The following is a 55,751-nucleotide window of genomic DNA, read 5'->3' as shown; positions in this document are numbered from 1 at the left end:
ACGGACTTTCCGAACGAGGACCTCTCGGACCGCCACATCGACTCCGTTCTCATCTCCCTTCACCACGCTCACCTCCCGAAGCTCGAATCGGAGGGTCTCGTGGCGTTCTCCGACGGCGAGACCCGCGTCGCCTTGGCGGACGATCTCGGCGACGCGGAGAACATCCTCGATGCGGTGTTCGAAGGCAAAGAGACGTGACGCCCGCGGACCGCCGCGCGGTCACTCGGCGGCGTCGAGGTTCGCGTACGCTTCGTCGGCGAGTTCGCCCGTTTTCTCGATTATCTCGGCCATCGCCTCGTCGTCGGGTGCCACCCCGGTGAGCCTGCCGATTCGCATGATGCTCACGTGGTAGACCGTCTGGACGCCCGGTTCCTCCTGCCAGACGACCACGTTACAGGGGAACAGCGCCCCCATCCGGTTGTCGGTGGCGTCGAGGACTTCGTCGGCCATCTGGGGGTTGCACGCCCCGAGGACGTAGTAGGGGTCGCGGTCCGCGTCCACCTTCTCGTTCAGTAGTTCCGAGGGGGAAAACTCCGTCGCCACGCCGAACCCGGCGTCTGTGAACGCCTCGCGGACGTGTTCGACCGCCTCCTCGTGGTCCATGTGGAGCGTCGCGCGCTTCTCGCCGATGTCGTCCGAGTCGAGACTGTCGGGGTCGAACGGTAGTGCCATACGCTTCGGTTCGCGCGGTACCGGCGAAAATCTATGGGAGTGCGTCTAACGTGCACGACTATCCGTCGCAGTAGCGGTGCCGTCGCAGTAGCGGTGCCGTTGCGGTAAGCGATGCGGTACCGTATCGTACCGCGGCGAGCGAGCGATAGCGAGCGAGTCGCGGCTTTTTGGGTCCAACGTTTCTGGCGGGGTTCGAGGCGGCGTCGCCGAACTTCGTTCGGCGGCCCCCCGGACGTAGTCCGGTGACGGCGGAGCCGCCGCCGAGGGCCCCCTGTAAAAAGGTGGTTTACAGCGGCACCTGCAACCACCGGAACCACGCGGCGACCTGTTCGGGCGGCAGCAGGGGGTCGTGCAGGACCAACCAATCGAGGAGTCCGAGGCCCAACCCGTGGGCGACGACCGAGGGGAGAATCGAGTCGCTCTTGTAGTCCACCGCGCCGAACAGCACGTCCGTCGGCCCCGAGAGGAGGAGCTCTATCGGCGGTTTTCCGAGGTGGTGGAACGCGTAGACGACGGGGCTTATGAACACGCTCTTGAAGCCGAGTTCGTCGCCGACGCCGACGCAGAGCAGTCCGCGGTAGTACGTCTCCGCCGCGATAACGACGATCAACTGTTTGAGGGCGTGCGGCAGGAACTCCCCGAGGGCGGCGCTGGTCTCCCACATCGGGTAGTACGCCCGTATCGAGGGGAGCGACGACCCGACGAGGTAGAAGGGGAGGACGAACAGGGCCAACAGGACGGTGTTTCGGAGCACCGTCCGGTCCACGCGCCATCCGAGGTTGCGCCCGTGCGTGATGGCGAGTGCGCCCGGAAAGACGACGAACACGATAACGTCGCGGACCACGCGGTACGTGAGGTCGTCCGGCGGGACGGTCCAGACCCCCCACAGAACCGTCAGGAGAAATCCGAGGAGGAGGGAGCGCTGAACCCACGTGAGGCGGGCGAGCGAGTTCCGAAGCGTCCGATATCCGAACACCGGTGGGTTTCCTACTCCGTCTCGACGGGTCCGGTCCCGACGACCGACCGGACCTCCTCGATGAACGTCTGGCGCTTGTCGAAGTACGTCTCGTCCACCCGGTCGAGCACGTCAGAGAGCGTCTGCGGGCCCGACGGCGTCCGAATCACGGCGTCGCCCTCCTGCCGTTCGACCCAACTGGCCTGTTTGGGCCACGTCAGTCGGGACGCGACGCGCGCGATTGGCTGCCCTTCGACGGGCGTCTCTTCGCCGAGTTCCACGACGGGTCCCTCGTCTTCTTCCTCGTCAGCCATACTCCGAGGTTCACCATCCCCGGCAATAATCCCTTCGACACGACTGCAGGTGGCCGCAGGGCCGCTCTCCCGGGGCTCTCGCGGCGCTTCGGGAGTCGGAGGCGAACGCTCTCCGGCCGGCGATAGTCCGCTCGCGTCGTACGTCCGTCTGACGCACCGTTTTGTGGGATGAGGTTCAACCTCGGCCCATGACCAGTCTCTCGGAGGTGTACCACGGGGAGGGACGTTCGGGGCCGAGCCTCCGGCGACTGACGTTCGGACTGGGGCTGTTCCTCGTCGGCGCACTCCTCGTCATCGCCGGAATCGTCGTCGCATCGACGGACCTTCTCATCGGGGCCGGAACGACGCTCGGCGACGTCCGGGAACTCGGCGGTATCCTCGGCGGCGTCGGCGTCCCCGCGGTGTTCTTGGGCGTCTTCGCCGTCCTTCCGTCGGGTCGGCTGACGAAGGCCGCCGCCGTCGTCGGCGCGGCCATCGCGCTCATGGGCGTCGTCCTGTTCTCGCACGCGTACCCCTGCCAGTGGTCCGGTGCGACCTGCGGGCAGGGACTCACCGAACTGACGCTCCCCACCGTCGCCGTCTACTTCCTCGGAACCATCACCACGTTCTGGTGTCTGTTCGTCGGCGTCGCCAACTTCAAGACGCGAAACGACCCCGGCGGAACCGCCACCGTCGAGGTGACCAAGAAGGGCGAAACCCGCTACGTCGAAGTCGAACGCTCCCGCGGCGGACTCGGCGGCATCGGCTTCTTCGGCGGCCAACCCGACGGCGAGGTGGACACCCAAACCGCCCCGAACTCGGCCGAATCCTCCGGTTCGAGCGCCACCCCCTCCCGAACTAATCCCTCGCCGGCGTCTACGGCGTCGATGTCGGACGGCGGCACCGACGCGCAGTCGCTCTCCTCGCCGATGGACTCCCCCGGGCAGTCCCAATCGACGCCGACAGACACCTACTGCGGCAACTGTGACCACTTCGAGTACGTCCGAACCGACGAGGGCATCCAACCCTACTGCGGGCGACACGACGAACTGATGGACGACATGGACGCCTGCGACGAGTGGACGCCGCGCTGAGTTCCCGAAAATCCGATTCTCCGTCTTCGCTTTCCGTCTCCCCCGTTACTCCGCTAGCCCGTCCAGTCGCTCCGCCACGTCGGTCCAGTGACTCCCCCGCCAGAACACCTGCCCGCAGTCGCGGCAGCGATACCGCTTCGCCTCCTCCGCGTCAGGCGCGTACGCCGGCACGTCCGCCTCGTCGCCGACGGGGACGACGCGCCCGTTACACGACCCACAGCGGACCGGTTCGTCGCTCAGGCTCACGTCGTACCCGGCGTCGCGGAACTCGCGTAACTGCGCTTCGATGTCCTTGGTCCGCAAGAAGACGCTCTCGGGGGCGCGCCGCGCGAGTTGTTCGTCGCGCGTGACGAGCGTTCGGTGCTCCTTCTGCGCGCGTTCGAGGAGTTGCTCGTCGCCCGGGTCCTCGCCCGAATCGAGGACGTAGGCTGCGTCGTACCCGCACATCCGCAGGTACGTCGCCAGTTTACCGAGCATCGAATCGAGGAGGAGGCGGTTCTCGTCGGCGGGGTCCGAGTCGGCCCCCGCAGTCTCCGGGTCTTCGGCCATCAGTGGAGGAACGACCGCAGGTCGGAGAGGTCCCGGGCGTTCAGCACGTCCGCGGGTTCGCACCACCCGCGGCGGGCGGTGTGGACGCCGTACCGCGCGTAGTCGAGCGTCTCCGGTCGGTGGGCGTCGGTATCGACGGCGACGGTCGCGCCCGCCTCGACGGCAGTCTTCACGCGTTCGCCGTGCAGGTCCAGTCGCGCCGGGTCGGCGTTGATTTCGAGCGCTACGTCGTGTTCGGCCGCGGCCTCGGCGACCCGTCGAACGTCGATGTCGAGGCCCGCCCGGTCGTTGATGAGGCGGCCCGTCGGGTGGCCGACGATGTCGACGGACGGGTGTTCGACCGCCCGAATCAACCGTTCGGTCGCCGCCTCGGGGTCTTGGTCGAGGGCGGCGTGCGGGGAGGCGACCACCACGTCCAACTCGGCCAACACCTCGTCGTCGGTGGGGATGCCGCCCTCCGCGTCGATGTTCGCCTCCACGCCGCAGAGGAGTTCGAGGTCGGCGTCCGCCGCCGCCTCGCGCAGGGCGTCCATCTGCTCGCGCAGTTCGTCGTCGTCGAGTCCGACGCCGCCGACCATCCCCGGTCCGGTCGCGTGGTCGGTCACCGCGTAGTAGTCGTACCCGCGTTCCTCCGCGGCGGCGACCATCTCCTCGGGGGAGTTGCGCCCGTCGGACCAGTTCGTGTGGGTGTGCAGGTCGCCGCGCAGGTCGGACCGCTCTATCAGGTCCGGCAGGTCGCCGTCCAACGCGGCCTCCACCTCGCCGGTGTCCTCGCGGAGTTCCGGCGGAATGAGGGGCATGTCGAGGGCGGCGTACATCGACTCCTCCGTCTCGCCGGCGATTCGCTCGCCGACCCGTTGGTCCGCGTCGGGGTCCTCGACGTCCGAAACGTCGAAGACGCCGTACTCGTTCATCTTCAGGTCGCGCCGGATGGCGACGTTCCGCACCTTGAGGTTGTGGTTCTTGCTCCCGGTGAAGTACTGCAGTGCCGCGCCGTACTCCTCGGGGACGACGACGCGGAGGTCGATTCGGACGCCGTCGGCCCGGACGCTCGCCTTCTCCGGGCCGGACTCGATGACCGTCGAGGCGCCGGCCCACCCGGTGAACGTCTCCACGACGGACGCCGCGTCCTCGCTTGCGACCAACACGTCCACGTCGCCGATGGTGTCGCGCCACCGGCGGATGGACCCGGCGACTTCCGCCTGCGACACCGCGTCGTCGCCGCGGAGCAGTTCGAGCACGTCGTCCGCGAGGGGGCGGGCGTCCCCGATGCGCTCCCGTTCTTGGGCTTGCCGTGCGAACGCGACGTTCGAGAGGATGTTCTCCTCCGTCTTCGCGCCGAACCCCGACACCTCCCGTATCTCGCCCGCCTCGGCGGCGGCCTCCAGTTCGTCGAGCGTGGTGATTCCGAGCGCCTCGTACAGCGTCCCGGCCGTCTTCGGGCCGACGCCCTCGACGCTCGTCAGCGCCTGTATGTCGACCGGCATCTCGTCGCGCAACTCCGCCAACTCCTCGATTTCGCCGGTCTCGAAGTACTCGACGACTTTCGAGGAGATGGCGTCGCCGACGCCCTCTATCTCCGCTACGGCCTCCTCGCCCTCGGCGGCGAGTCCCTCGATGGGTCGGTCGTGCGCGCGGATGTTGTCCGCGGCGCGGCGGTAGGCGTTCGGCTTGTACTCGACGCCTTTCGCCGCCAGCCTGTCGGCGAACTCCTCGAACAGGGCGGCCACGTCGGCGTTTCGGCTCACGGGCGGCCTCCGCGCCGCTTACTGCTGGCGTCGTCGCGACCTAACGCCTGCTTCAGGAAGTTCATCCAGCGCTTCTTGTCGGCGGCCTCCTGCATCTTCTCCTCCTGTTCGAGGTCCTTCGGCCGGAGCTGTTCGAGGGCGTTCAACGCCCGGTCGATGCCGATGATGCTCTCGACGAGTTTTTCGCCCTCCTCGAAGCTCACCTCGTTGTCCTCTATCTTCTGGAGGCGTTGGAGGCGCTCCCGCCGGAGGTTTCGCTTCGCCGTCTCGACTCGCTCTTTCTCCCCCTCGGGGACGGTGTCGCGGCGCTTTATCTCGAAGACGAAGTCGCGGAGTTCGACCTCTTCGCCCTGCACGTCGATAACGTCGGGGATGTCCGCGCCTATCGTGGCCGCCTCGCGATTGGCGCGTTCGAGTAACTGCTTTCGCTCGAACTCTTTCACGGTTACTGCCTCGGAGTAGGTCGGCGCGGCACTTCGCTCCTTCGCCCCTCCGTTTCGTCCCTTCGGAGCCGTCTTCGGCCCGCGTTGCCGCCGACGAGTCGGTGTAAACGACTGTCATCCGGATTCAGATTGTCGTAGCCGGCGGCAGGCGTTCGGAAGTAGAAGAACCTTCTTATGCGTAACCACGGTACGGGACTCTATGGGTCTGTTCGACCGACTGCGCGGGAAGGACGAACCGCGCGTCGCCTTCATCGGAATCGACGGTGTCCCGTTTAGTCTCCTCTCCGAGAACCCCGACGAGTTCCCCAACATGGCTCGCCTCGCCGACGAGGGGAGCGCGGGGGAGATTGAGAGTATCGTCCCTCCCGAGTCGTCGGCCTGTTGGCCGGCGCTGACGACCGGCGTCAACCCCGGCGAGACCGGCGTCTACGGGTTCCAAGACCGGGAGAACGGCTCCTACGACACGTACGTTCCGATGGGGCGAGACGTGCAGGCGACGCGCCTCTGGGACCGCGTCACGGAGTCCGGCCGGAAGGCCACCGTGATGAACGTCCCCGTGACGTTCCCGCCGCAGCGGAACGTCCAGCGCATGGTCTCGGGGTTCCTCTCGCCGAGCGTCGAGAAGGCCGCCTACCCCGACGACTTCCGCGACAAGCTCGAAGAACTGAACTACATCATCGACGTGAACGCGAAGCTCGGCCACCAAGACGACAAGAGCGAGTTCGTCGAGAACGCCCACGAGACGCTCGATAGGCGGTTCGACGCGTTCTCCCACTACATCCAACAGGACGACTGGGACCTCTTCTTCGGCGTCTTCATGACCACCGACCGGCTGAACCACTTCCTGTTCAAGGACTACGAACGCGACGGCGAGAACAAGGAGGCGTTCATGGAGTTCTACCGGAAGGTCGACGACTACCTCGGCCAGATTCGGGAGATGCTCCCCGACGACGTGACGATGGTCGTCGCCTCCGACCACGGCTTCACCTCGCTCGACTACGAGGTGCACTGCAACGCCCTGCTCGAAGAGGAGGGGTGGCTCTCCTACGAGGACGACGACCACGAGCAGCTTGCCGATATCTCCGACGACACGCTGGCGTACTCGCTCATCCCCGGCCGATTCTACATCAACCTCGAAGGCCGCGAACCCCGCGGTGCGGTTCCCGAAGAGGAGTACGAGGAACGCCGCGACGAACTGAAGGAGATGCTCGAGAACCTCGAAGGCCCCGACGGCAACAAGGTGGCCGCCCGCGTCGTCGAGAAGGAGGAGGCGTTCCGCGGCGACCACGACGAAATCGCGCCGGACCTCGTCGTCGTCCCGAACAACGGGTTCGACCTCAAATCCGGCTTCAAGGGCCACGACGAGGTGTTCGGACAGGGGCCGCGGAACGGCATGCACAGCTTCGACAACGCGTCGCTCTACATCGATGACCCGGACGCGAGCATCGAGGACGCCAACCTCTACGACATCACGCCGACGATTCTGGACCTGATGGGCGTCGACTACGGCCGCCCCGACTTCGACGGCGCGAGCCTCCTCAACCAGTAACCGACCGCGACTCGGCGGTCGCTCTCCGTTTCGGTCGCTCTCCGTTCTCCGCGGTAGAATCCGAAAAGTAGCCTCACGTGAAGCAGTACCGACGCTCAGAGCAGGTCTTCGAGCTCGTCGTTCCGCCACGCGTCCGCCGGGTCTTCCTGCTTTTCGGCTTCCTCCTCGGCTTCCTTCTGGGCCTCCTTCGCGCGCGCCATGAACTTCTCCAGTCGGTCGGAGCGTTCGACGCCGCCGAGCAGAATCAGCGACGCGATTCGGTCGCTGTCGAGGGGGAAGTCGCCGCCGCGGACCTGCAGGCTGCCCGTCTCCTCTTCGAGCCATCGCCGGGCGCGCTCGACGCCCTTGCGCGGAATCTTGTCGGGGACGCCCGCGACGACGAGAAGCGCCGCGTCGGCTTCGTTCGCCTCCGGCAGGCTCGTCCCCGTCATGAGCGCGCGACGGGTCGTGCTCATCACGGTGTTTATGTTCCCCTCCGCGTTTTCGGCGGACTCGCCAGAGGCGTACCCGAGCGCCGCGATGCCGCCGGAGCGGAGCGTGTTGATGACCTCCGAGGAGTCGACGACGCTCTCGCCGACGCCCTCGACGGCCTCGCCCGAAGCGAACAGCAGGCCGACCCGCTGGGCGATTTCGCGGTTGATTGCGTCGAACCCCTCGCCGAGGCTCTCGCCGGTGGCGCGGAACGCGTCGTTGTCGACGAGGAGCAGCGAGTCGGCTTCGCGCGCGACGGTCTTCAGCGACCGGCCGGCGTTCACCTGATACATCGCGCCCTCGTTTCGGCCGGGGAGGACGCCGAGGGCGTACACGGGCACGTCGTAGATGCGCTTGAGTTCCTTCACGAGGACCGGCGCGCCGCCGCTCCCGGTGCCGCCGCCGAGTCCGGCGACGACGAAGATGGCCTCCGCCTCGGCGGTGATTCGACCTTCGAGGGCGGCGAGCACCTCTTGTTTGTCCGACTGCATCACTTCCGCGCCGAGTTCGTTGTCGCCGCCGACGCCGTGACCCTTCACGCGGTCCTGTCCGATGAGGACCGTCTCGAACGGGAGTTCTTGGAGGTCTGCTTCTGCGGTGTTGACTCCGACGGCACCGAGGACGGCCCCGAAGCCCATTCGAGAGTCGAAGTCGGCCAGTTCCCGGGTGAGCTTGCCACCCGCCTGTCCGACGCCAATCAGGACGGTTTTCATACCCTTCGCTTGGGGCTGGACACCTTCAACCTTCCCCACCCGTAGTTTAAGTTGGATGACGTGACCAGTCGGCCCATGGCTCCGAACTCGACGCGCGGTACCGCCGAGCGACGCTCGACCGACCGACGGACGAACTCCGCCGATTTCGACGCGCTCGCCGCCCGTCTCGACGCCGTCGAACGAGCGGTGACCGGCGACGGCGACGGCGTCGACTCGCCGGCGACTGACACGTCCGCTCCGGCGGACGACGACGGGGAGACGACCGGCGCGCGCGTCGAAGACGCGGACGCCGACACGGCGGGGAGAGACGCCGAAATGGAGGCGCTTCGGGACCGAGTCGAGACGCTCGAAGCCGAACTCGACGCCGTACGCGGCCTCCTCGACGGCGTCCGCGCGGTGGACGAGTCGGTCGAACGCAAGGCCGACGCCGCCCTCGCGGCGATAGAACGGCTCGAATCGCCGGAGGCCGACGGCGACGAACTCGTCGTCGAACGCGTCCCCGTCGACGACCTGTCGGAGGCGGCGGACGAGGGGACGAGGGCTGACCGGACGGGAACGGACGCCTCCGACGCGGAGGAGGAGACTGACTCCCTCGCGGCGCGCCTCCGCGGGGCGCTCTGAGGTGATTCGGCTCCTCCTCGCGGCGACGCTCGCCGCCGCACTCCTCGCGGCGGCGCTTCCGGCCGTCGAGGACGCCCGCGCCGACCGCGCGGCGACGAATCTCGACGCCGACGCAGAGCGCATGGTCCGGGCCGTCGAATCGCTCGCGTACGGCGACGACCCGACGCTCTCGCTCTCGACGGCCCCGCGGCGGACGGTCCGTGTCAGCGTCCCCGCACGTTCGTGGACTGCCGCCGGCGTCTCGTACGTCGCCGTCGGCGGCAAACCGGGGGAGAGGGGGTCCCGGCCGGTTCTGACGTACGCCCTCTCCGGCGGCCGGGAGACGGTGCGGCGACTGTCGCTGCCGGTTCCACTGCGGACGCCCGACGGCCCTGTCGTCCTCCGCGGGTCGGGGTCGCACGCGCTCTCGTTCTCGCTTCTCTCCCGACCCGAGGGACCCGTCGTCGTCGTTCGACGGGCGTGAGAGGCGAGTCGAGTCCCCTCCCGAGGTTTATATACCGGGACGGGGCCAGCGACGCCATGCCGATCGATTTCGACGCCGATCTGAACCTCGTATCCGCCGTCACGGCGGGAGTCGGGGCGGTTCGCTCCGGAACGGACTCGGAAGACGACGCCTGTCGCTGCGACCCGCGATTCGAGACGCCCGCCGGACGGTCCGACCGACGGCGCGCGGAACTCGTCGTGGACGCCGACGACTGTCCCGGCGGCGGTGACCTCGCTTCGAGTCCCGACTGCCGCGCGACGGTCGTCGGCGCGTTGGCGACCCGCGACGCCGACGTCGTCCGAACCGTCGCGGACGGCGTCGGTCGGACGTACGAGGGCGACGCCGCGGGACTGCTCCTCGCGGCGGGCCGGTTCGTCGAACGCGTCGAGTTTCACGACGAATCGCTCGCCGCCCGCGCCCGGCGCGACCCACTCGGCGCGGCGCGTGAGGCGGCGGGACGCGCCGGGGCCGTCGGCCGAATCGTCGCCGAAACCGGTCTCGAAGAGGGGGCCGCGCGAGTGGACGGGTACGACGACGCGATTCGGCCCGCCGTCGGGCCGTCGGTCGCCCGTTCGCGCGTCACGCTTCGCCCGCCCGCCGGGGCGTCGCTCCTCGACCGCCGCGAACTCCCGTCCGGCGCGACCGTTCGCGCGTACGAGACGCCCGACGGAACGCTCTATCACCTCACGCCCGTCGCGCACGCTCTCGACCCCGCCGCGACGGCGACGCTCGAATCGGCGTACGACTGCCTCGCCAGAGGCGGAGTCGAGGGCGGTGACCGCGCACCGGGCCGCGCCGTCCGCCGCGTCGCGGACGACTCGACGCCCGTCGAGACGCTGACGGACGTGCTTCGGCGGTACACCCGCGGAAACGGCGTCCTCGACGACCTGTTCGCCGACCCGCGCGTCACGGACGTGGTGGCGTCGGCGCCGGTCGAGGAGAACCCGGTCCGGGTCACTCTCGACGGCGAACGGGTGCGGACGAACGTCCGACTCACCGCCGACGGCGCGGCCGCCCTCGCCTCGCGGTTCCGCCGCGCCAGCGGACGGGCGTTCTCGCGCGCGACGCCCGCACTCGACGCCTCGGTGACGCGCCCCGACGGGACGAAGGTTCGCGTCGCGGGCGTCACCGCGCCCGCCAGCGACGGTATCGGCTTCGCGTTCCGCGCACACGGCGACGACGCGTGGACGCTCCCGGGACTCGTCGCGGCGGGCACCCTCCCGGCCGACGCGGCGGCCCTCCTCTCTCTCGCCGCCGAACGCGGGGCGGCGGCGCTGGTGGCGGGGACGCGCGGAGCGGGGAAGACGACGCTTTTGGGGTCGCTACTCTGGGAACTCCCGGACGCGACGCGCCTCGTCACCGTCGAGGACACGCCGGAACTACCGGTCGAAGCGCTCCGGGAGGGCGGCCGCGACGTGCAACCGCTCACCGTCGAACTCGACGGCGGCGAGGGGTCGTTCTCGCCCGACGACGCTCTCAAGACGGCGCTCCGACTCGGCGACGGCGCTCTCGTCGTCGGCGAGGTGCGGGGCGAGGAGGCGGGGACGCTGTACGAGGCGATGCGCGTCGGCGCACACGGCAACGCCGTCCTCGGGACGATACACGGCGACTCCGCGGCGGCCGTCCGGGAGCGCGTCGTCTCCGACCTCGGCGTCGCCGAGTCGGCGTTCGGCGCGACGGACCTCGTGGTGACGTGCGCCCGCGACGGCCCCAGGAGGCGCGTCGCCGCCATCGAGGAGGTGCGAACCGGCGAGGAGGGCGTACGGTTCGAGACGCTCTACGAGTCGGACGCGGACGGACTCGACGCGACGGGCCGAATCGAACGCGGCGACAGCGCACTCGCGGCGTCGCTCGCGGAACCGGCCGAGACGTACGCCGACGTTCTCGACGCCCTCGACGAACGCGCGACGCACCTCGGCCGCCTCGCCGAGACGGACAGGACCCGCCCCGAAGACGTCCGGACCGCCTACCGCGAACGGGAGGTGAACTGACGTGGACGCAAGCGGCGACTCGACGGCGACGACGCTCGCACGAGAGCTAGCCCGGGCGTACCCGTGGCCGGTGTCGGTCGGCGACGACCTTCGGCGGTCGGCGGCGTTTCTCGGCGTCGACGTGGACGCCGAAACCGTCGTGCGGGCGGGGTACGTCGCCGCGGTTCCGGCGTCGCTGGTCGTCCTCGTCGCTTCGACGCTCCTCGCGCCGGCGTCTCCGGTCGTCACGCGACTCCTCCTCGCGGTGACGGCGGGTCTCGCGGCGACGCACGCGGTCCATCGACTCCCGGTCGGGATGGCGGCGCTCCGACGGACGCGCGCGCTGGGCGAGACGGCCGACCTCGTGGGGCGTGCCGCCCTCCGGATGCGACTCGAACCGACGCCCGAACGCGCCGCGCTCTTCGCCACGAGAACGGGCGACGGCCCCCTCTCCGAGAGCCTCGAATCCCACGTCCGGCGGGCGCGCGGCGCACCGGAGTCGGCGCTGGAGTCGTTCGCCGAGGAGTGGTCGCCGTGGTTCCCCGCCGTCGACCGTTCGGTCTCGCTTCTCCTCACCAGCGCCGACGCCGCGGAGGGCGAGCGGAGTCGGTCGCTGGACCGAGCGCTGGAGGCGGTTCTCGACGGGACGCACGACGAGATGGCCGACTTCGCGTCGACGGTTCGCGGGCCGACGACGGCGCTGTACGCCTTCGGCGTCCTGTTACCCCTCGCGTTGGTCGGCGTCCTCCCCGCCGCCCGCGCCGCGGGACTGACGCTCCCGACGAGCGCGTTCGTCTTCGCCTACAACGTCTTCCTGCCCCTCGTCGTCGTCGCGGCGAGCGCGTGGTTGCTCGTGCGCCGTCCCGTCGCCCTCCCGCCGCCGCGCGTCGGGAGCGACCACCCGGACGTGACCGCCGGTCCGCACCGCGGAGTACTCGCCGGGCTCGTCGGCGTCGCCGTCGGATGGGTCGGCGGCGGGGTGGTCGCCTCGTGGGCGTCGCCCGTCGCGGCGGCCGGATTCGGTCTCGGCGCGTCGCTGGCGGCCCACTACTATCCGATGGCCCGCGTCCGTCGCCGCGTCCGCGACGTGGAGTCCCGACTGGACGACGCCCTGTACCTCGTCGGCCGGCGCGTGGACGACGGAACGGCGGTCGAGACGGCCGTCGAAGACGCCGCCGATGACATCGACGGCGCGACGGGCGAGATGCTGTCTGACGCCGCCGGGGTTCGACGGCGACTCCGCGTCGGCGTTCGGGAGGCGTTCCTCGGCGAGTACGGCGCGCTCGCGGACGTTCCGAGCCCGCGAACGCGGGGTGCCGCCGCGCTTCTCGCCGTCGCCGCCACCGAAGGCCGACCGGCGGGCGGTGCTATCGTCGCCACCGCCGACCACCTCCGCGAACTCCGGCGCGTCGAACGCGAGGCGCGGCGACAGTTGTCCTCCGTGACCGGGACGCTCGCGAACACGGCGGCGTTCTTCGCGCCCCTCGTCGCGGGCGCGACGGTGGCGATGGCGGCGCGGATGGCCGAGACGGACCTCTCGCTTTCGGGCGAGGCGACGGCGCTCTCGACGGGGACGCTCGGCGTCTCGGTTGGCGCGTACGCGCTCTGTCTCGCCGGTCTGCTGACGATGCTCTCGACCGGACTCGACCGGGGGCTCGACCGAACGCTCGTCGGCTACCGCGTCGGTCTCGCTCTCTTGGCGGCGACGGGGGCGTACCTCGCCGCGTTCGCCGGCGCGTCGCTTCTGTTCTGATCCCTGCGAGACTTTATATACGGGCGGGCGGCCAGCACCCCCATGCTCGACGTTCCCCTCGACTCGTGGTACGCGTGGTTCGGACTGTCGCTTGCGAGTCTCGCACTCGTCGGCGCCGTCGCGGGTCTCCCGACGACGCCGCCGCCGAACGCGACGGACGCCGCGGAGACCGTAGACCGAGTGGCCGCCGCGGAGTACGACGCCACCGCCGAACATCCGCTCGACGCCGCTTCGGTCCGACTCGGCACTCGGCGCATCTCGCTGCGAAACGACGCCGGAACCGCGCACGCGACGTTCGGATTCGGCCCCGTAACGCCCGTCCCGACCGGCGATTCGCCGCTCCGAGCGGTCCTGCACGGCGCTCCGCCGGAGCGCGTCTTCGAGTCGAAGGCGGCGTTTCAGCAGGCTATCGTGGACGCACGCGTGGAGTCGGATACCGCGACGTGGCGCGACGTGGACCGCACGCTCATCGTTCGCCGCACCTCTTGGGAGGGAGTCGATGTCGTTCTCGTGGACGCGTGAGGGTCGCGAACGGGGGCAGGCGTCTCCGCTCGCCGCCCTCGTCGCCCTCTTCGCCGTCTGTACCGGCGTGAGCATCTACGTCGTCGCCCTCGGCGGGACCGCCGCCCTCGGCGACGACCGAACGTACGCGGACCCGACGCTCCACCGCGTCTCCGAGGAACTCGCGGACGGCGGCGTCGCCGACCCGTCTGCGCTCGGAACGGCGCAATCGGCGGCACCGGACGGACGCCGACTGAACGTCACGCTCACCGCGGGCGACCGGCGGTGGACGGCCGGTCCGACGCCGCCGAACGGGACGCCGACCGACGCGGCGAGTCGGACGACGAGCGTCCGCTTCGGTCCCGGGTCCGTCGTCCCCGGACGCCTCCGCGTGGCGGTGTGGCGATGAACGCCGCCGTCGACGCCGCGGTCTGTCTCCTCCTCGTCGGCGCGGCCGTCTTCGGCGTCACCGCCGTCTCCGACCCCGTCGAAACGGGAGATTCGACGCGCACGGACGCCGCCGCGGAGACGCTCGCGACGAGTACCGCGACGGTGGAGTATTCGCTTCGGCCGGGAACCGGCCCGGTGCGGGGCACCCCCGCCGCGTTCCCCCGCGAGAACGGGTCGGAGTTCCGCCGAACGACGCACGGGACGCTCGCGGGCCTCCTCGCGCGCGCCGCCGTCGCCACCGCCGGGTTCGGAAACGACTCGCTGACGGGCGCGCGGGACGACTTCCCGCGGGCCGTTCGCGGGGCGGTCACCGGCGCGTTCGAGGCGTCCTCGCTCCGCGTCGACGCGGTGTGGCGTCCCTACCCAGGTTCGACCGTCGGCGGACGGGTCGGCGTCGGGGCGAAACCGCCGTCGGCGGCGACGGTCCACGCCGCGACGCTGTCGGTACCGAGCGGCGTCGAACCGGTACCCTCGTCGGCGGCGGACGACTTCGGGACGCTCGCGTCGGCCGTCGCCGAGCGAACCGTCGAAGCGCTCGTCCCGCCCGAAGCCGCGTCGCTCGCGCTTCGGGGCGACTACCCCGTCTCGGCGCTGATGTGGCACCGATACGGCCGCCTCGGACACGAACTCGGCGTCCCCGTCGAACGGGACCTCCGCGCGGAGAACACGACGGCGCTGAACCGCCGCCTCGCCGACGCCCTCGCGCCCGCGGTGGAGGCGGACCTGCGCGACCGGTTCGAGTCGCCGGAGGCGGCGGCGGAGGCGGTCGAAGTCCACCGGGTCCGGGTCGTCGTTCGGACGTGGGAGTCCGACGGGAGGGCCGCCTGATGCGCCTCGCGGACGACAACCGCGGGCGCGTCCCGTTCGCCCTCGTCGGCGTCCTCCTCCTCGTGACGAGTTCGACGTACGGCGCGTCGCTCGCGACGGGGGGACCCAGCGCCGCCGACCGGACCGTCGACGAGTCGATGGACCGAATCGACGCCGAGACGACGACGGCGCTCCGAACCGCCGCCCACGACGCCGCACTCGCCGCCGCGCGCGACCCCGTGACCGACAACTCGACCACCGCCGTCGGCGAAGTGCTGGGGGAAAATCGGACGTTCCGTCGGTATCTCCGTCTCCGCATTTCGCTCGCCGCGGCGGAGTCGCTTCGCTCGGTCGAACACGAACGCGGCGACGTGGTTGCGAACGCCTCGTTGCCGACGCCGACGAGCAGCGCTTGTCGGGCCGCCGGACGCTGTCCGGCGACCCCGAAAAACGAGTCGTCGGTCCGCGAGGCGATACGTCGAGTCTCCGTCGCCAAGACGGCCAACGGAACCGCACTTCGCGTCACAGTCAGGAACGTCTCGCTGACGGCCCGACGCGACGGACGGATGGTCGCCGAGGAGTCGGTCACCCGGACGCTCACCGTAGCCGTCCCCGTCCTCGGACTCCACGACCGAACCGTCGATTACCAGCGTCGACTCGACGCAAATCCGCTCGAATCCCCGGGACTCGCCCGCCGGACGACGGCGGGACTCCTCGGCGTCGTGCAGGTGCGAGGGGCCGCCCAGTACGCCGGCGCGCCGATTCAGAACGTCCTCGCGAACCGGCACGTCGAACTCTCGACGAACGCCGGCCTCCTGACCGCCCAACGCGCCGCGTTCGGCCGGAGCGACCCCGACGCCCGCCGCGGCGTTCGGCGGGCGACCGCCCGAACCGGACTCACGGACGTTCTCACGCCCGTCGCGGGGAGCGACGGGGCGGCGTTCATCGCCGACGGCGTGACCGACGCCGCGGCGCCCCCAGAATCGGAGAACGCCACGATACCGACCGCCGCGCCGCCCTCGACGGACGAGACGCTCCGCGTCGACGTGGGCCGCACGGCCGACGAGGCGTTCGTCAAGTTCCTCCGCGGCGACGGGGAACGCGCGGGGTTCGAGACGATTCGCCGCGACGGCTACCGAGTGCGGGTGACGGTCCAGTCGGACGCGACGACGGTCCGAGACGGATCCCGTCCCGCGCCGGACGCCCCCGGAGAGGGGTGGGCGATGACCGGACAGGAGACGTCCCGCGAGACGCGCGTTGAATCGGCCGGTGGGACGGCGACTCGGCCGCGGACCGATTCGGGCGAACGCGTCTTCGACACCGCCGTCCGGCGCGTCGTGGTCGAGCACCGCGTCGAACGGACGTGGCGACACGCGAACCGCTCGTCCCGAAGTACGGATGCGACGTGGACCGACGCCTACCGAGTCGAGATGGCCGTCACCGGCTCGCTCGCATCGGTTCCGGGGCCGGAGCGACCGGTCGACCCGCTCTTCGAACGCGGCGGCGCAGTCGACGGGCCGAACCTTCGACAGGTACCCGACGCCGTCGGCGACGCCTTCGCCGAACGCGGCGGCGCGGACGCCGTCGCCCGCCGGGCGGTCGGCGGCGAGGAACCGGTCGTCACGACCGTCGACGGCCGACGCCCTGACGAACTCCGCGCGTGGGTGTACGACGACGTGGCGTCTCTCCGCGAGCGAGTTCGGAACGTCGCCGTCGAACCGCCCGCGCGGGCGGTCGCGACCGGCCGCGTCAACCCCGCGGCCCGGTTGGCGAGTGTCATCCGAGAGCGCCGCGCGTCGCTGGTGGCCGCCCCCGACTCCTACGATGGGGCGGCGGACCGCGTCCGCGTCGCGGCGCGGGCGGCCTACCTGAACCGACTCCTCGCGGCCCTCGACGAGCGAGCGAATCGGACCGCGGCCCGAAACGAGGGCATCGAGGAGGCCCTCGTCGACCGCGGTGTCGACGCCGAACGGGCGAACCGCATCGCGGCCAACCGCACGGTTCGGACGCCCGCCCGCCACGAGTACGGGAACGACTCGACGCTCGGCGGGTCGGCGGCGTTCGTTCCCGACGGCGACCCGGCGTACCTCTCCGTGAAGCCCGTCTCCGGCGACCGAGTGGACGGCGTCGGCGACGAAACGCGGTACTACCCCCTCGCGGCGCGCAACACCAACGTGTTCACGCTCCCGTACGGGGACGCCTCCGACGCGGTCGTCAACGCCCTCTTCGGGTCCGGCGAGTCGGTGTCGCTCCGGACGGCGGGGAAGGCGCTCACCGCCGCGAACCGGACGCTCGCGACCACCGACGACGAGACGCTGGCGGGTCGCCGCGACACGCTCCGACGGAAGACGGAGGACTCGCTCCGCGCCGTTCGCTCGCGGGCCGTCGAGACGTTGGGCGCGGAGACCGACCTCCCGAAGGACGACCGTCGCAGGGCGGTCAACGCCGCCTTTGATCGGTGGGAGGGGACCGGGCGACGCGCCGTCGCGGCGACGAACGGGTCGTTCGCGGCGGCCGTCGCCGCCGAAGTCGAACCGACTGACGCGACGGCCCGCGACCGGCTGGAGACGGCGCTTCGCGTCGATGTCGCCGCCGCGGCGACGGAGTCCGCCGTTCGCGTGCCGCAACGCGCCACCAACCGGACGGTGTCGCGGACGCGCAAAGTCGGGACGAAACTCCTGACGGATGCGGCGGGGCGCGGGACCGAACGCGCCGCCCAGAAGTACGCCTCCCTCGGCGGCACGCCCGCCGGCCTCCCCCTCTCGCCGACGCTGAACCCGTGGGTTGCGACGACGAACCTCTGGGTCGTGGAGGCCCGCGGCGAGTACGCTCGCTTCGCCGTATCCGCGGACCGCGGCGGCGAGACGCCGGTCACGTACGTCCGAGACGGGAGCGTCGTCGCCCTCGACGTGGACGGCGACGGCGTCAAGGAGACGCTCGGCCGGAGCGAACGCGTCGGGTTCGACGTGCGAACGGTCGTTCCCGTCGTCGTCCCGCCGGGGAGACTCGGCGTCGGCGACAAAGACGGCGACGCGGTCGAGAAATCGCCCGCGTGGGACGGTACGGAACCCGGCCCCGGATGCGAGACGCCGACCGGGCGGTGCCCGCGGGAGTGACGGTCGAAACGCGCGCGGACCCGGTGCAGGCGGACGCCGACAGGACAACGGTTTTGAGTGCGCGGCGGCGATTCGGTGGTATGCTCTACGACGCGGCGGACGACCCGGCGTCGCTCTCGACAGAGGAGTTGCGGGAAGCCTACGAGGCGCAGATACGGCGCGCCGTCGAACGCGTCGGCGTCGAGACGGCGGCAGAACGCACCGGCGTCGACGAGTCCGACGTCGCCGCCGTCGCTGACGGCCCCGCGCCGGAACTTCGCCTCGAAGACGCCGCCGAACTCGCCGCACTCGACGGCGACGCGCCGGACGCCGAGACCATCGTCCTCGAAGTCCGGGACCACCTCCTCTTGGGGATGACGACCGGCGTCCTCGACGTGGACACCATCGCCTCGAACGTTGACCTCGACCTCTCCGGACAGGAGATTCAGCAGGCCATCGAGGGCCGGTCGGCGATGACCCTCCACGAACTGGCGGCCATCCAACGCTACATCGAGGAGCGCAACGACCGATAGATGGCCCGCGTCGTCGTCCTCGGGTGCGGCTACGTCGGACTGGAACTCGGTCGGCAGTTGGCGGCCGACGGCCACGAGGTGACGGGCGTCCGACGCTCGGACTCGGGCCTCTCGGCCGTCGAAGACGCCGGCCTCGACGCCCGCCGCGCCGACGTGACCGACCCCGATAGCCTCCGCGACCTGCCGGACGCCGAGTGGGTGGTCTTCGCGGCGAGTTCGGGCGGGCGCGGCGCGGACGCCGCCCGGCGCGTCTTCGTCGAGGGGTTGGAGAACGCCATCGCCGAGTACGGCTCCCGGGAGTCGCCGCCGGACCGACTCGTCTACACCTCCTCGACCGGCGTCTACGGCGACCACGACGGCGACTGGGTCGACGAGGAGACGCCCGTCGACCCGACGACGGAGAAGACGGCGGTGCTCGCGGAGGCCGAACGCGTCGCCCGCGAGGCGGCGGCCGAGGCCGGCATCGACGGCACCGTCGCCCGGTTCGCCGGACTGTACGGCCCCGACCGCTACCGCCTCGAACGGTACCTGGACGGTCCGGTCACCGAGGGCTACCTCAACATGGTCCACCGCGACGACGCCGCCGGGGCGATAGCGTTCCTGCTCTCGGATGGTCTGGCCCGCGGCGAGGTGGTCCTCGTCGCCGACGACGAACCGGCCGAGAAGTGGGCGTTCGCGGACTGGTTGGCCGACGAGTGCGGCGTCTCCCGCCCGCCGAAGCGGACGAAGGAGGAACGCCTCGCGGAGGGTGACCTCTCGGAGGCGGCGAAACGGCGCATCCGGACGAGCAAGCGGTGTTCGAACGAGAAACTCCGGTCGCTCGGCTACGAGTTCCGGTACCCGACCTACCGGACGGGGTACCGCGAGGCCGTCGACCGCTACCGGACGGAGACCGGTGCGTAACGGTCGCGCGTCCGTCTCGGTGTCCGCCGGGCGAACGTCGTCGAAACGAGGGAATATTCTTCACCGTGGACTCTGAGATAGGACGTATGGGCGTGACGGCGGTGTCAGCACCCATTCAGGAGACGGGGCGGGTGCTCGATGGGATACAATCGGTGTTCGGGTCGCATCCGGGGTTAGTCGCGGCCCTCCTCGTGGGAGCGTTCGCTCTCGTCGGCGGCCTGTACGCCATCCTCTGGTTCAAGCGGCCGATGGGGACGAACTTCTTGGAGAAACTGTCGGGGTTAGACGAGGTGGTCGTCCTCATGCACCCCAACCCCGACCCGGACGCGATGGCGACGGCCATCGGGACCGCCTGCCTCGCAGAACAGGTCGACACCGAGGTGTGCATCCAGTACACCGGGCAGATACGCCACCAGGAGAACCGCGCGTTCGAGACGGTGTTGGACCTCGATTTAGAGCCGATAGACCACGTCACCGACCTCGCCGCCGAGGCGGTGATCCTCGTCGACCACAACCGCCCGCGCGGGTTCGCCGGGGCCGACGGCGTCCTCCCCTTCGCGGTCATCGACCACCACCCCGGCGAGGGGACGGGCGAACACTTCACCGACGTTCGGACCGACTACGGCGCCTGTTCCAGCATCGTCGCGGAGTACTTCCGCGACATCGGGGCGAAACCGGTCCCGCCGGACCGCCACGCGAGCGAAGTCGGCGCCGAGTACACCATCCCCTCGAACGTCGCCACCGGGATGCTGTACGGCATCCTCACCGACACGAAGCGCCTCACCTCGGGGTGTTCTGAGGGGGACTTCGAGGCGGCGGGCTACCTCTACCCCGGCGTCGACGAGGACGCACTCAACCGCATCGCAAACCCCGAAGTCTCCACGGAGGTGTTGGAACTGAAGGCCCGCGCCATCGCCGGACGCGACGTGCGCGGACCGTTCGCCGTCAGCGACATCGGGACGCTCTCGAACGTCGACGCCATCCCGCAGGCGGCGGACGAACTCATCCAACTGGAGGGCGTGACGGCCGTCGTCGTCTGCGGCGAACGCGACGGCACCGTCTACCTCTCCGGTCGGTCCCGCGACGACCGGGTGCACATGGGTCGGATGCTCGAACACGCACTCGACGACGTGCCGGGGTCCTCGGCGGGCGGGCACGCCCGCATGGGCGGCGGCCAGATTCCGCAACGCGGCGGCACCATCCAGACCGACGGCGGGTCCGACCTCGACCGGTCGATGCTGGTCGAGCGACTGTTCGACGCGCTGTCGGGCGACATCTGAGCGCTCCGACGGAGTCGAGTGCGGAGTCGCAGAGCGTTTACCCGCACGTCACGTAGCCGACACCATGGCGACGAAACAGGGGACGTGGGGGTACCGGGACCGGTTCGGCGACGCGTTCGGGCGGACGTACTTCCGTCGCTTCGGCCCGGGCGTCGCCTCCAGCATCGGCGTCGGTACCTACCTCGGCGACCCGACGGACGAGGCGGACGACCGGTACCGCGCGGCGGTGACGGCGGCCCTCGATGCGGGCGTCAACCTCGTCGATACGGCGATAAACTACCGCTGTCAGCGGAGCGAACGCGTCGTCGGCGAGGCCATCCGCGACGCCGACGCCGACAGGGAGGAAGTCGTCGTCGCCACCAAGGGCGGGTTCGTCCCGTTCGACGGCGAGAGGCCGGCCGACCCCGGCGCGTACGTCCGCGACGAGTTCGTCAGCGCCGGTCTGGTGGACGCTTCCGAACTCGCGCGCGGAAGCCACGCCATCGCGCCCGACTTCCTCTCGTCGTGTCTCGACCGGTCGCTCTCGAACCTCGAACTCGACGGCGTGGACCTCTACTACGTCCACAACCCCGAGACGCAGTTGACCGAACGGAGCCGAGCGGACGTGTACGACCAGTTGGAGGCGGCCTTCGAGATGCTCGAACGGCGGCGCGACGACGGCGACGTCGGCGCGTACGGCGTCGCCACGTGGAACGCCTTCCGCGTCCCGCGGGGCCACGACCAGTACCTCTCGCTGCCGGAAGTCGTCTCGCGGGCGGAGTCGGCCGCCGCCTCGGCGGGCGTCGAAGAGTGCGGGTTGGCGGCGATTCAGTTACCGTTCAACGTCACGATGGCCGACGCGTTCACCGTCGAGGCGCACCGCCACCCGACGGAGGACAGAGACGTGAGCGCGCTCTGGTACGCCCACGAGGCCGACCTCGACGTGGTGACGAGTGCGACGCTGGGTCAAGGAGAGTTAGCGGGAGGGATTCCGGCCGCCGTGGACGCGGAACTGGCCGGCGACACGGCGGCCCAACGGGCGGTCAACTTCGCTCGAAGCGCGCCGGGCGTCAAAACCGCCCTCGTCGGCACCGGGTCGGCCGACCACGTGGCCGAGAACGTCGCCGCCGGGACGTTCGACCCGATGGGCGCGCGGGCGTTCGACGCCGTCTTCGAGTGACTACCGCAGTTCTTTCCACTCGCTTCCGCACTCGGGACAGATGCGAACCGAGAACACCTCGTCCGGGTCGTTCTGCTTCTTCAGCGATTCCCCGCACTCACCGCACGTGAGCCGTCCGTACGTGTCTTTATCCAACTCCCCTGCCCGGAGCCCCTTCCGCGTCGATTTCATATCCGTCTCCGCGTTTGTAAGCGGTACATAAAAAGACCGCGGCGTTGCCACTCGTTCCCATACGTCCGGCGATGTACCGATAGCGGCCTCCTACGGGGGGTTTCCGAACACTTGAACTGTCCTGAAGCGAAGAGCGTCCGTGTCACGAGGACGGCTGTTCGGAACGCTCTGTTCTTTGGTGCTGTTGGTCAATCTGGCGCGGGTGGTGTTCGCACCGCTCTTAGAGGAACTCATCGACGTGTTCGCCATCGGCGAGGGCACCGCGGGCCTCATCGTCACCCTCGTGTGGGTGGGAAGCGCCCTCCTGCGCATCCCGACGGGGTGGCTCCTCACGCGGGTCCCCCGCCACAGGGTGGTCCTCGGAACCGGCGTCGTCCTCACCGCGGCGGCGACGTTCACCGCCTTCGCGGACTCCGTACTCACGGTGGCCGTCGGCGCACTGTCGATGGGACTCGCCTCCGGGGCGTACTTCGTCTCGGCGAATCCGCTGGTGAGCGAACTCTACCCCGCGCGCGTCGGGCGCGCGATGGGTATCCACGGCATGTCGAGCCAACTCGCCGCCGTCCTCGCCGCGCCGTTCGTCACGCTGGTCCTCGCCGTCTTCGTGAACTGGCGCGCCACGTTCGTCTGCATCGGCGTCGCCGCGTTCGTCGCCACCCTCGTGTTCTACCGGACCGCAGAGCGGGCGGACCTGCCGGAGGCGGGAGCGCGGGACAGGGACCTGTTCGGCGCGGCCCGGTCGGAGTGGCGCGTCGTCCTCGTCGGGGTGGCCATCATCGGCTGTACGGGGTTCGTCTGGCAGGGGCTGTTCAACTTCTACGAACTGTACATGGTGACGAAGGGGTTGGAGAGTTCGACGGCGAAGAACATGCTCACCGTCGTCTTCGCGGCGGGCGTCCCGGCGTTCTTCGTCTCCGGCCGCCTCGCCGACAGGCTTCCGCGCGTGCCGTACCTCCTCTCTATCCTCGTCGCGTTCGTCGCGGGCGTCCTCATACTCACGCGGACGACGGGGCTGATTCCGCTTGCCCTCGTCACGGCGTTCGTCGGCTACACCATCCACAGCCTGTTCCCGGCGCTCGATACGTACATGCTCGATACTCTCCCGGACGAGAACCGTTCGTCGGCGTACGCGGTGTACTCCGGCTGTATGATGGTCATTCAGGCCGGCGGGTCGTCCGTCGTCGGCGCGCTTCGAGAGGGGGAGGCGGCATACGAGTTCGTCGTCGCCGCGGCGTCGCACGTCCCCTTCCTCCCGGCGCTTCCGGCGGGAGGACTCGCCTACGACGCCATCTTCTCGACGTTCGCGCTCGGCCTCGCGGTGGTCGTCGGAACGCTCCTCGTCCTCCAGCGCGCCGGCAGACTCCCGCAGTAACGCGGGACGACCGGACGACTTGCGTCTCCTCGCCTTTTTTGGTCCGTCACTTCTCACCTCCGCCCGATGGAGTACGTTCAGGAGCGGGTGACGACGCTGCACGACCTCACGGGGCCGGTTCCGGACGCCCCGACGGACCGGACGGCCGTCGTCGTGCCGATGACCGAACGCGAGTACGCCGGACTCGCGGCCGAACGCGTGCTGGCGGAACTCGAACGCGTCGAACCGGCGCGGGTCGTCGTCCCCCTCCGCGCGCCCGCCGAGAAGGTGGGTCGGTTCCGGGACTGGCTGACGGAGTTCGACCTCCCGATAGAGGTGCTGTGGTGCGACGGCCCGCGGGTCGAGGAGGCCCTCGCGGAGCACGGACTCGACGGGTCGCGGGGGAAGGGCCGCGACGTCTGGTTGGCGCTGGGACGCGCCGCCGCCGAGAAGTTCGTCGTCGTCCACGACGCCGACACGAAGACGTACGACCGGTCGTACGTCGCCCGCCTGCTGTTCCCGCTCGCGCAGGGGTACGACTTCTCGAAGGGCTACTACGCCCGCGTCGAAGACGGGCGACTGTACGGTCGGCTCTTCCGACTGTTCTACGTCCCGCTGGTTCGGACGCTGGCGGACGCGCACGCCGCGCCGTTCCTCCGCTACCTCGACTCGTTCCGGTACGCGCTGGCGGGCGAGTTCGCCGCGACGAGCGACGTGGCCCGGCAGATTCGCGCGCCGCGTTCGTGGGGGTTGGAGGTCGGAACGCTCGGCGACGCGTTCGACGCCGCCGGCTTCGACGGCACGGCGCAGGTCGATTTAGGCGCGTACGAACACGACCACCGCGCCGTCGGCGGGCCGACCGGCCTCTCCGATATGAGCCGGTCCGTCGGCGAGACGCTCCTGCGGTGCGTCGCGGAGCGAGGGGTGACGCCCGACTTCGCCACGCTTCCGGCCCGCTACCGCGAGACGGCGCGCAACCTCATCGATCAGTACGCCGCCGACGCGGCGCTCAACGGCCTCCAGTTCGACCGCGACGGCGAACGGGAGCAGGTCGAGGTGTACGCCGACGCCGTCCGCGAACCGGGACCGGCGGACGACCGCCTGCCCGCCTGGGCGGAGACGGAGTTGGACCCCGACGCGGTCGCCGAACGCGCCCGCGCGGACCTCCGGGAGGTGGCGCAGTGACCGAACGCGAGGCGCTCTACGACGACCTCGCGGGCATCGTCGACCTGTTCGGCGCGCTCACCCGCGCGGAACTCGAACGGTCGCTCGACGAACTCGCGTTCAAACAGGGGCGCGACGCCGACGCCGACGCCCTCGCCGAGGCCGTAGACGGCGCGATTCGGGACTACTACCTCGTCGCGTTGGACGGCGAGTCCGCCAACGACGCCGCCGACGCCGCCGACGACGCCGAGTCGGAGGCGGAACTGCTCGCGGCCGGTCCGGTCGCGTTCCCTTCGCTCCCGCCGAACGCGGAGGACCTCCCGCACATCCTCGACGTGCCCGACCGGAACGTCGGCCGGGAGGCGGTCGCCGCCGCGGCGGCGGACCGACTGCGGGCGGAGGCGTCCGAGGCGGTGGCCGACGCCGACGGCGCGCCCGACGAGGCGACCCGCGAGCGACTCCGGACGCTCCTCGACGTGACGTACGACGTGGAGGCGTGGGCGGGCGAGGCGGCGGACGTCGGCGACGTGCGGGCGGACCTCGACGCCGCGTTGGACGGGTGAGCGGAGGAGCGCAGGGCGAATCGAGCGCGGCGGTCCCGGAGGGCTAAGGCTATAGGGTCTCGCCCGTTGGAACCGACATGGACCTCTCGCGGGTGTCGTCGCACGTTCCGGACGAGGTGACCGACGCGGGGCGGCAGGCGGCCGTCGTCGCGCCGGTCCTCGTTCGCGACGACGAGGACCACGTGCTGTTCACGAAGCGCGCAGACCACCTCGGCGAGCATCCCGGACAGATGAGTTTCCCCGGCGGCGGCCGCGAACCGAGCGACGACTGCCTCCGGGCGACTGCGCTCCGCGAGGCCGACGAGGAGATCGGCCTCCGCGACTCGGAGGTAGACTTCTTCGGCCGTCTCGACGACATCCGGACCGTCACCGACTACTCCGTGACGCCGTTCGTCGCGCGCGTCCCCGACAGGGAGTACGAACCGGACGAACGCGAAGTCGCCGAAATCGTCGCCTTGGCGGAGTCTGACCTCACCGACTACGCGAACTACGAGTCCGAGCACCGCGACCACCCCCACTACGGCCCCATCCGCCTGCACTTCTTCCGCGTGGACGGCTACACCGTCTGGGGCGCGACGGGCCGGATGCTCGTCCAACTGCTGGAACTCACCACGGACTGGAAGATGCCGCCGGAACCGGACCGCGTCGTCGACCCCGACGCCGACTACCCGGTGTGAGTCGGACGCCGCAATACGTGCCGCCGAGCGACAGGATTATCCCCGACCGAGAGGTACGAAGGCGTACATGGTCGCACAGACGATGGATCGCGTTCCGCGACGACGATAACCCCATTCTCGTGAGTAGTGATAGCAGATGTTAACCGGAGAGCGTAGCGTCTCGCAGACGGGCCTCGACGCGGTGGCCCTGAAGCCGAAAGAGTGCGACGTACTGGCGGGCCTCGACGTGCCCGTCGGAACCGTCGCGGTGGACTACGAGGGCAGAGACCACGTCCCCGACGCCGACGTTCTGCGGGAACTGGCCGACGAGAAGGAGGTCAGGCTGACGATACCCGTCCGCGCCGACGGGTTCGACCCCCTCGGCGACGACGCTCTCTGGGACGAGGTGCCCGACTCGGTGCGCCGCGTCCTCGTGGCGGGGCACTCGGCGTACCTCACCGAGGAGGAGTCCCGCCGCGCCGTCGCGCCGCGACTCGGCGCGGGCGTCGAACGCGCCCCCGAGGCGTGGGTCGGCACCGAGGGAATCGAGCGAATCGCCCTCGCCGTCGGCGGCACCCAGTACGAACTGCTCTCCCGAACGACCGGCCGTGACCTGCGCGCACTCCGCGCGGCGGGGTACGACGGCGAGGTGGCCGTCTACGCGCCGACCGTCCTCACCGACGACGAAGACGAGATACTCGACGCGGTGGGCGCGTACGCCGCCCGCAGACGCCCCGTCGCCGCCGCGTTGCCCGACGACGCGGCCACCGACGCCGCGGCGACGGGCCGGGCCCGCGACGTCCTCTCGAAGGCCGTCCGCGACTACGGCCTCGTCGGGTCCGTCGAGACGGTCCGCGAGCAGATATCGGAACTCAAAGACGCGGGCGCGGACGTCGTCGTCGGCTACCCCGCCCGCGGCGTCGAGGCGTTCACCGAGTAGCGACCGACTCGCCCCTCTGCGCTCCCTCTCTACCTCCCTTCTTTCTCTCCTTCCGCCCGCCGAGTCGCCGGACGCTAAGTGCCGCCGCGACGAGCGGTCGGTATGACCGATTCCGAGACCGGTTCCGACGCGCCGGACGGCGACCCGATGGCTCGACCGTTCGAGGTTCCCGACGGGACGGGGACGCGCGTCGCCGTCGTCGGCGCGGGTGCCGTCGGCCTCACCGCCGCCTCCGACCTCGCCCGCGCGGGCGCGTCGGTGACTGTGTTCGAACGCGGCGCGGAACCCGGTTCCGGGTCGTCCGGGCGCGCCGCGGGCATCCTCTACGACGCCTACGCCGAGGACGTGGACGTGCGGATGGCGGCGAGAGCGATGGCCCGGTTCCGCGCGTTCGCCTCCGCGGGCGGCGAGTTCGACGTCGAACCGTGCCCGTACGTCGCGTTGGCGCGCAAGGACGACGAATCGACCGGCGAGGCGATAGCGGAGGCGGCCGAACGGATGCGCGTCCACGGGCGCGACGTGACGACGACGGACGGGGCGGGCCTCCGAGACCGGTTCGGGGGTTCGCTCGCGACGGACGACGTGGGCACCGCCGTCGTCGCCGAGGACGCCGCGTGGGCGGACCCCTCGGCGTACGTCCGCGACGCGGCCGAACGGGCGCGCGACGCCGGCGTCGAGGTTCGAACGGGCGTCGAAGTCGGCGTCCGCGCCGACCCGCCGCGAGTCGTCGGAGGCGGGGCGTCCGAGGCGTTCGACGCCGTCCTCGTCGCCGCCGGGGCGCGGACGAACGCCGTCCTCGCCGAGGCGGGAATCGAGATAGCGATGAAGCCGTACCGCGTGCAGGCCCTCGTGAGTCGGCGTCCCTACGACGGCCCGATATGCTACGACGCCACCGCCCGGGCGTACTTCCGGCCGCACCCCTCGGGCTTGCTGGCGGGCGACGGCACGGAACTCGCGGAGGCAGACCCGGAGTCGTGGTCCCGCGAGGGCGACGAGACGTTCGTCTCGGAGGTGAGCGAGGTGCTCCGGTCCCGCGCGGACCACGACCCGCGGGTGGACCGCGCGTGGGCGGGCCTCTGCACCGCGACGCCGGACCGAAAACCGCTGCTCGGGGAGATTCGCGAGGGCGTCTTCGTCGCGACGGGGTGGCACGGCCACGGGTTCATGTGGGCGCCGGCCTCCGGCGAGGCGGTGGCGGCGGCGATGCTCGGCGCGCCCGCGGCGTCGATAGAACCGTACGACCCCCGCCGCTTCCGAGGCGACGAGGCGTTCGAGGTCGTAGAAGGGATGGCCGTCGAGTGACGGGCTACTCGTCTCGGTAGTCGGATTCGAGGGCGTCGCCGTCGCCGACCGTCTCGCCCTCGCTCTGGGAGACGGTCTCTTCGACGTCCGACATCTCGACGTCCGAGTCCCCGTCCGAGCCGAGTTCGTCCGTCTCCTCGCCCTCCTCGGTCACTTCCACGTCTCGGGCCTCGTCGTCCTTCGGGATGCGGACGCGGAGCGTCCCGTTGGACGCCAGCGTCGCCGTCGCGTCCGTCGCGTCTACGGACGCGCCGTCGGGCAGTTCCGCGGACCCGTCGAGCGACAGCCCGCGACCCGGGAAGCGCATGTCGAACCCCTCGTGGAAGTCGCGGAAGCGGTCGATTCGCACCTCGACTTCGCCGTCGAGGAACCGAACCTGCACGTCGCTCCGTTGTGCGCCGGGAGCGTCGAAGACGACGAGGTAGGCGTCGTCGGATTCGAGCACGTCGTACGGGAGGGGTTTGCGCTCCTGCACGCGCCCGACGCCGCGCCCGATGCGTTCGAGGACGCTCTTTGCGGCCGACTCGCCGAACTCCTTGAGTCCGCTCATAGTTGGATCTCTTCTAACGGTCGACTCTCCTGACAGTACGGACAGACGAAGTCCTCGACGCCCACGTCGTCAGGCATGTCGTACGTGTAGTGAAGTTCGAACATATCCATCTCGCAGTCCCCGTTCGTGCACTTCACTTCGAGGGTCGCAGGCATGGTCGAACGTTGTTCCGCCACGCTGATAAACACGCGGGCTTCGGCTCTCCGCGTCGGTTCCGGCGGTCGGTTCGGGCGGCCGGTTTCGGTCGCCCCGCCGGTCAGAACTCGTCGGACACCGACTCGACTTCCGAGAGGGGACGCGGCGGGTCGGGGTCCGCCGGCGGGTCGCGCAGTTCGAGTCGGTACCACCCCACGTCGCGCCACGCGCCCAGTTTGTAGCCCGCCGCGGGGAAGTCCGCGAGGTGTTCGAAGCCGTACGCCTCGTGGAACGCCTCGCTCTCGGGGTTCGGCAGGCCCAGAACCGCGAACGCAGAGACGTACCCCTGCCGCCGCAGGGCGTCGAACAGGCGGTCGTACAGTCGCCGCCCGACGCCGCCGCGGTGGTTCTCGGGGTCCACGTAGATGGACGTCTCGACGCTCCACTGGTAGGCCGGCCTGTCCCGCACCGCACTCGCGTACGCGTACCCGACGACCGACCCGTCGGACTCGAATACGTACCACGGGTACTCGTCGGCCTCGCGAGTCTTCCGGATCTTCTCGCGCAACTCCGCGGCGGACGGCGGTTCGAGGGTGAACGTCGCGGGCGTCTCCCGGACGAACGGCGCGTAGATGTCCCGAATCGCCTCGGCGTCGCCGGGTCGGACGGGTCGGATGCGCGTCGCGTCCGAATCCGACTCCTCGCTCATACGCGGGAAAGCGACGGCGCGGGCTAAACGTCTCCCGGTTCCGGCGCGTCGGAGGCGCGGGCGAAGGTAGTCACGGTTTTACGCGTTCGCCGCCTCTGCCCGGACATGACCGACCCGGCCGACATCTCCGTGACACTCGTCGACGGGTACGTGGACGAACCCGCGCACTTCGGCGTCCCCCCGTACATCTCGACGTACCCGCGCTTCACCGCGGGCGCTCTCGTGGACGCCGGCGTGCCCGAGGAGAGCGTCACCTACCACACCATCGACGAACTCCGCGAGGACCGCTCGAAGTGGGCCGACGTGGCCGACGCGGACCTGTTCGTCTACATCGGCGGCATGACCGTCCCCGGCAAGTACGTCGGCGGGACGCCCGCCGAACCCGACGAGGTCCGGAAACTCGCGTGGACGGCGGACGGAACGACGCTCATGGGCGGCCCCATCCGCTTCGGCGTCGGCGAGGAGAACGCCGGCGCACAGGAGATGGAACGGCAGAACCTCGACTACGACTTCCTCGCGATGGCCGACGTGGAGGCGGCGGCGTACGACTTGGTGGACAACGGCCTCGAAGGGTTCGACAACCGCTACCGCGACAACGAGGAACTGGACCGCTGGGCCGCGAAAGGCGCGTTCGTCGTCGAACAGCACCCGAACCACCCCGACTACCTCATCTGCGAGATGGAGACGTCCCGGGGCTGTGCCTACCGGTGTTCGTTCTGCACGGAACCGATGTACGGCAACCCGGCGTTCCGGTCGGCGGAGTCCGTCGTCAGGGAGGTAGAGAACCTCTCGAACCGCGGCGCGAAGCACTTCCGACTCGGGCGGCAGGCGGACATCCTCGCGTTCGGCGGCGACGGCGAAGCGCCGAACCCCGACGCCCTCCGCCGCCTCTACGGCGGCATCCGCGAGGTGGCCCCGAATCTGGAGACGCTCCACCTCGACAACATGAACCCCATCACGGTGGTGAAGTGGCCCGAGAAGTCCCGCGAGTGCATCCGCATCATCGCCGAACACAACACGCCGGGCGACACCGCCGCGTTCGGCCTCGAATCCGCAGACCCCGTCGTGCAGGAGGCGAACACGCTCAACGTCACCGCCGACCAGTGCTTCGAGGCGGTCAAGATAGTCAACGAGGAGGCCGGATGGCGTCCCGGCGAGTCGCCCGACGACGCGCCGACGCACGGCCCCGACGCGACGAACCGCCTGCCGAAACTCCTGCCCGGAATCAACCTGCTTCACGGCCTGAAGGCCGAACGCGAGGAGACGTTCGAGCACAACAAGCGGTTCCTCCACCGCGTCTACGACGCCGGGCTGATGGTCCGCCGCATCAACATCCGACAGGTGATGGCGTTCGAGGGCACCGAGATGGCCGAGGAGGGCGCGAACATCGCGAAGGAACACAAGAAACTGTTCAAGCAGTACAAAACGGAGGTCCGCGAGGAGATAGACCGGCCGATGCTCGAACGCCTCGCCCCCGCGGGGACGGTGCTCCCGAACGTCCACTTGGAGTACCACCAGGACGGCAAGACGTTCGGCCGCCAACTCGGCACCTACCCCCTCCTCGTCGGCATCCCGGGCGAACGAGAACTCGGACGGACCATCGACGTCTCCGTCGTGGACCACGGCTACCGGTCGGTGACGGGCGTGCCGCACCCCCTCGACCCGAACGAGGCGTCGATGGACGAACTGACTGCCATCCCCGGCATCGGCAAGCGAACGGCCGGCGACATACTCATCGACCGGCCGTACGCCTCGGCGGACGAGGTGAACGTCTCGGAGGTGGACTTCTCGAAGTTCACGGACGGGTATCCGGTCGAACGGCGCGCGGACTGAACGCCACCGACTCGTCCGGTCGCGAGGACTACCGGCGGGCAGACTCGACTTCGCCCCGGCGCGGCGTCCGGCCGACGCTATCGTCATCGCCGCGGCTTCCCGGTCCGACTTCGTCCGTTTCGACGAGCGTCCCGAGTCGTCTCTCGAACTCCTCGTCGCCTATCTCGCCGGCGGCGTACCGACTCTTCAGTATCTCTACGGCGTCACCAACTCCCGTCCGGTCGCTCGATGGACTCCGTTCGGTGACGTTCGACCCGCGGGTCGGTTCGGGCCGCGTCGTCCCGGAGTCGGGGGCGAGGAGGGACGCCGCGGCGACCGCCGGAAGCGTCAACGCGAGTATCCCGAACACGGCGATGAGGGTGTTGTACGCCGGACCGGACTTCACGCCCGAGATGATGGCAAGCCCCGCGTAGGCCGCGAGGGGTGCGGCGGCGGCGGCGAGGGCTGCGATTCGCCGCCGCCACCGGCGGCTATCGGGCGTGTATCTGGCGAGTGCGGTCGGCGACCTGACCGTGCGCGGAGGGCTCATACTCCGACGTTATGTCGGCAGTTCCACAAAACAGTTTCCGGTCGTTCGACCGGAGAGAGTCCGCAGATAGTCGAAGACGGTGCTGGCGTCCGCCAGTGGCCGTACCGCGCCGAGCGAAGTGATCGAGGCGCGGCTTTTTGGTCCAGATTTTTGCGCCGAGTAGGTCGCTACGCGACCTCGAGGCGGAAAAAGGTGGGTTCTAGAAGTCCTCCTCGATGACTTCGCCGACGGCGAAGTTGGACTTGACTTCCGTGACCTCGATCTTGACTCGGTCCCCGACCTGTGCGCCGGGGACGATGATGACGTAGCCCCGTTCGACGCGGGCGATGCCGTCGCCCTGCTTGCCGATATCCTCTATCTCGACGTACCGGAGTTCGCCCACCTCGACGGGCGGTTGCGGTTCGCTCGAGGTTCCGCTGGGTTCGGTCGTCTCCTCCTCTTCCGTCACTTCGCGAGAGATGAGAGCGACGCGGTACGTCTCGCCGGGTTCGACGGTGCCGGCCTCGACTTCGCGCTTCGGAACTTCGACGACGTAGCGGTCGTCCTCTGCGCGCACGTCGGTGTTGAACAGACACAGGAGTTTATCTGAGATTTCCACCGTTAGACCTCCATACTGTCGTCTCTTCGGAACGTTAAATGTGTACCGCCGCTAACACGCGGTCACTCCTCGACCGGCGACCCGTCGGGCCGTTTCGCGCCCTCCGAGTCGTGGACGACCACCTCGCCCGGCCCGGTTTCGACCGGGGAGAACTCGTCTCTGACGCCGATGGCCTCCTCTAGCTCCCGCACCGCCCGCGTCTTCAGCGCCGCGGCCAGTTCCTCGGCGTCCTCGCGGGAGATATCGCGGCCGAGGCCCTCGCACTCGTGGGCGCGGACGATTCCTTCCTCGTCCACCGCTTCGCCCATCGGTTGACTCGTCCCGCCGAGGGCGACGCTGAACGGGTACGTCCGGCAGATGAGCGGCCGGTCCTCGTGGACGCTACACGCGCCCGTCCCCGAGTCGTCCTCCTCGTAGAACGCGCAGTCGCCGCAGGCGTCCGTCTGTAGCGCCCACTCGAACGTCTCGCCTTCGAGGCCCTCCTCGCCCTCGACCAACCCGAACGGCATCGGGCGGGCCACGTCGCGGAAGTCGTACTCCGTCGCGTCGGTCAGGTCGCGAACCTCGTCGGGGAAGACGGTCGCCGTGTGGGCTTCCCTCTCGTCGCCCTCGCCGTGGCCCTTACAGCACGCGCCGCACCGGGTGCACTCGAAGCCGATGGACTCGATGGCGTCCGCGAGGGTCGAGACGTCGAGTTCCCTGGCGCGTTCGAGTTCCGCCTCCAACGTCGGTTCGCCGTCGTTCACGTCCGGTTGTCGGCGGCCCGGCGGGAAAACGGCCTCGGTTGGGCGGTTGGGTCGGTTGGGGCGGTTCGGGCAGTTGGGGCGATTCGGTCGGTTCCTTCACGCGGGGTCGACCCGTCCCGTCTCGCGGTCGTAGCGAACCCGGCGTTCGGCGGCCAACTTCTCGACGTGCGCCTCGACGGTCGCCCGCGCCAAGTCGCGCACACCCGCCAGGTCCTTCTCGTAGGCGGCGTCGAGGACGGCGTCTACGTCCGACGCGCCCGCCCGAATCGCGTCGAGGACGCGACGCTCCCGGTCGAGGCGGTGTCGAATCAGGCGTTCGCACGTCGCCCGCGGATCGTCGACGACGGGGCCGTGTCCCGGAAAGAGGGCGTCGGGGTTCCGAGCGTACAGGCGGCGCAAAGCGACGAGGTACGCGCGCACGTCGCCTTCGGGTGCGCCGACGACGACGCTGCCCTCCGCGACGACGATATCGCCGGCGACGATGCCGGCGTCCGTCTCGAAGGCGACGTGGTCCGGCGCGTGGCCGGGCACGTCGAGAACGGTCGCGGCGTCACCTCCGAGGGGGATTCGGTCCCCCTCGGCGAACGTCCGGTCCGGTTCGACGCCGGTCGCCGCGGCGAACCGGTCTTCGCGGCCGCGCCGCGCCCACACCGTCGCGCCCGTCTCCGCGGCGTAGTCGGCGACGGCACCCACGTGGTCGGGGTGGGTGTGCGTGACCGCGACGTGTTCGACCGTCGCCTCCCGAACCGCCTCGTCGAGGGCCGCGGTTCGACCCGCGGGGTCGACGAGCATGGAGCGTTCGTCGCCGAGGAGGTAGGCGTTGGTCGCGCCCGTCGGCGCGCGCGTCTCGACGGGGACGGAGAAGCGCCGGATGGAAGTCACGACTCCCCGTTCGACGCGTCGCGCGAAAATCGTGGCGGTGCGGCCGTCGGATGGTGGCTTGGTCGTTCCCGACGCGGCGGCCGCGACCGGTCGGGCGGAGGGTACAGTGAGGTGGTCTGCGAGAGCACCTCGGTGCGAGGACGGTGCGAGCGTCTACGTGTTGAGGAAGTAGACTTGCTTGCGCGCGTCCTTGAAACTGTAGCGAGAGCCGACGAGGTCGGCGTCTTCGAGACGATTCAGTGCGTAGCGGACGGTGCGGTCAGGGAGGAGAGACTCTTCGGCGAGCTGTCCCTGCGAGAGGGGCGCGTCGCTCTCGAGCACTTTGGCGACGAGCTTCGCGCTAGGGGGCAGTTCGCGGAGGCGTTCGCGGAATTCCGACTCCGAAAGGGGGTCCTCGCGAGTGGTCTCTGCGGTACTGGTGCTCATACCTATCTGAAAAGCGGACTCCTTGGTAAAGGTTGGCTACAAGTGTGACAAAACAATGCAGACACCTTATACACATTCTGCTATGTATAAGGACATCTGCCCAACTCCCTTTGGTGGCGGCGTTCGAACTCCTCGCCCGTGATTCCCGAATCCCACCGCGACATCTTCGAGAAGAAATCGTTCGCTCACTTCGCCACGGTGATGCCCGACGGGACGCCGCACGTCACGCCCGTGTGGGTGGACCACGAGGACGGCGAGTACGTTCTGATAAACAGCGCTCGGGGCCGTCAGAAGGTGAGAAACGTGGAGTCGAACCCGAAAGTCGGCGTCTCGGTCGTCGATCCCGACGACCCCTACCAGTACGTCTCGGTCCGCGGCGAGGCGACGTTGGACGAGGACGGGGCGGACGAACACATCGACGAACTCGCCCGGCGGTACATGGACGTCGACGAGTACCCGTACCGCGACGGCGACGAGGGGGCCCGCGTCATCATCCGAATCCCGACGGACACGGTCGTCACCGGCCAATAACCGGGACCGTCCGCGGCCGACGCGCCGGTTCTCGGCCGCGACGGCGACGATTCCGTTCGGCCACGCGCCGAACGCGGCCGACGGCGCCGGGGTGCATCGAATCGGGACCGACCGCATCCAGTACGGTTTTAGTCCGCGGGTGTGGACAACAGGGTAGTGTGAAAGGAAAGGAGTGGTACCAGGCCGACGACGTCGCCCAAGAGTACGACTCGAAGCGGTTCTCCCGCGGCGGGCGACTCATCGACCACCGGGAGAAGAGAGCGGTCCTCGACGCCCTCGGTCCCGTCGAGGACAAAGACGTCCTCGAAATCGCCTGCGGAACCGGCCGGTTCACCGTGATGTTGGCCGAACGGGGCGCGAACATCGTGGGACTCGACATCTCCCGCGCGATGATGACGCAGGGCCGCGAGAAAGCGCGCCGCGCGGGCGTCGAAGACCACATCGAGTTCCTCAGAGGCGACGCCGCGCGACTTCCCTTCCCCGACGACCACTTCGACGCAGTCTTCGCCATGCGCTTTTTCCACCTCGCGGACACCCCGGCGAAGTTCCTCGCGGAGATGGCGCGCGTCTCGAAGGAGGTGGTGTTCTTCGACACGTTCAACGACACGAGTGCGCGCGTGGCGTACAATTGGCTCCTGCCGATGGGGTCGCGCCTCTACGGCGACGAGGAGGTCCACGAACTGCTCGACGCCGCGGGACTCTCCCTCGCAGACGTGCGAAACGACTTCGTCCTCCCGTACGGCTTCTACCGGAAGATTCCGAACGGCGTCGCCGGCGCGTTCCGCGAGGCCGACACCTCGTTCGGCGAGACGAGTCTCGGAGAACGACTCGCCTCCGTCTCTTACTGGCGGGCCACCGTCGGCGACCGGTCGGACTGACCGACCGTCCGCGTTCGCCGGCAGTCAGGAAACTGAACGTCCGTCCGGTTCGTCTCCGCGTCGCCGCGTTCGAGCGGAGAAATTTAAGTTCCCGCGTCGCAACCGACGGGTATGGACCTCTCGGTAGTGGTCCCGACGCTCAACGGTCGGGACCGCCTCGCAACCAGCCTCGACGCGCTGGCCGAGCACGCACCCGACGCCGAGGTAATCGTGGTCAACGGTCCGTCCGCCGACGGGACCACGGGGATGGTGCGTGACCGAGACGACGTGGACGTTCTCGTCGAAATCTCGGACCGGACGCTGAACGTCGCGCGCAACGCGGGCATCCGCGCGGCGTCGGGCGACGCCGTCGCTCTCCTCCGGTACGACCTCGCCGTCGAGGAGCCGTGGTGTTCGGCCGTCGAGGAGGGGTTAGAAGACGCCGACGCCGTCACCGGACCGACGCACCAGACGCTCCGGGCCGGGATGACGACGGAGTCCTCGGAACGGGGGACGGTCTGCGGTCGCGAGGTGACGTACTTCAACGGCGGCAACGTCGCCTTCCGCGCGGACGTCCTCGACGAACTCGACGGGTTCGACGAGTATCTGGAGACCGGCGGCGCGCGCGACGCCGCGCACCGACTCGCCGGACTCGACTACGAGGTGGAGTGGCGGCCGGAGATGTGCGTCAGAACCGAGTACGAGTCAGACGGCGGCGTGGCGGAACGGGACTGGGGCTGGAAGTACCGAGCGCTCTCGTACCGCCTCGTGAAGAACTACGGCGTCCGGCCGTCCGTCGCGGCGCGGACGCTGTCGCACGCCGGACGGGACGCCCTCGCGTCGGCCAGAGACGTGGTTCGCGGCGACGCCTCGCCGACGGGGTGGGTCGGCACCGGACGGGACGTCCTCGTCGGCATGGCGACGGGGTCCTCGGACGGGCTAGTCGCCCGGCGGCGCGACCGGTCGGCGGCGCGCAACCCCCACGGCTGTTCGAAGCGGGCCGACCGGGCCGTCGCGAAGTACGACCGCCGGTAGCGCCGTCAGTCCTCGCCCGGGGCGAGTCCGGGGATGACGCGCGCCGGGTTCTTCGAGAACGCGCGACGCATCGCGTCTTCGGAGACGTCGAGCGTCAGCACCTCCATGACGCCGACGTTCGGGTGCGTCTCGGGGACGCCGCTTCCGAACAGCACGCGGTCCGGATGTTCGAGGAGGGCGCGTTCCAACACGTCGCGGTAGCGGACGAAACTCGTGTCGAGGTAGAGTTCGTCGTGAGCGTCGAGCATCTCGATGGCCTCCTTCATCAGGTCCCGGTCCAGCGGAAAGCCGCCGAACCCCGCGAAGATGACCGGAAACTCCCGTCGGAGCAACGTCTCCGCGGCGACGGCGGGCGGAAACTCCGCGCCGGCGTGCACGAGGAGGGGGAGTCCGACGTCCTCGAGTCGGTCCAACGTCTCCTCGTCGGGCAGGCCGTCCACGGCGGGCGCGAGCGTGAACCCGTAGAATCGGTCGTCGTAGGCGTACTTCTCGACGTCCTCGGGATCGACGTGCGTCTCCGCCCGCGAGGCGGTGAGGTTGCGCAGGCGCGCCGAGGTTCGGTTGCTCGGGTCGCGCGGCCCGTCGATGCGCGCGAACGCCAGAAACGGCCGGTCGACGCTCAAGCGAGCGACGGCGTTGTTCGCGCGGAGGTACCCCATCCCCTCCGGGCGACGCCCCGGCGAGACGACGGCTTTCACCACGCCCGCCTGATGCAGTTCCCGTTCTAAGCGCTCCGGCCCCACCTCTCGACCCCGGGTCGATACCGACTCCCCGTCGGGGTCGAGTCGGGCGTGGACGTCCACGACCCGAAACCCGTGTTCCAACTCCAACATGCTCTCTCGGAACCCCCACTAGTTCAAATATCTTGTAGATTGCACCACCTCGCGTCGCGGCCGCCGTTCCCCGGCGAGAGTACTTAAACGGGTTGCCGAGTCAACTGTCATCGTAACGATCGGTGGCTCCGTAGTTCTATTTATGTCAGAGTCAGAGGAACGAATCTCTCGAACCGATACGGCGGTCCGTGGAAGCGACACCGCCGTCGACGCCGCCGAGTACGACACGGTGGCGATGGCCGTCGTCGGCGCCGTCGCCGCCGCGGAGGGCGTCTCGGAAATCGCACTCCCTCCGCTCTACGACGCGGGTATCGACCCCGACGCGCTGAACGAACTGTTCGAGGGGTCGCGGACGCACGTCGAGGGCTTCTTCTCGTTCGTCTACTTCGGGTACGTCGTCACCGTCACGAGCGACGGCGGCGTGACCGTGGAGACGCACCGAACAGCCTGAGAGATCTGTTCTCCGAGCTCGACGCGAGATAACACGCCACCCGCCGCCGTCGTGCGATTACGCCGCTTCAACTGCCGAAACGCATTTATAGAACCGCAAACGTCTGGAGGGGTGAGGTTTCATAACTATGGCGACACGTATGCAGCAACCACTGTACATTCTGGCGAGCGGAAGCGACCGGACCGGCGGTCAGGCCGCGCAGGACTCCAACATCCGCGCCGGGAAGGCCGTCGCGGGCGCCGTCCGGACGACGCTCGGCCCCCGCGGGATGGACAAGATGCTCGTCGACTCCTCCGGTGACGTCGTCATCACCAACGACGGTGCGACCATCCTCGAACAGATGGACATCGAACACCCGGCGGCGCAGATGATCGTCGAAGTCGCCCGGACGCAGGAGAAGGAAGTCGGCGACGGCACCACCACCGCCGCCGTCCTCACGGGCGAACTCCTCGTCCACGCCGAGGACCTCCTCGAAGGGGACCTCCACCCCACCGTCGTCGTCGAAGGCTACACCGAGGCCGCCCGCCTCGCCCAAGCGGCCATCGACGAACAACTGCTGGCGGTCACCCTCGACGACGAACTGCTCGAACGGGTCGCCGAATCGTCGATGACCGGCAAGGGGACCGGCGACGTCACCGCCGACGTCCTCGCCGAACACGTCGTCCGGGCGGTGCGGATGGTCCACGACGACAACGAGGCGTTCGACCGCGACGACGTCCGCGTCACGACGCGCACCGGGTCGTCCTCCTCGGCGACCGAACTGGTAGAGGGCGTCGTCGTCGACAAGGAACGCGTCCACGACGACATGCCCAAGCGCGTCGAAGACGCCACCGTGGCCGTCCTCGACGTGAAACTCGACGTGCGGACGGGCGAGTTCGACACGGAGTACAGCATCACCTCCGTCGACCAACTCGACGCCGCCATCAGAGCCGAGGACGACGAACTCCGCGGCTACGCGAAGACGCTCGCCGACGCGGGCGTCGACGTCGTGTTCTGCACGAAGTCCATCTCGGACCGCGTGGCGAACCACCTCGCCGACGCCGGCATCCTCGCGTTCAAGAGCGTGAAGAAGTCCGACGCCCGAGCCATCGCCCGCGCGACGGGCGCAAAGCGCCTCGGGTCGGTGACCGACCTCGAATCGAGCGACTTCGGCCGCGCCGACGCCGTCTCGACTCGGACGTTCGGCGGCGACGAACTCACCTTCGTGGAGGGCGGCGCGGCGGCGAAGTCCGTGACGCTGTTCCTCCGCGGCGGCACCGACCACGTCGTCGACGAACTCGAACGCGCCGTCAACGACGCCGTCGACGTCGTCGTCGCCGCCGTGGACAAAGGCGGCGTCGTCCCCGGCGCGGGCGCGACCGAAATCGCCATCGCCGACCACCTCCGTTCGGAGGCGGCGGGCATCGAGGGCCGCAAGCAACTGGCCGTCGAGGCGTACGCCGACGCCGTCGAAGCCCTCCCGCGCACCCTCGCGGAGAACACCGGCATGGACCCCATCGACGCCCTCGTGGACCTCCGCGCGCGCTACGAGAGCGACGGCGTCGCCGGCATCATCTCGACCGGTCGCACCGGCGAAATCGGCGACCCCGTCGAACGCGGCGTCATCGACCCCGCCGCCGTCAAGCGCGAAGCGGTCGAGTCCGCGACGGAAGCCGCGACGATGATTCTCCGCATCGACGACGTCATCGCCGCGAAGTAAGCCGTAGACGTCGTCTCGCCTCACCTCCCTCGATTCTCTTTCGTCGCTTTCGCTTCTCTCTCGTCGCTCTCGATTCCCCTCACCGCTCCGTTCTTCCGACCGTTTCGACCGTCCGTCTCCGCTCCGACCGCCTCGACCTCTTATCACCGAGCCTTTACTTCGGAGTGCGACGAACGTCTCTCTATGATCGAGGTGACCGTCCGCGAGGCGACCGCCGACGACGTGCCCGCCGTCCGACGCATCGCCCGGCGCGGGTGGAACGCCGCATACGGCGACCTCCTCTCGCAGGAGACTATCGACGCCGCGATGGCGACGTGGTACGCGCCCGACGCGACGCGGGCGACAGTCGAAGGCGGCGACGCGGCGTACTTCGTCGCCGAACCGACGGGCGACGCCTCCGAACCCACCTCCGGAGACCGAGGGACGCCGTCGGACGTGGTCGGGTTCGCCGCGGGCGGACCGAGCGAGACGGCCGGCGTCGCGACGCTCAGCGCGATATACGTCGACCCCGACCACTGGGGCGGGGGCGTCGGCACCGCCCTGTTGGAACGAGTCGAGGAGTTCTGCCGGGAGGAGGGCTGTGAAACCCTCGAAATACGAGTTCTCTCGGAGAACCGAGTCGGGCGCTCGTTCTACCGGTCGAAGGGGTACGAGGCCGTCGAAAAGCGGGACACGAAACTGTTCGGCGAGGCGGTCCGCGAGTTCGTCTTTCGGGGCCGTCTCCGGTGAGGCGGTCGGAGTCTAAAACCGCAGGCGAACGTCGTCGCCCGGTTCGAGGCCGAACGCCTCGTCGCCGCGCCCCCGGTTTACGTCGCACTCGACGTAGCCGTGACTCCCGACGGTGACGAGTCTCTCGCCCGGGTCCACCGCGGCGTACGCCGTCTCGACGGGGGCGTCCGTCCCGTTCGCAGAGAGGGTCTCGCCGGCCCGTCCGTCGAGGAACGACCCGGGGACGTTCGTGATGGCGTTGCCGAAGTCGTCCACGACGAGGACCTCGCCGCGGGCCGAATCACCCTCGACCGTCGCCGTCGGGAACCGCAGGTCCACCGCGTCGTCCGCCGGGGTTATCGCGGGGAGCGATTCGAAGTTCTCGACGCCGGCTTCGTGGACGGCGGCGGCGGCGGGGGCGAACACGTCTCGGCCGTGGAACGTCGTCGAAGCCGGGTCCTCGTACTCGTAGACGAACCACTCGGGGTCCGCGCCCGTCTCGGCGGCGAGTCGCCGCGCGACGGGGCGGACGACGCCGTTGTCCGGGGCGACGAAGGCGTGGTCTCCGACGCGCCCGACGAGTGCGTCGCGGTCGGTGCCGACGCCGGGATCGACGACGACGAGGTGGACCGCCGGGGGGAAGTACGGAAGCGTCTCGCGCGTCCAGAACGCCGCGGCGCGGACGTCCTGTCTCGGCAGTTCGTGCGTCACGTCCACGAGGCGGGCGTCGCTCTCCCGCAGGATGACGCCCTTCATCGCCGCGGGGTACGGCGACCCGAAGTCGGATGCGAGCGTTATCATCGTCGGTTACGCGGGGTCCGGCCCCTCGTCGGTGTCGTACCCGCCGGAGTCGGTGTCGCTCACGCGTTGGATGCGCTCGATGCCGCCGATCTCGTCGATGACGCCGGCCACCGGTTCGGGGACGAGACTCCGCCAGTCCTCGCCGGATATCATCCGGTCGCGGAGTTCGGTCCCCTGCAGGACGCCCCGGTTGAACATCGGGGACTGCCGAACCTCGACGCCCGCCTCCTTGAACAACTGGATGACGAGCGGGTTGTTCGAGTACGCCACGTCGAACGCCGGAGACATGCTCTGGACGTGGCTGACCCACACGGAGTTGCGCTCTAAGTCCTCGATGGGGACGGCGTAGGTTGTGATGTCGAAGTCCACGACGGACTTCGTGACCATCATGATTCGCTCGCCCGCGGTGAACGGGTTCCGCGTCGAGTGGGAGTCGCCTGCGCTCCCGATTCCGAGGACGAGTTCGTCCACCTCGGTGGCTATCTCTTTCACCATCTGATGGTGGCCGTTGTGGTAGGGCTGAAAGCGGCCGATGTAGAACCCCCGCATGGTCCCGTGTTCCCGCGCATCGTTTATAAAGTGTACGAGTCGTAAGAAATCACCTAATCCGTTGTTAAATGGCCTGAAACGTCCGTATTGTTGGGGAGTACGCCGCTCGGACGCGGGGAGAAAGTATATCAGTTGAGCGACCCACGATTACAGTAGCGACACAGTTCTATGAGTAGCAGGCACTCGACCGGCAGAACGACTGGACGAGAGCGCCGCTCTCAGGAACTGGAAAGCGTGTTAGACTACTATGAGTAACGACACCGACACCGACGACAACCATCCGGAGGAAGGGGAGAACGTCTCCGACGGGACCCCCGACTCGTCGTCCGACGACGAGGTGTTTCCGGAGGCCGGACCTGACGACGGGGCCGACGCCGACGAGCGGAACTCGTCGAGCGGTCAGTCTTCGCCCGGCGACGCCGCGGACCGACCCCCCGCGGGCCGTCAGACGGAGTCTGACGACGCTAACAGAGGGACCATCGACGACCTCGGTAGCGACGTCGAGGTCACGGCGGACGTCGCCGACGACATCGACGAAGACGATCTTCTTGGCGGTCTGCGGATCGATTCTACCGAGGAGATTCAGGTCCCGGACAGGCTCGTCGATCAGGTTATCGGTCAGGAACACGCCCGCGACGTCGTGATAAAGGCGGCAAAGCAGCGCCGCCACGTCATGATGATCGGCTCGCCCGGTACGGGCAAGTCGATGCTCGCGAAGGCGATGGCCGAACTCCTCCCCAAAGAGGAGCTTCAGGACGTCCTCGTCTACCACAACCCCGACGACGGAAACAACCCGAAGGTACGCACCGTCCCCGCCGGCAAGGGCGAGCAGATAGTCGAGGCCCACAAGGAGGAAGCCCGCAAGCGCAACCAGATGCGGTCGTTCCTCATGTGGATAATCATCGCCATCGTCCTCGGCTACTCGCTCATCATCGCCGGGCAGATTCTGCTCGGCATCCTCGCTGCGGGTATCATCTACCTCGCGTTCCGCTACGGCTCTCGCGGCAGCGACGCGATGATTCCGAACCTCATCGTGAACAACGCCGACGAGACGGCCGCGCCCTTCGAGGACGCGACCGGCGCCCACGCGGGTGCGCTCCTCGGCGACGTCCGCCACGACCCGTTCCAGTCCGGCGGCATGGAGACGCCGAGTCACGACCGGGTCGAACCCGGCGCCATCCACAAGGCGAACAAGGGCGTGCTGTTCATCGACGAGATAAACACGCTCGACATCCGCAGCCAGCAGCACCTCATGACGGCGATTCAGGAGGGCGAGTTCTCCATCACGGGCCAGTCCGAGCGCTCCTCGGGCGCGATGGTCCAGACGGAGCCCGTCCCGACCGACTTCATCATGATCGCCGCGGGTAACCTCGACGCGATGGAGAACATGCACCCCGCGCTCCGCTCCCGCATCAAGGGGTACGGGTACGAGGTGTACATGGACGACACCATCGAGGACACCCCGGAGATGCGCCGCAAGTACGTCCGCTTCGTGGCCCAAGAGGTCGAGAAGGACGGTCGCCTGCCCGACTTCTCCGCGGAGGCCATCGAGGAGGTCATCCTCGAAGCCCGCCGCCGCGCCGGTCGGAAGGGGCACCTGACGCTCGAACTCCGCAACCTCGGCGGTCTCGTCCGCGTCTCGGGCGACATCGCCCGCGGACAGGACGCCGAGATGGTGACGCGCGACCACGTCCTGCAGGCGAAGGGTCGCAGTCGCTCCATCGAGCAACAGCTCGCGGACGACTACATCGAACGCCGCAAGGACTACGAACTGCAGGTCGCGGAGGGCTACCAAGTCGGCCGCGTCAACGGTCTCGCGGTCATGGGCGAGGACTCCGGCATCATGCTTCCCGTGATGGCGGAGGTCACGCCCTCGCAGGGGCCCGGCGAGGTCATCGCCACCGGACAGCTGAAGGAGATGGCACAGGAGGCAGTCGACAACGTCTCGGCCATCATCAAGAAGTTCTCCGACGAGAACATCTCCGAGAAGGACATCCACATCCAGTTCGTCCAAGCCGGACAGGGCGGCGTCGACGGCGACTCCGCCTCCATCACCGTCGCGACGGCGGTCATCTCGGCGCTCGAAGGCGTCGGCGTGGACCAGTCGCTCGCGATGACCGGCAGTCTGTCGGTCCGCGGCGACGTGCTCCCCGTCGGCGGCGTCACGCACAAGATAGAGGCCGCGGCGAAGACCGGGTGTGACAAGGTCATCATCCCGGCCGCGAACATGCAGGACGTGATGATCGAAGACGAGTACCGAGAGATGGTGGAGATAATCCCCGTCTCCCACATCAGCGAGGTGCTCGACATCGCTCTCGAAGGCGAACCCGAGAAGGACTCTCTCGTGGCCCGTCTCAAGAGCATCACCGGGTCGGCGCTCTCGCAGGAGAACAAGGTCTCCGGGCCGTCCAGCCCGAGTCCGCAGTAACCTAACCGGCGGATGCCCGACTGGGCGACGTTCGCGGCGTTCGCGGGCCTCGTCACGTCGGCGCTACTCTTACTCTCTCACGCCTCTCGCGGCGTTGTTTCCGACGGCGACCACGACGACCGGCGGCCGCCGTCGAACGCGCCCGGCGCGGCCCACCGGTCGGCGGAGTTGCGCGCGGACGTACGAACTAACCCCAGAGACACCGGTCCGAACGGCGAGTACGACCGTCGGTCCGACGCCGCGTACCCCTCGCCCGAACCGTCCGTCGAGGGCGGGTCGGAGGCCGACACCGAAGCAGATACCTGCGCCACCGAGGGTGCCGAGACGCCGTCCGAGGAGTTCGTCGCCGCGGACCCGCGGCGGAACCGCCCCCATCCGTCGGACGCGGACGCGACTGCGGACGCTTCTCCCTCGACGGCGCTCCTCTTGGTGAACGTGGCGGTGTCGCAGGGTTTGTTCGCTCTCCTGCTTCTCGGCGGCGCGTGGTTCTGGAACGTTCCCGCGCGGGCGTTCGGCGCGGGCGTTGAGACGCTCACGCCGTGGCACGCCCTCGTCGGCGTCGGATTCGGCGTCGTTCTCTACGCGGCGAACGAACTCGGTTCTGCGGTGGGCGAACGGTTCGGACTCGGCGACGGCGAGGAACTCCGCGAGGCACTCGCGCCGGAGACGCCCTTCGGGTGGGCCGTGCTTCTCCTCGGCGTCCTCCCGATTATCGCGGGCTTCGAGGAGTTGCTCTTTCGCGGCGCACTCGTCGGCGTCATCTCGGCGGGGTTCGACGTCTCGCCGTGGGCGATGGCCGTCGTCTCCTCCGTCGGCTTCGCCCTCGGCCACGGCGCGCAGGGGCGCATCGGCGTCGTCGTCACCGGCGTCCTCGGATTCGTCCTCGCGGCGGGGTTCGTCCTCACCGGGAGTTTGCTGGTCGTCTTCGTGGCGCACTACCTCGTGAACGCGTTGGAGTTCGTCGTCCACGAAGGGTTCGCCGAGCGAACGACGTGAGCGAGGCGAACCTCGCTGGACTCACTTCGTTCGTCCAGCGGTGGTCCCGTGAGGGAGCGAACGGGAGCAGAGAACGACGTGAGCGAGGCGGCCAACGGGGACGCCTCGGGGCAAGCGTTTATACAGCATTGGTGACACGTTTGCCTATGGGGACATCTAGCCCGGAACCGGGGGTCACGTCGGAGGAGGTTCGGCGTCTCTTCGGGGAGTTAGCGGAGCCGTCTACGCCGGTCGCCGCCGCTACCGTCGCCGAGGAGTTGGACGCGTCGCGAGGGGCCGCGCGGGACGCTCTCGAACGACTCGCCGACCGCGGCGACCTCCGCTCGACGGAGATAGCGGGCGGAATGCGCGTCTGGTGGCGGCCCGAGACCGACGAGTCCCCCGACGACTCTCGCTGCGAGGAGCGCGAGCGACGGCTGTCGAAGTACGAGGCCATCGTGGAGACGGTCGACGACGGTATCTACGTGAAGGACGACGACGGCGTTTTCACGATGGTCAACGACGCGTACGCGGACCTCACCGGGTACGACCGGGGGGAACTCGTCGGCGCGCACGCGTCGCTCGTCGTCGACGAGGACACGATAGACCGAGCGAAAGCCAGAAAGGAGGCGGCGGCGGACGAGGACGAAGCAGACCTCACGATGGAAGCGACGATTCTGACGGCGGACGGCGACCGCATCCCGGCGGAGGCGACGTTCGCGACGATAGAGACGGACGGCCGGACGGAGCAGATCGGCGTCGTTCGGGACGTCTCCGACCGAAAGGAGTACCGACGACAGCTCGAGGAGTCGAACGAGCGTTTAGAGCAGTTCGCCTACGCCGCCTCCCACGACCTGCAGGAACCCCTGCGGATGGTGTCGAGTTTCCTCCGACTGATCGAGCGCCGGTACGCCGACGAACTCGACGAGGACGGCCGGGAGTACATCGAGTTCGCCGTCGACGGCGCGGACCGCATGCGCGACATGATAGACGGCCTCCTCGAATACTCCAGAGTCGAGACGCGGGGAGACCCCTTCGAACCGGTCGCGTTGGAGGCTGTGCTCTCGGACGTCTGCGAGGACCTGCGGGTTCGAATCGAGGAGACCGACGCCGAGATCACCGCCGAGGAGTTACCCCGCGTCGGGGGCGACCCGAACCAACTCCGGCAGGTGTTCCAGAACCTGCTGGACAACGCAATCGAGTACTCGGGAGACGAACCGCCGCGGGTCGAAGTCGCCGCCGAACGCGACGGCGGGGAGTGGACGATATCGGTCCGCGACGAGGGCATCGGCATCGACCCCGCGAACGCCGACACCGTCTTCGAGGTGTTCCAGCGACTCCACGACCGGGAGAAACACCCCGGAACGGGCATCGGCTTGGCGCTCTGCGAGCGAATCGTCGAACGCCACGGCGGCGACATCTGGGTCGAGTCGGAACTCGGCGAGGGGGCGACGTTCTCCGTTACTCTCCCCGCGATAGACGGGGCCGACGGGTGAGAGAGTAACGGGTGGGGGAGTATCACATCGGCTGACGTACACGACGACGAACCTTTTACTGTCCGGACCTCCCCAGTTCCGGCATGGCAGACACTCGGCAGACGGCGATACGAGCGATTCTGGTCGGCTACCTCGCCCTCCTCATCGTGGCAATCGTCACCGGAAACCCCCTCGCGAACGTCGCCGTCAACGTCGGATTCGGCGTCGTGGCGCTCTACTTCGGCTACACCGTCTACGAGGAGCAGAGTCGCGGAATCGACCCGCGCGTCCGCCTGGCCACCGCCGGGGCGTTCGTCCTCGCGGGCCTCGCGCAGTTCGTCGCCGTCGCGACGCGGGCCCCGGAGGCGGACATCGCCTCCTCGGCGCTCTTCGTCCTCGGCTTCATCGGCTACCTCGTCATCCAACGCGTCTGAGTCGGCCTCAGGCGGACTCTATCTTCCGCAGACGGCGGGCCACGTCGGACGGTGCGCCGCCCGGCGCGTCGCGGACGCGGTGGTCCGGGATGAAAAGCGGGACCGGATTTTCGGAAAGGGCCGTTCGCACCGTCCGGCGGTCCTCCTCGTCCTCGTGGTCGAGTCCGGCGAGTTTCGCCACCCGTTCGAGCGACACCGTCTCGCCGTACGGGAGTTTTCGGACCGCGTCGAGGACGCGCCGTTGCTCCGTCGGCACGGTGAGAGCGACCGTCACGTCGTCGAAGTGGTCCGACTCGCCGCCGAGGTAGTCGAACACTCGGTCCAACAGGGGATGCTCCGTCTCGGCGTCGTCCGGCGGCGTCTCGGGGAACGAGACGTTGATGACTCGACCGCTGGCGACGCCGATCTGCACGGTTCGCCCGAGTCTCTCCGACTCGCGGGCGAAGACGCCTGCGTCCATACCCGTCGGTTCTCCGCCGTCGGCCTTGAACCTTGACGACGACGCGCAAGCCTTATGTGCAAATGAGTCCGTTGATGTACAACGATGGACGCTAGTGAGGACGAACTTGCGCCGGAGGTGCGGTCCATCCTCGCGGCCGCACGCGACCGGTCGGGCGGGAAGTCGCGCGTCAGCGTCGACGCGCGGTCGTTCCCCGACGCGGTGGACGCCGCCGAGGCCGACGGGCGAGTGCCCGTCGTCGCGGAGGTGAAGCCGACGAGTCCGACCACCGAAGGGACGAGAGGCGACGACCCGGTCGAACTCGCCCGCAAGATGGTCGGGGGCGGGGCGACGGCCCTGTCGGTGTTAACCGAACCGGACCACTTCGGCGGTTCGACCGAGAACCTCCGGCGGGTCCGGGAGGCCGTGGACGTGCCCGTCCTGCGGAAGGATTTCGTCGTCAGCGAGGCGCAACTCGACGCCGTGGAGGCCGACCTCGTCCTCCTCATCGCGCGGTTCGTCGGCGACGACCTGCCGGACCTCCTGTCGGCGGCGCGCGAACGCGGCTTTCAGGTGCTCGTGGAGGTCCACGACCGGGCGGAACTGGACCGCGCGGTCGAGGCGGGTGCCGACATCATCGGCGTGAACAACCGCGACTTGGCGAAGTTGGAGGTGGACCTCGAAACGTTCGAGAGGGTCGCGCCCCACGTCCCAGACGACGCGACGCTCCTGGCCGAGAGCGGGGTTTCCAGCGTCGAAGACGCTCGCCGTATGCGCGCGGCGGGCGCGGACGCCCTCCTCGTCGGCACGGCCATCATGGACGGCGACGTGCGAGCGAACACGGAACGATTCACGACAGCGGAGACATCCGAATGACGGAGACACAGACAGACGGCAAGTTCGGCGAGTACGGTGGTCAGTACGTCCCCGAGGCGCTCATGCCCGCGATAACGGAGTTGACGGACGCCTACGAGCGGTACGTGCTGGAGAACGAAGACGGCTTCATGGACGAGTTCCGGCGCCGCCTGCGCGACTTCGGCGGGCGACCGACGCCCACGCAGTACGCGGAGCGACTGTCGGAACGGTACGACTGCGACGTCTACCTGAAGCGCGAGGACTTGGTCCACGGGGGCGCGCACAAACTCAACAACGCCCTCGGGCAGGTCCTCTTGGCGAAGTACATGGGCAAAGAGCGCATCGTCGCGGAGACGGGCGCGGGCCAACACGGCACCGCGACGGCGATGGCGGCGGCGCACCTCGACATGCCCTGCGAGGTGTACATGGGCAAGCGCGACATCAACCGCCAGCGACCCAACGTCTTCCGCATGCGACTCAACGGGTCGAAGGTGACGCCCGTGACGGCGGGCCGCGGCACCCTGAAGGAGGCGATAAGCGAGACGATGCGCGACTGGGCGACGAACGTCGAGGACACCCACTACGTCATCGGGTCCGTCGTCGGCCCGCACCCGTTCCCGGCGATGGTGCGGGACTTCCAGTCGGTCATCTCCGAGGAGGCCCGCGAGCAGATGCGCGAGAAGGCGGGCGAACTCCCCGACTCGGTCCTCGCCTGCGCCGGCGGCGGGTCGAACACGATGGGCGCGTTCGCCGAGTTCGTAGACGACGAGGACGTCGCCCTCTACGCCGTCGAGGCGGGCGGGAGTTCCCTCTCCGTGGACGAGGAGGCGGGCGTCGCGCCCAACTCCGCGTCGCTCTCGACGGGGCGGGAGGGCGTCCTCCACGGCGCGCGCACGAAGATTCTGCAGGACGGCGACGGCCAGATTATGGAGTCGCACTCGGTCTCGTCGGGCCTCGACTACGCGGGCGTCGGCCCGGAACTGGCCCACCTCGCGGACGAAGGCCGCGTGACCGCGGTGAACGTCGACGACGACGCGGCGTTGACGGCGTTCCACCGCCTCTCGCAGTTGGAGGGTATCATCCCGGCGTTGGAGTCCGCCCACGCGTTCGCCTACCTCGAAGAGCACCACGGCGAGTTGGGCGACTCCGTGCTGGTGAACCTCTCCGGCCGCGGCGACAAGGATCTCGAATCGGTCATCGAGGAGACGGAGAAGCGCGACATCGACATCGCGCCCGACATGACCGAGTTCGCGGGGGGGTTCTAGATGGCGAACGACGCCCTCGAAGCGGCGTTCGCGGACGGCCCGGCGTTCGTTCCGTACCTCGCGGCGGGCGACCCGGACTACGAGTCGTCGCTGAAGTACGTCGAAGCCCTCGAACGCGGCGGCGCGGACGTCATCGAACTCGGCCTCCCCTTCTCGGAACCCGTCGCCGAGGGTTCGACCATCCAAGGGGCGGTCGTTCGCTCCTTAGAGGCCGGGATGACGCCCGACCGCTTCTTCGAGTTCGTGGAGGACCTCGACGTGGACGTGCCCCTCGTCTGCATGACGTACTACAACCTCATCTACCAATTTGGAGACGAATCCGGGCCGCGCCCGTTCGTCGAGAAGGCCGCGGAGGTGGGCCTCTCGGGGTTCGTCGTTCCGGACCTGCCCGCCGAGGAGGCGGACCCCCTGCGGGAGGCCTGCGACGAGTTCGGGTTGGACCTCGTGTTCATCGTCGCGCCGACGACGCGCGGGGAGCGACTCGAACGCATCATGGAGCAAGTGTCGGGCTACGTCTACGTCCAGGCCCGACTCGGCGTCACCGGCGCGCGCGACGACGTGTCCGGACAGACCGAGGAGAGCCTCGAACGCCTCGCCGACTACGACGTGCCGAAGGCGGTCGGATTCGGCATCAAGACGGGCGACCACGCCGAGCGAATCGTCGCCGGCGGCGCCGACGGCATCATCGTCGGGAGCGCTCTCGTGGATATCGTCGCGCAAGGTCACGAGAACGGCGAGGACGCGGAAGCGGTCGCGGACCGACTCGAATCGCTGGCTCGCGAACTGAAGGACGGATCCGAACGCGGATTCGCGCAACGTGAGCCACAAGCGGAACGCACATAACCCGAGGTTGCTACAGTCTCACACAATACAATGCACGTAGGACTCGACGCACGACTCGAACGCATCTCGACAGGGGGACGGTACGTCGTCGTCCCGATGGACCACGGAATCACGCTCGGCCCGGTCAAGGGTCTCGTAGAGTTGGAATCGACGGTAGACGCCATCACGCGCGGCGGCGCGGACGCGGTTCTCACGCAGAAGGGCGTCGCCCGGCGCGTCCACCCGAACAAGAACGGCAAGGGCTACATCGTCCACCTGAACGGATCGACGGTCATCGGTCCCGACGAGAACGACAAACGCATCACCGGATCGGTCGAGGAGGCCCTTCGCTCCGGCGCCGACGCCGTCTCGTTCCACATGAACGTCGGGTCGGAGCACGAACCCGACCAGATGACCCAACTCGGCGAACTGACCGAGACGGCGCACCGCTACGGCGTGCCCGTCCTCGCGATGAACTACGCGCGCGGCCCCGGAGTCGACGAACACGACGCCGAGAGCCTCGCCCACGCGGTTCGCCTCGCCGAGGAACTGGGCGCGGACGTCGTGAAGACGGCGTACTCCGGCGACGGCGACTCCTTCGAACGCGTCTGTAACGCGACGCGCCTGCCGGTCATCATCGCCGGCGGGAGTCGCGGCACGGACAGAGAAACCGTCGAGATGGTTCGCGGCGCGATGGACGGCGGCGCGGCGGGCATCTCGATGGGTCGCTCCATCTTCCAACACGACGACCCCGAGGCCATCACGCGCGCAGTGAGCGCAGTCGTCCACGACGACGCCGACACCGAGAGCGCACTCCGCAAAGCCGGACTCGGCATCGAAGCGTAACGCCGCCGTTCTACTCTTCTCTCGACGCGCCGCGCGCCTCGTCTGTGCGTCCCGTCTTCGCGCCCCGTCTCCACGTACCACGCCGGCAACCGATTAAATACGGAGAGGGAGAAACGACCCGTCCGATGGAGACACTCGCCGACGCCGATACCGAGACGGTCCTCGCGGGGAGGAGCGATTGGTTCGACTCGGAGGTGGCGGAGACGCTCGCGCACCACCCGCTGGAGTCGCTCGAAACGGAGTTCCCGCACCACGTTCGGTCCGTCGACTCCCCCTCCGGCGGTCCGCGGCCGAAGGAGCGGCATCCGGTGTTCTTCGGTTGTTACGACTGGCACTCCGCGGTGCACAGTCACTGGGCGCTCGTCCGCCAACTCCGACTGTTCGAAGAGCACCCCGAGCGGTCCCGAATCGTCGAGAGCATCGACGGGCGGTTCACACCCGAGAACGTCGAACGCGAAGTCGAGCAGTTCGAGCGGAACCCCTCGTTCGAGAAGCCGTACGGCTGGGCGTGGCTCCTCCACCTCGCGTCGGAACTGCACCGCTGGGACGACGACTACGCCGACGAGTGGCGCTCGGTGCTCGAACCGCTAGAGCGGACGGTGCGCTCCCTCGTTCGCTCGGAGTTTCTGACGCAGGAGCGACCGTTCCGCGTCGGCACCCACCAGAACTCCGCGTTCGCCCTCCACTGCGCCCTCGATTACGCGCGGACGGTGTCCGACGAGGAACTCGAAGCCGACGTCTCGGAGACGGCGACGGCGTTCTTCGCCGGGGACCGGGACTACCCGGTCGAGTACGAACCGCTCGGGTGGGACTTCCTCTCGCCGTCGCTGACGGAGGCGGACCTCATGCGTCGCGTCTACGACCGCGAGGAGTTCACGACGTGGGTCGAGGGGTTCTTCCCAGACCTGACCCGCCCCCCGTACGATTCCGTCCTCGAACCCGTCCGCGCCGATTCGGACCCCGAGGAGGGGGTCGCGCTCCACCTCGTCGGGCTGAACGTCTCGAAAGCGTGGTGCGCGGCGGGCCTCGCGTCCGCCCTCGACGGGCACCGGTACGCCGAGGCGTTCCGCCGGAGCGCGGAGAAACACGCCGAGTACGGGTTAGAACGCGCGTTCACCGACAACTACGCCGGGTCCCACTGGCTCTCCTCGTTCGTCCTCTACCTCCTCACGAGAAACGAGGGCGGCATCGCACCCGAGTAGTTCCCCGGTAACAGGCTCTCTTCCTCTCGATTCTCTGGTTTTCGCTCGAAGGCGCTCGGAGCGACGCGCCTCCTCCGTCGAGGCTCCGATTTCACCGAACAGCCCTATTTGGTATCGCTGTATTCGGTTTATAACTCTGCTGTAGCCCTCGACTCGCGCTCTCGTCGAGTGCCGCGTTGCCCTCCGACGGCGCTTCTACGGCCGGTTTCGTCAGCGGGCACCGTCTCGGCGCTGGACCGTCGCCGTAATTCGAGATATCCCGGGATTCTCGGGTGATACCGGCCGGTGGCGGACTGGATGTCGGTCGAACACGTTTCGACTCGCGCGCAGTGACGAACCTCCCGACGAGTCGGCGTTCGGCGGTGAGTGACCTCGGGTGGACGATGGAACTCGATTGCAGCATCTCGACGGTCCTCCTCGATACCACCCCGGTTCTGCACCTCTCCGACTCCTTTCGTTACGTGTTACCATATCACTGCTCAGCCCCGGGTGCAGGCAGTCATCGCGGACGGAACTCCGGAGGTGTAACCGGGCGAGTCGGCCGTGCGTTCTCGGGCCGGGAACTCACCTCGGAACGCACGTCCCGTCGAACGCCGCGTCGGGTCGCGCGTCGATATCTTCGGGCGGGACGCTGACGCCGCCGTGAGCGCCGTGGATGTTTTCGAGGGAGAGAACCTCGTTATCGGCCGGTGAAGGCCCTTTTCGACGTGTCCGGGAAACTCGCTCGCCGAGTGAACGACGACGCCGAAGACCCCCTCTCACCGGCGAATAAACTCCCGAATGCTATATCGAATTGAGGGTGCCGGGTGCGATCCCCGTTTCGGAGGATACCGGTCTGCGCCTAGTACGGTCACGGAGGAATAGTGGGAATTGGTCAGTACAGCACGCACACCGGTCGCCGGCACCATCTCAATCTAAGTCCGCAGAATAGTTTCAAACAGATGAGAGACGTACTCCGGAGTATGCCCGGACCGGTGTTCCTCGAAAGTGACAGATTGTCACTCCGAACTGTCGAATCAGAAGATAGAGAATTCATTCGGAGCCACTGGAATTCACCTGAACTCCGTCACTGGTTTGCTAAGACCGATCCGATAGATAGCGAGCGACTCTCCGATTTCCTTGAGACTAATGACACCGAGGTTCACTTCTTGCCGTGTCGAGATAGTGTTCCGGTTGGATTCCTGTGGCTGTTCAGAATCGACGACGTCGCGGGCCGTGGGGAAATCGGATACTGGGTTTCTCCCGAAGAACAAGGAAATGGGTATGCGACTGAGGCTGCCGAACTCGGCCTGAGATACGCATTCAACGAGAGAGGCTTGCATAAGGTCATGGCGCGTGTTTTTGAAGGCAATAAGACTTCTCAACGGATTCTTGAGAAATTAGGGTTTGAAGAAGAAGGCTACCTACGAGAGCATTACTTCGTTGACGGTGAATACGTGGATACCCGCTTTTTTGGGCTATTAGCCGATGACAAATAAGCAGCCATACCGAGCGACTGATTCTTCCTCAACGCCGATGCACAGAAGTCACGCATCAAACATCCTCCGATGTCGGGTGCGAATCACCACGACTTCGATGGTGTGACCGACGCCGGTCGGACGAACGGCCGAGGTCACGTGTTATGTCCGGGCGGCCCCAAGTCGCGGTATGCGCGAACTCGTCTTCGCCCTCGAGTACGAACCCGGATGCAACAGGGTGGCCGACACCCTCGCGGACCACCCCGACGCCCGCGTTCGGTCGCTGTCGCTGCACGCCACCGACGAACGCCTCTGGCGGGTCGACCACGCCGTCGGGAGCCCGGACGCCCTCGACGACGTCGAGGACGCCTTTCTCAACAGCGACTACTACGCCGATTGCCTCGCGACCGACGACTGCGGCGCGACCCAGACAACCCGCGTCCTCGACCACACCGACGACACGCTCGTTCTCTACTCCGACTGGGAGCGCACGCCCGCCTGCGCGTCCGTCCCCCACATCGCCCGCGACCACCTCGGCGACGGCGTGTTGTTCGAGACGCGCCACGAGGGTCGTCACTACACGTGGCGCATCATCCACCCCGGCGAGGGCGACGTGGCGGCGTTCTTCGACGCCCTCGGCGCGGCGGTCGGCGACTGCGCCCGGATGGAGATGCTCCGGACGGCGGACACGTCGGCGTCGGCCGGCGGGACGGACGGCGGCGCGGGCGGTCTCTCCCCGGAACAGGAGGCCGCACTCAGGGCCGCCGTCGAACACGGCTACTACGAGTCCCCGCGCGAGGTCGACGTCGGCAACCTCGCCGACCACCTCGACGTGCCGCGGTCGACGCTCACCTACCGCCTCCGCCGGGCCGAAGAGCAGTTGGCCAAGCGGTACGTCGCCGGCGAGAGACTGACGGACGGAGCGTCCGCACCGCTCTGATGGTTTTGGAATATTCCAACTAACCCTTATCGAACTGCCGCCCCTACCTCGAAGCGATGACCGACAGATCGAACGCCGCGGGGCGGACGAACGAGGCGGGACGGCCGCGGGAACTGACCGCTCGCCTCACCGTCCCCGAGATGGACTGCCCGTCCTGCGCGCAGAAGGTCGAAAAGAGCCTCCGGCGCGTCGACGGCGTCGTCGAGACGACGCTCCAACCGACGACCGGAACGGCCGCCGTCACGTACGACCCCGACCGCGCCAGCGAGGCCGACGTGGTCGAGGCGATAGCGGCCGCGGGGTACGAGGTAGTCGGCGGCCCGGACGCCGACGAAACGGACGGTTCGGCCGACGGCGTCGACATCGCGCCGCCGTCCGACGTCTGGACGAGTCCGCGCGCGAAGAAGACGTGGGTCGGCGCGGCGTTCGTCGTCGTCGGCCTCCTCTTCGAGTTCCTCCTGACGACGCAGAACGTCGTCGTGGCGAGCGTCCTCGACTACCCGCTCTCACTTGCAGACGTGCTGTTCCTCGGGGCCGTCGCCGCGAGCGGT

59 protein-coding genes and 1 pseudogene (2 of these 60 cut by a window edge) are annotated in these 55,751 nt (G+C 68.8%); 40 read left to right on the top strand and 20 right to left on the bottom strand.

All coding sequences use genetic code 11. The features are described 5' to 3' along the window. Positions 1-198 carry the 3' portion of a DUF7344 domain-containing protein gene (locus BLS11_RS11230; protein ID WP_092537501.1) on the top strand. 129 nt of this gene lie to the left of the window's left edge, so the window shows 198 of its 327 coding nt (coding positions 130-327); its start codon lies off the left edge, out of view; the stop codon is at positions 196-198. A gap of 21 nt (positions 199-219) precedes the next feature. Here the strand turns inward: BLS11_RS11230 and BLS11_RS11225 are convergent, their stop codons facing one another. The 3 genes from BLS11_RS11225 to BLS11_RS11215 all read right to left on the bottom strand — a co-directional run bounded on the left by BLS11_RS11225 (position 220) and on the right by BLS11_RS11215 (position 1,941). Further along, positions 220-672 (bottom strand): DUF302 domain-containing protein, encoded by a 453-nt coding sequence (locus BLS11_RS11225; protein WP_092537499.1) that lies wholly within the window; start codon positions 670-672, stop codon positions 220-222. A 286-nt stretch (positions 673-958) separates the two neighbouring features. Continuing rightward, positions 959-1,648 (bottom strand): CPBP family intramembrane glutamic endopeptidase, encoded by a 690-nt coding sequence (locus BLS11_RS11220; protein ID WP_092537497.1) that lies wholly within the window; start codon positions 1,646-1,648, stop codon positions 959-961. An 11-nt stretch (positions 1,649-1,659) separates the two neighbouring features. Next, positions 1,660-1,941 (bottom strand): DUF5789 family protein, encoded by a 282-nt coding sequence (locus BLS11_RS11215; RefSeq protein WP_092537495.1) that lies wholly within the window; start codon positions 1,939-1,941, stop codon positions 1,660-1,662. A gap of 188 nt (positions 1,942-2,129) precedes the next feature. On the opposite strand from BLS11_RS11215, the gene BLS11_RS11210 reads away from it, so the two are divergent. After that, complete coding sequence (locus BLS11_RS11210) at positions 2,130-3,014, top strand: cell division protein CdpA domain-containing protein (RefSeq protein ID WP_092537493.1); 885 nt, start codon at positions 2,130-2,132, stop codon at positions 3,012-3,014. A 45-nt stretch (positions 3,015-3,059) separates the two neighbouring features. Here the strand turns inward: BLS11_RS11210 and BLS11_RS11205 are convergent, their stop codons facing one another. The 3 genes from BLS11_RS11205 to BLS11_RS11195 are packed head-to-tail and all read right to left on the bottom strand — an operon-like array spanning position 3,060 to position 5,754. After that, complete coding sequence (locus BLS11_RS11205) at positions 3,060-3,563, bottom strand: DUF5615 family PIN-like protein (protein WP_092537491.1); 504 nt, start codon at positions 3,561-3,563, stop codon at positions 3,060-3,062. Next, positions 3,563-5,311, bottom strand: coding sequence for a DNA polymerase/3'-5' exonuclease PolX (gene polX, locus BLS11_RS11200; RefSeq protein ID WP_092537489.1), 1,749 nt, complete (start codon positions 5,309-5,311; stop codon positions 3,563-3,565). Before polX ends, BLS11_RS11205 begins: the two co-directional genes overlap by 1 nt. After that, positions 5,308-5,754: a DUF5788 family protein gene (locus tag BLS11_RS11195; RefSeq protein WP_092537487.1), complete on the bottom strand. Its 447-nt coding sequence runs from the start codon at positions 5,752-5,754 to the stop codon at positions 5,308-5,310. The genes polX and BLS11_RS11195 overlap by 4 nt, the downstream gene beginning before the upstream one ends. A 199-nt stretch (positions 5,755-5,953) precedes the next feature. On the opposite strand from BLS11_RS11195, the gene BLS11_RS11190 reads away from it, so the two are divergent. Further along, positions 5,954-7,303 (top strand): alkaline phosphatase family protein, encoded by a 1,350-nt coding sequence (locus BLS11_RS11190; RefSeq protein WP_092537485.1) that lies wholly within the window; start codon positions 5,954-5,956, stop codon positions 7,301-7,303. 95 nt (positions 7,304-7,398) lie between these two features. Here BLS11_RS11190 and BLS11_RS11185 read toward each other — a convergent pair whose 3' ends face one another. Next, positions 7,399-8,487 (bottom strand): tubulin/FtsZ family protein, encoded by a 1,089-nt coding sequence (locus tag BLS11_RS11185; protein WP_092537483.1) that lies wholly within the window; start codon positions 8,485-8,487, stop codon positions 7,399-7,401. Positions 8,488-8,562: 75 nt separating this feature from the next. On the opposite strand from BLS11_RS11185, the gene BLS11_RS11180 reads away from it, so the two are divergent. The 12 genes from BLS11_RS11180 (at position 8,563) to BLS11_RS11125 (ending at position 22,043) form a co-directional block, all read left to right on the top strand. Continuing rightward, positions 8,563-9,108, top strand: a complete 546-nt coding sequence (locus tag BLS11_RS11180; RefSeq protein WP_175454437.1) for a DUF7310 family coiled-coil domain-containing protein — start codon at positions 8,563-8,565, stop codon at positions 9,106-9,108. A gap of 1 nt (position 9,109) precedes the next feature. Continuing rightward, positions 9,110-9,571 (top strand): DUF7311 family protein, encoded by a 462-nt coding sequence (locus BLS11_RS11175; RefSeq protein WP_092537481.1) that lies wholly within the window; start codon positions 9,110-9,112, stop codon positions 9,569-9,571. Positions 9,572-9,627: 56 nt separating this feature from the next. Further along, complete coding sequence (locus tag BLS11_RS11170) at positions 9,628-11,583, top strand: ATPase, T2SS/T4P/T4SS family (RefSeq protein ID WP_092537479.1); 1,956 nt, start codon at positions 9,628-9,630, stop codon at positions 11,581-11,583. Position 11,584: 1 nt separating this feature from the next. Continuing rightward, positions 11,585-13,315 (top strand): type II secretion system protein, encoded by a 1,731-nt coding sequence (locus BLS11_RS11165; protein WP_092537477.1) that lies wholly within the window; start codon positions 11,585-11,587, stop codon positions 13,313-13,315. A gap of 42 nt (positions 13,316-13,357) precedes the next feature. Then, a complete protein-coding gene (locus tag BLS11_RS11160; protein WP_092537475.1) occupies positions 13,358-13,837 on the top strand; it encodes a DUF7283 family protein in 480 nt (159 codons plus the stop codon). Continuing rightward, positions 13,815-14,225 (top strand): DUF7285 family protein, encoded by a 411-nt coding sequence (locus BLS11_RS11155; protein WP_092537473.1) that lies wholly within the window; start codon positions 13,815-13,817, stop codon positions 14,223-14,225. Before BLS11_RS11160 ends, BLS11_RS11155 begins: the two co-directional genes overlap by 23 nt. Beyond that, positions 14,222-15,094 carry a DUF7284 family protein gene (locus tag BLS11_RS11150; protein WP_245698881.1) on the top strand — a complete coding sequence of 291 codons (873 nt, stop codon included), beginning with the start codon at positions 14,222-14,224 and terminating at the stop codon, positions 15,092-15,094. The genes BLS11_RS11155 and BLS11_RS11150 overlap by 4 nt, the downstream gene beginning before the upstream one ends. After that, the gene (locus tag BLS11_RS11145) at positions 15,094-18,189 is read left to right on the top strand and encodes a DUF7286 family protein (protein WP_092537469.1); all 3,096 of its coding nucleotides are present in this window, start codon (positions 15,094-15,096) and stop codon (positions 18,187-18,189) included. Before BLS11_RS11150 ends, BLS11_RS11145 begins: the two co-directional genes overlap by 1 nt. 80 nt (positions 18,190-18,269) lie before the next feature. After that, on the top strand, positions 18,270-18,701 hold the full coding sequence (locus tag BLS11_RS11140) for a DUF5791 family protein (RefSeq protein ID WP_092537467.1): 432 nt from the start codon (positions 18,270-18,272) through the stop codon (positions 18,699-18,701). Further along, positions 18,702-19,604, top strand: coding sequence for an SDR family oxidoreductase (locus BLS11_RS11135; protein ID WP_092537465.1), 903 nt, complete (start codon positions 18,702-18,704; stop codon positions 19,602-19,604). Between the two features lie 86 nt (positions 19,605-19,690). After that, positions 19,691-20,884, top strand: a complete 1,194-nt coding sequence (locus BLS11_RS11130; protein ID WP_092537462.1) for a DHH family phosphoesterase — start codon at positions 19,691-19,693, stop codon at positions 20,882-20,884. A gap of 64 nt (positions 20,885-20,948) precedes the next feature. Continuing rightward, positions 20,949-22,043 (top strand): aldo/keto reductase, encoded by a 1,095-nt coding sequence (locus BLS11_RS11125; protein WP_092537460.1) that lies wholly within the window; start codon positions 20,949-20,951, stop codon positions 22,041-22,043. Here the strand turns inward: BLS11_RS11125 and BLS11_RS19425 are convergent, their stop codons facing one another. Further along, on the bottom strand, positions 22,044-22,214 hold the full coding sequence (locus BLS11_RS19425; RefSeq protein WP_175454436.1) for an HVO_0758 family zinc finger protein: 171 nt from the start codon (positions 22,212-22,214) through the stop codon (positions 22,044-22,046). A 175-nt stretch (positions 22,215-22,389) separates the two neighbouring features. Between BLS11_RS19425 and BLS11_RS11120 the strand changes: the two genes are divergently transcribed. The 6 genes from BLS11_RS11120 (at position 22,390) to BLS11_RS11095 (ending at position 28,190) form a co-directional block, all read left to right on the top strand. After that, the gene (locus BLS11_RS11120) at positions 22,390-23,586 is read left to right on the top strand and encodes an MFS transporter (protein ID WP_092537458.1); all 1,197 of its coding nucleotides are present in this window, start codon (positions 22,390-22,392) and stop codon (positions 23,584-23,586) included. Positions 23,587-23,652: 66 nt separating this feature from the next. Then, the gene (locus BLS11_RS11115) at positions 23,653-24,750 is read left to right on the top strand and encodes a glycosyltransferase family protein (RefSeq protein ID WP_092537456.1); all 1,098 of its coding nucleotides are present in this window, start codon (positions 23,653-23,655) and stop codon (positions 24,748-24,750) included. Next, the gene (locus BLS11_RS11110) at positions 24,747-25,292 is read left to right on the top strand and encodes a DUF7109 family protein (RefSeq protein WP_092537454.1); all 546 of its coding nucleotides are present in this window, start codon (positions 24,747-24,749) and stop codon (positions 25,290-25,292) included. The genes BLS11_RS11115 and BLS11_RS11110 overlap by 4 nt, the downstream gene beginning before the upstream one ends. A 77-nt stretch (positions 25,293-25,369) precedes the next feature. Next, positions 25,370-25,969, top strand: coding sequence for an NUDIX hydrolase (locus tag BLS11_RS11105; RefSeq protein ID WP_092537452.1), 600 nt, complete (start codon positions 25,370-25,372; stop codon positions 25,967-25,969). A gap of 136 nt (positions 25,970-26,105) precedes the next feature. After that, positions 26,106-26,888, top strand: a complete 783-nt coding sequence (locus BLS11_RS11100; protein WP_092537450.1) for a DUF7388 family protein — start codon at positions 26,106-26,108, stop codon at positions 26,886-26,888. A 102-nt stretch (positions 26,889-26,990) separates the two neighbouring features. After that, a complete protein-coding gene (locus BLS11_RS11095; protein ID WP_092538576.1) occupies positions 26,991-28,190 on the top strand; it encodes an NAD(P)/FAD-dependent oxidoreductase in 1,200 nt (399 codons plus the stop codon). A gap of 4 nt (positions 28,191-28,194) precedes the next feature. Here the strand turns inward: BLS11_RS11095 and BLS11_RS11090 are convergent, their stop codons facing one another. The 3 genes from BLS11_RS11090 to BLS11_RS11085 all read right to left on the bottom strand — a co-directional run bounded on the left by BLS11_RS11090 (position 28,195) and on the right by BLS11_RS11085 (position 29,584). Beyond that, positions 28,195-28,740 carry an Hsp20/alpha crystallin family protein gene (locus BLS11_RS11090; RefSeq protein ID WP_092537448.1) on the bottom strand — a complete coding sequence of 182 codons (546 nt, stop codon included), beginning with the start codon at positions 28,738-28,740 and terminating at the stop codon, positions 28,195-28,197. Further along, positions 28,737-28,895: a DUF7559 family protein gene (locus BLS11_RS19420; protein WP_175454435.1), complete on the bottom strand. Its 159-nt coding sequence runs from the start codon at positions 28,893-28,895 to the stop codon at positions 28,737-28,739. Before BLS11_RS19420 ends, BLS11_RS11090 begins: the two co-directional genes overlap by 4 nt. Before the next feature lie 101 nt (positions 28,896-28,996). Beyond that, the gene (locus BLS11_RS11085) at positions 28,997-29,584 is read right to left on the bottom strand and encodes a GNAT family N-acetyltransferase (RefSeq protein ID WP_092537446.1); all 588 of its coding nucleotides are present in this window, start codon (positions 29,582-29,584) and stop codon (positions 28,997-28,999) included. 105 nt (positions 29,585-29,689) lie between these two features. Here BLS11_RS11085 and BLS11_RS11080 point away from each other — a divergent pair, with 105 nt between their 5' ends. Then, positions 29,690-31,417, top strand: coding sequence for a radical SAM protein (locus BLS11_RS11080; protein ID WP_092537444.1), 1,728 nt, complete (start codon positions 29,690-29,692; stop codon positions 31,415-31,417). Between the two features lie 28 nt (positions 31,418-31,445). On the opposite strand, the gene BLS11_RS11075 is transcribed toward BLS11_RS11080, so the two are convergent. From BLS11_RS11075 to BLS11_RS11055, 5 genes are all read right to left on the bottom strand, one after another. Then, a complete protein-coding gene (locus BLS11_RS11075) occupies positions 31,446-31,946 on the bottom strand; it encodes an SHOCT domain-containing protein (protein ID WP_092537442.1) in 501 nt (166 codons plus the stop codon). Positions 31,947-32,145: 199 nt separating this feature from the next. After that, on the bottom strand, positions 32,146-32,544 hold the full coding sequence (locus tag BLS11_RS11070; protein WP_092537440.1) for a TRAM domain-containing protein: 399 nt from the start codon (positions 32,542-32,544) through the stop codon (positions 32,146-32,148). Between the two features lie 62 nt (positions 32,545-32,606). After that, a complete protein-coding gene (locus BLS11_RS11065) occupies positions 32,607-33,290 on the bottom strand; it encodes a YkgJ family cysteine cluster protein (RefSeq protein WP_092537438.1) in 684 nt (227 codons plus the stop codon). Between the two features lie 96 nt (positions 33,291-33,386). Beyond that, positions 33,387-34,172: an MBL fold metallo-hydrolase gene (locus BLS11_RS11060; RefSeq protein ID WP_092537436.1), complete on the bottom strand. Its 786-nt coding sequence runs from the start codon at positions 34,170-34,172 to the stop codon at positions 33,387-33,389. 153 nt (positions 34,173-34,325) lie between these two features. Continuing rightward, on the bottom strand, positions 34,326-34,598 hold the full coding sequence (locus BLS11_RS11055) for a MarR family transcriptional regulator (protein WP_092537434.1): 273 nt from the start codon (positions 34,596-34,598) through the stop codon (positions 34,326-34,328). A gap of 138 nt (positions 34,599-34,736) precedes the next feature. On the opposite strand from BLS11_RS11055, the gene BLS11_RS11050 reads away from it, so the two are divergent. From BLS11_RS11050 to BLS11_RS11040, 3 genes are all read left to right on the top strand, one after another. Then, positions 34,737-35,129, top strand: a complete 393-nt coding sequence (locus BLS11_RS11050) for a PPOX class F420-dependent oxidoreductase (protein WP_092537432.1) — start codon at positions 34,737-34,739, stop codon at positions 35,127-35,129. A gap of 158 nt (positions 35,130-35,287) precedes the next feature. Then, positions 35,288-36,007 (top strand): class I SAM-dependent methyltransferase, encoded by a 720-nt coding sequence (locus BLS11_RS11045; protein ID WP_092537430.1) that lies wholly within the window; start codon positions 35,288-35,290, stop codon positions 36,005-36,007. 111 nt (positions 36,008-36,118) lie between these two features. After that, positions 36,119-37,021 (top strand): glycosyltransferase family 2 protein, encoded by a 903-nt coding sequence (locus BLS11_RS11040; RefSeq protein WP_092537428.1) that lies wholly within the window; start codon positions 36,119-36,121, stop codon positions 37,019-37,021. A 5-nt stretch (positions 37,022-37,026) separates the two neighbouring features. On the opposite strand, the gene BLS11_RS11035 is transcribed toward BLS11_RS11040, so the two are convergent. Continuing rightward, the gene (locus tag BLS11_RS11035; protein WP_092537426.1) at positions 37,027-37,854 is read right to left on the bottom strand and encodes an amidohydrolase family protein; all 828 of its coding nucleotides are present in this window, start codon (positions 37,852-37,854) and stop codon (positions 37,027-37,029) included. Between the two features lie 142 nt (positions 37,855-37,996). Between BLS11_RS11035 and BLS11_RS11030 the strand changes: the two genes are divergently transcribed. The 3 genes from BLS11_RS11030 (at position 37,997) to BLS11_RS11020 (ending at position 40,733) form a co-directional block, all read left to right on the top strand. Then, positions 37,997-38,305, top strand: a complete 309-nt coding sequence (locus BLS11_RS11030; protein WP_092537424.1) for a HalOD1 output domain-containing protein — start codon at positions 37,997-37,999, stop codon at positions 38,303-38,305. A gap of 139 nt (positions 38,306-38,444) precedes the next feature. Next, positions 38,445-40,004 carry a thermosome subunit alpha gene (gene thsA, locus BLS11_RS11025; RefSeq protein WP_092537422.1) on the top strand — a complete coding sequence of 520 codons (1,560 nt, stop codon included), beginning with the start codon at positions 38,445-38,447 and terminating at the stop codon, positions 40,002-40,004. Between the two features lie 183 nt (positions 40,005-40,187). Further along, positions 40,188-40,733 carry a GNAT family N-acetyltransferase gene (locus BLS11_RS11020; protein WP_092537420.1) on the top strand — a complete coding sequence of 182 codons (546 nt, stop codon included), beginning with the start codon at positions 40,188-40,190 and terminating at the stop codon, positions 40,731-40,733. Positions 40,734-40,745: 12 nt separating this feature from the next. On the opposite strand, the gene BLS11_RS11015 is transcribed toward BLS11_RS11020, so the two are convergent. Next, positions 40,746-41,513 (bottom strand): SAM hydrolase/SAM-dependent halogenase family protein, encoded by a 768-nt coding sequence (locus tag BLS11_RS11015; RefSeq protein WP_092537418.1) that lies wholly within the window; start codon positions 41,511-41,513, stop codon positions 40,746-40,748. Between the two features lie 6 nt (positions 41,514-41,519). Then, positions 41,520-42,062 (bottom strand): nicotinamide-nucleotide adenylyltransferase, encoded by a 543-nt coding sequence (locus BLS11_RS11010; protein WP_092537416.1) that lies wholly within the window; start codon positions 42,060-42,062, stop codon positions 41,520-41,522. Between the two features lie 247 nt (positions 42,063-42,309). On the opposite strand from BLS11_RS11010, the gene lonB reads away from it, so the two are divergent. The 4 genes and pseudogenes from lonB (at position 42,310) to BLS11_RS10990 (ending at position 47,374) form a co-directional block, all read left to right on the top strand. After that, positions 42,310-44,490, top strand: coding sequence for an ATP-dependent protease LonB (lonB, locus tag BLS11_RS11005; protein WP_092537414.1), 2,181 nt, complete (start codon positions 42,310-42,312; stop codon positions 44,488-44,490). A gap of 12 nt (positions 44,491-44,502) precedes the next feature. Beyond that, complete coding sequence (locus BLS11_RS11000; RefSeq protein WP_092537412.1) at positions 44,503-45,486, top strand: CPBP family intramembrane glutamic endopeptidase; 984 nt, start codon at positions 44,503-44,505, stop codon at positions 45,484-45,486. Positions 45,487-45,887: 401 nt separating this feature from the next. Further along, positions 45,888-46,961 (top strand): annotated as a pseudogene (locus BLS11_RS10995) (sensor histidine kinase); the annotation flags it as partial. 83 nt (positions 46,962-47,044) lie between these two features. Further along, entirely contained in the window at positions 47,045-47,374 is a 330-nt protein-coding gene (locus BLS11_RS10990) for a hypothetical protein (protein WP_092537410.1), read from the top strand. A gap of 7 nt (positions 47,375-47,381) precedes the next feature. Here the strand turns inward: BLS11_RS10990 and BLS11_RS10985 are convergent, their stop codons facing one another. Continuing rightward, entirely contained in the window at positions 47,382-47,834 is a 453-nt protein-coding gene (locus BLS11_RS10985) for an MGMT family protein (RefSeq protein WP_092537408.1), read from the bottom strand. Between the two features lie 84 nt (positions 47,835-47,918). Between BLS11_RS10985 and trpC the strand changes: the two genes are divergently transcribed. The 8 genes from trpC to BLS11_RS10945 form a co-directional block, all read left to right on the top strand. Further along, on the top strand, positions 47,919-48,689 hold the full coding sequence (gene trpC / locus BLS11_RS10980; protein WP_092537406.1) for an indole-3-glycerol phosphate synthase: 771 nt from the start codon (positions 47,919-47,921) through the stop codon (positions 48,687-48,689). Beyond that, positions 48,686-49,933 (top strand): tryptophan synthase subunit beta, encoded by a 1,248-nt coding sequence (gene trpB / locus BLS11_RS10975; protein WP_092537404.1) that lies wholly within the window; start codon positions 48,686-48,688, stop codon positions 49,931-49,933. Before trpC ends, trpB begins: the two co-directional genes overlap by 4 nt. After that, a complete protein-coding gene (gene trpA, locus BLS11_RS10970; protein ID WP_092537402.1) occupies positions 49,934-50,776 on the top strand; it encodes a tryptophan synthase subunit alpha in 843 nt (280 codons plus the stop codon). A 30-nt stretch (positions 50,777-50,806) separates the two neighbouring features. Beyond that, complete coding sequence (locus tag BLS11_RS10965; RefSeq protein WP_092537400.1) at positions 50,807-51,601, top strand: 2-amino-3,7-dideoxy-D-threo-hept-6-ulosonate synthase; 795 nt, start codon at positions 50,807-50,809, stop codon at positions 51,599-51,601. Positions 51,602-51,726: 125 nt separating this feature from the next. Continuing rightward, complete coding sequence (locus tag BLS11_RS10960) at positions 51,727-52,803, top strand: DUF2891 domain-containing protein (protein WP_092537397.1); 1,077 nt, start codon at positions 51,727-51,729, stop codon at positions 52,801-52,803. Positions 52,804-53,765: 962 nt separating this feature from the next. Then, positions 53,766-54,281, top strand: a complete 516-nt coding sequence (locus BLS11_RS10955; protein WP_175454434.1) for a GNAT family N-acetyltransferase — start codon at positions 53,766-53,768, stop codon at positions 54,279-54,281. Positions 54,282-54,450: 169 nt separating this feature from the next. Beyond that, the gene (locus BLS11_RS10950; RefSeq protein WP_092537393.1) at positions 54,451-55,200 is read left to right on the top strand and encodes a helix-turn-helix domain-containing protein; all 750 of its coding nucleotides are present in this window, start codon (positions 54,451-54,453) and stop codon (positions 55,198-55,200) included. 56 nt (positions 55,201-55,256) lie between these two features. Further along, a protein-coding gene (locus tag BLS11_RS10945; RefSeq protein ID WP_092537391.1) for a heavy metal translocating P-type ATPase crosses the window boundary here: on the top strand, positions 55,257-55,751 show its 5' portion. It continues 1,908 nt past the right edge of the window; 495 of the gene's 2,403 nt are visible here — the first part of the coding sequence; it begins with the start codon at positions 55,257-55,259; the stop codon falls past the right edge of the window.

Origin of the sequence: Halopelagius longus (assembly GCF_900100875.1) — an archaeon.
Lineage (GTDB): Archaea > Halobacteriota > Halobacteria > Halobacteriales > Haloferacaceae > Halopelagius > Halopelagius longus.
The sequence above is the reverse complement of the archived record's forward strand: the minus strand, read 5'-3'. Positions and strand labels throughout refer to the sequence as shown.

Bases quoted from the DNA above. Each gene is read 5' to 3' on its own strand.
- BLS11_RS11155 (WP_092537473.1), top strand. From the start codon at position 13,815: ATGTCGTTCTCGTGGACGCGTGAGGGTCGCGAACGGGGGCAGGCGTCT.
- BLS11_RS11085 (WP_092537446.1), bottom strand. From the start codon at position 29,584: ATGAGCGAGGAGTCGGATTCGGACGCGACGCGCATCCGACCCGTCCGA.
- BLS11_RS19425 (WP_175454436.1), bottom strand. From the start codon at position 22,214: ATGAAATCGACGCGGAAGGGGCTCCGGGCAGGGGAGTTGGATAAAGAC.
- BLS11_RS11160 (WP_092537475.1), top strand. From the start codon at position 13,358: ATGCTCGACGTTCCCCTCGACTCGTGGTACGCGTGGTTCGGACTGTCG.
- BLS11_RS11170 (WP_092537479.1), top strand. From the start codon at position 9,628: ATGCCGATCGATTTCGACGCCGATCTGAACCTCGTATCCGCCGTCACG.
- BLS11_RS11090 (WP_092537448.1), bottom strand. From the start codon at position 28,740: ATGAGCGGACTCAAGGAGTTCGGCGAGTCGGCCGCAAAGAGCGTCCTC.
- thsA (WP_092537422.1), top strand. From the start codon at position 38,445: ATGCAGCAACCACTGTACATTCTGGCGAGCGGAAGCGACCGGACCGGC.
- trpB (WP_092537404.1), top strand. From the start codon at position 48,686: ATGACGGAGACACAGACAGACGGCAAGTTCGGCGAGTACGGTGGTCAG.
- BLS11_RS11215 (WP_092537495.1), bottom strand. From the start codon at position 1,941: ATGGCTGACGAGGAAGAAGACGAGGGACCCGTCGTGGAACTCGGCGAA.
- BLS11_RS10985 (WP_092537408.1), bottom strand. From the start codon at position 47,834: ATGGACGCAGGCGTCTTCGCCCGCGAGTCGGAGAGACTCGGGCGAACC.
- BLS11_RS11130 (WP_092537462.1), top strand. From the start codon at position 19,691: ATGGGCGTGACGGCGGTGTCAGCACCCATTCAGGAGACGGGGCGGGTG.
- BLS11_RS10965 (WP_092537400.1), top strand. From the start codon at position 50,807: ATGCACGTAGGACTCGACGCACGACTCGAACGCATCTCGACAGGGGGA.
- BLS11_RS11145 (WP_092537469.1), top strand. From the start codon at position 15,094: ATGCGCCTCGCGGACGACAACCGCGGGCGCGTCCCGTTCGCCCTCGTC.
- BLS11_RS11075 (WP_092537442.1), bottom strand. From the start codon at position 31,946: ATGAGCCCTCCGCGCACGGTCAGGTCGCCGACCGCACTCGCCAGATAC.
- BLS11_RS11205 (WP_092537491.1), bottom strand. From the start codon at position 3,563: ATGGCCGAAGACCCGGAGACTGCGGGGGCCGACTCGGACCCCGCCGAC.
- BLS11_RS11095 (WP_092538576.1), top strand. From the start codon at position 26,991: ATGACCGATTCCGAGACCGGTTCCGACGCGCCGGACGGCGACCCGATG.
- BLS11_RS11225 (WP_092537499.1), bottom strand. From the start codon at position 672: ATGGCACTACCGTTCGACCCCGACAGTCTCGACTCGGACGACATCGGC.
- BLS11_RS11080 (WP_092537444.1), top strand. From the start codon at position 29,690: ATGACCGACCCGGCCGACATCTCCGTGACACTCGTCGACGGGTACGTG.
- BLS11_RS11010 (WP_092537416.1), bottom strand. From the start codon at position 42,062: ATGCGGGGGTTCTACATCGGCCGCTTTCAGCCCTACCACAACGGCCAC.
- BLS11_RS11185 (WP_092537483.1), bottom strand. From the start codon at position 8,487: ATGAAAACCGTCCTGATTGGCGTCGGACAGGCGGGTGGCAAGCTCACC.
- BLS11_RS19420 (WP_175454435.1), bottom strand. From the start codon at position 28,895: ATGCCTGCGACCCTCGAAGTGAAGTGCACGAACGGGGACTGCGAGATG.
- trpA (WP_092537402.1), top strand. From the start codon at position 49,934: ATGGCGAACGACGCCCTCGAAGCGGCGTTCGCGGACGGCCCGGCGTTC.
- BLS11_RS11020 (WP_092537420.1), top strand. From the start codon at position 40,188: ATGATCGAGGTGACCGTCCGCGAGGCGACCGCCGACGACGTGCCCGCC.
- lonB (WP_092537414.1), top strand. From the start codon at position 42,310: ATGAGTAACGACACCGACACCGACGACAACCATCCGGAGGAAGGGGAG.
- BLS11_RS11150 (WP_245698881.1), top strand. From the start codon at position 14,222: ATGAACGCCGCCGTCGACGCCGCGGTCTGTCTCCTCCTCGTCGGCGCG.
- BLS11_RS11115 (WP_092537456.1), top strand. From the start codon at position 23,653: ATGGAGTACGTTCAGGAGCGGGTGACGACGCTGCACGACCTCACGGGG.
- BLS11_RS11055 (WP_092537434.1), bottom strand. From the start codon at position 34,598: ATGAGCACCAGTACCGCAGAGACCACTCGCGAGGACCCCCTTTCGGAG.
- BLS11_RS11015 (WP_092537418.1), bottom strand. From the start codon at position 41,513: ATGATAACGCTCGCATCCGACTTCGGGTCGCCGTACCCCGCGGCGATG.
- BLS11_RS11190 (WP_092537485.1), top strand. From the start codon at position 5,954: ATGGGTCTGTTCGACCGACTGCGCGGGAAGGACGAACCGCGCGTCGCC.
- BLS11_RS11040 (WP_092537428.1), top strand. From the start codon at position 36,119: ATGGACCTCTCGGTAGTGGTCCCGACGCTCAACGGTCGGGACCGCCTC.
- BLS11_RS11100 (WP_092537450.1), top strand. From the start codon at position 26,106: ATGTTAACCGGAGAGCGTAGCGTCTCGCAGACGGGCCTCGACGCGGTG.
- BLS11_RS11035 (WP_092537426.1), bottom strand. From the start codon at position 37,854: ATGTTGGAGTTGGAACACGGGTTTCGGGTCGTGGACGTCCACGCCCGA.
- BLS11_RS11140 (WP_092537467.1), top strand. From the start codon at position 18,270: ATGCTCTACGACGCGGCGGACGACCCGGCGTCGCTCTCGACAGAGGAG.
- BLS11_RS11105 (WP_092537452.1), top strand. From the start codon at position 25,370: ATGGACCTCTCGCGGGTGTCGTCGCACGTTCCGGACGAGGTGACCGAC.
- BLS11_RS11030 (WP_092537424.1), top strand. From the start codon at position 37,997: ATGTCAGAGTCAGAGGAACGAATCTCTCGAACCGATACGGCGGTCCGT.
- BLS11_RS10990 (WP_092537410.1), top strand. From the start codon at position 47,045: ATGGCAGACACTCGGCAGACGGCGATACGAGCGATTCTGGTCGGCTAC.
- BLS11_RS10950 (WP_092537393.1), top strand. From the start codon at position 54,451: ATGCGCGAACTCGTCTTCGCCCTCGAGTACGAACCCGGATGCAACAGG.
- BLS11_RS10955 (WP_175454434.1), top strand. From the start codon at position 53,766: ATGCCCGGACCGGTGTTCCTCGAAAGTGACAGATTGTCACTCCGAACT.
- BLS11_RS11125 (WP_092537460.1), top strand. From the start codon at position 20,949: ATGGCGACGAAACAGGGGACGTGGGGGTACCGGGACCGGTTCGGCGAC.
- BLS11_RS11210 (WP_092537493.1), top strand. From the start codon at position 2,130: ATGACCAGTCTCTCGGAGGTGTACCACGGGGAGGGACGTTCGGGGCCG.
- BLS11_RS10960 (WP_092537397.1), top strand. From the start codon at position 51,727: ATGGAGACACTCGCCGACGCCGATACCGAGACGGTCCTCGCGGGGAGG.
- BLS11_RS11135 (WP_092537465.1), top strand. From the start codon at position 18,702: ATGGCCCGCGTCGTCGTCCTCGGGTGCGGCTACGTCGGACTGGAACTC.
- BLS11_RS11180 (WP_175454437.1), top strand. From the start codon at position 8,563: ATGGCTCCGAACTCGACGCGCGGTACCGCCGAGCGACGCTCGACCGAC.
- BLS11_RS11000 (WP_092537412.1), top strand. From the start codon at position 44,503: ATGCCCGACTGGGCGACGTTCGCGGCGTTCGCGGGCCTCGTCACGTCG.
- trpC (WP_092537406.1), top strand. From the start codon at position 47,919: ATGGACGCTAGTGAGGACGAACTTGCGCCGGAGGTGCGGTCCATCCTC.